Source organism: Microbacterium memoriense (assembly GCF_025398275.1).
GTDB classification, from domain to species: Bacteria; Actinomycetota; Actinomycetes; order Actinomycetales; family Microbacteriaceae; genus Microbacterium; species Microbacterium memoriense.
In genome coordinates this window covers 57,672-115,342 of the sequence record NZ_JAODOR010000003.1, presented here as the reverse complement: position 1 = coordinate 115,342, position 57,671 = coordinate 57,672, and the positions used below count along the sequence as shown (strand labels likewise).

Sequence of the window (57,671 nt, the reverse complement as noted above, 5' to 3'; positions counted from 1 at the left end):
AATCCGGCGCGCTGCCGGAAGACCTCTCCGCGCCGACGTTCGAGGCGGGCAAGGCCGTGTCGACCCGGGCCGCGTCCGGAACGGTGATCAACGCACTCGCCGAACAGCTCCCTGAGCTCTGGGGCGGCTCGGCCGACCTCGCCGAGTCGAACCTGACGACGATCAAGAGCGCGAAGAGCTTCATCCCGGCCGAGTGGTCGACCCATGAATGGTCGGGCGATCCGTACGGACGTGTGCTGCACTTCGGCATCCGCGAACACGCGATGGGCGCGATCGTCAACGGGATCAAGCTCCACGGCCCCACCCGCCCGTTCGGTGGGACATTCCTGATCTTCTCCGACTACATGCGCCCTGCCGTGCGTCTGGCCGCGCTGATGGACATCCCCTCGGTGTTCGTCTGGACGCACGACTCCGTCGCCCTCGGCGAGGACGGGCCCACGCACCAGCCGATCGAGCAGATCGCCACGCTCCGCCTGATCCCGAACTTCACGGTCGTCCGTCCGGCAGACGCCAACGAGACGAGCGCCGCATGGGTCGAGATCCTGCGTCGCCAGGGCGGGCCCACGGGCATCGCGCTGACACGTCAGAACATTCCCGTGTTCCCGCGTGGCGAAGGCGGCTTCGCCACGACCGAGGGTGTCGCGCGCGGCGCCTACGTGCTGGTGGATGCCGAGGGTGGCACCCCCGACGTGATCCTCATCGCCACCGGTTCCGAGGTCCAGCTCGCCGTCACGGCGCGTGAGACCCTCGCCGCCGAGGGAATCCGCGCTCGCGTCATCTCCGCTCCGTCTCTGGAATGGTTCGACGAGCAGGATGCCGCGTACCGCGAATCCGTACTTCCCGCCGCGGTGAAGGCCCGGGTGTCGGTCGAGGCCGGCTCGACGCCGCTGTGGCGCACGATCGTCGGAGACACCGGTCGCTCGATCGGAATCGATCACTTCGGCGCATCGGCCGATTACCAGACCCTGTTCGAGAAGTTCGGCGTCACCGCCGAAGCGGTCGCCGAGGCGGCCCGCGCAACTGTCAAGGAGAACGCATGAGCACGCCCACTCAGGACCTGTCCGCCGCCGGTGTCAGCATCTGGCTCGACGATCTCTCGCGCCAGCGCATCACGACCGGAAACCTCCAGGAACTGATCGACTCCCACGACGTCGTCGGCGTGACGACCAACCCGTCGATCTTCCAGGCGGCGATCAGCGCCGGTATCGGCTACGAAGAGGCCATCGCCGCGCAGGCGAGCGCGGGAGCGTCCACGGACGACACGATCTTCGCCCTGACGACAACGGATGTGCGCGATGCCTGCGACATCTTCCGCCCGATCTACGACGCGACCGCCGGCGTCGACGGACGCGTGTCGATCGAGGTCTCGCCCGACCTCGCGCACGACACCGCGGCCACGATCGCGGAGGCCAAGAAGCTCTTCGCGACGGTCGACCGTGCCAATGTCCTCATCAAGATCCCCGCCACCCAGGCGGGCCTCCCGGCGATCACCGAGGTCATCGCCGCGGGTATCTCGGTCAACGTGACGCTCATCTTCAGCCTGGAGCGCTATGCCGAGGTCATCGACGCGTACCTCGCCGGTCTCGAGCGCGCCCATGGCGGCGATTTCGATCTCTCGAGCATCCACTCGGTGGCGTCCTTCTTCGTCTCGCGCGTGGACACCGAGGTCGACAAGCGTCTGACTGCGATCGGTACCGACGAGGCCCTGGCGCTGAAGTCAAAGGCGGGTCTGGCGAACGCCCGACTGGCGTACGAGCTCTTCGAGCAGAAGTTCGGCGAGAAGCGCGCGCAGGACCTCGTCGCGCTCGGCGCGAACGTGCAGCGGCCGCTCTGGGCCTCGACCGGTGTCAAGGATCCGGCGCTCCCCGACACGCTGTATGTGACCGAGCTCGTCGCCCCCGGCACCGTCAACACGATGCCCGAGAAGACCCTCGCCGCGACGAGAGATCACGGCGTGATCACGGGTGACACGATCACCGGCAACTACGCCGACGCGCACGCCGTGTTCGATGACCTCGCCGCGATCGGCGTGGACCTCGTCGACGTCACTCAGCTGCTCGAGGACGAGGGCGTCGAGAAGTTCATCGCCTCGTGGCACGACCTTCAGGGCACCGTCACGGCGGCGCTCACGGGTGCTCCCGAGAGCCAGCGATGAGCTTCGAGATCCACGTCTCGGGACACGTCAAGGACGTCGTCGCCGCGACCCTCCCGGGCCTCGTCACCGATCTCGTCGCGAGCGGGATCACAGCGGAAGACCCTGATCTCTGGGGTCCGGATGCGGCGGCCGAAGCGGGCCGGCGACTCGGCTGGGTGCAGGCCGTCTCGGTATCGCGCCCGCTCGTCGCCGAGATCGAGGCGCTCCGCGCCGACCTCGTCGCGCGGGGAATCACGCGCGTGGTCCTCGCCGGCATGGGCGGATCGTCCCTCGCGCCCGAAGTCATCGCCGCAACGGCGGGCGTTCCGCTCGTCATCCTCGATTCGACCGCTCCGGGCCAGGTCCTGGCAGCGCTCGACGGCGACGCCGAGGCCGGTGATCTGACCCAGACCGTCCTGGTCGTGTCCTCGAAGTCGGGCTCCACCGTCGAGACCGACTCCGCGCGGCGGGCATTCGAAGCCGCATGGACCGATCTCGGCATCGACCCTGCGGAACGGATCGTCGTCGTCACGGATCCCGGATCTCCGCTCGAGGCGTCTGCCCGCACCGCCGGCTACCGCGTCTTCCCCGCGGATCCGACGGTCGGCGGCCGCTACTCCGCGCTCACGGCGTTCGGTCTGGTTCCGACCGGCCTCGCGGGTGTCGACATCTCCGAGCTCCTCGATGAGGCCGAAGCGACGCTTCTCGAGGTCGCCATCGATGACCCTCGCAACCCGGCGCTGGTCCTCGCGGCCGCGATCGCCGGGGGCACGCCGCGGCGCGACAAGCTGGGCCTCGTCAGCGACGGTACGCACATCGTGGGCCTGCCCGATTGGATCGAGCAGCTCGTCGCCGAATCGACGGGGAAGAACGGAACCGGCATCCTCCCGGTCGTTCTGCTGCCCGTCTCCCCGGAGGTCGAGCAGACTCCCGCGGATATGCAGATCGTCCGCCTCGTCGACGATGCCGTCCATTTCCACATCCTCGAGCAGCACCCCGATGAGGTTCTCATCAGCGGCTCGCTCGGCGCGCAGCTGGTCGTCTGGGAGTACGCCACGGCCATCGCGGGTCGCATCCTCGACATCAACCCCTTCGACCAGCCCGACGTCGAATCGGCGAAGGACGCCACACGTGGTCTGCTCGATGCCCGACCCGAACCCACGGCGCCCGCCTTCACGGTCAACGGTGTCGAGGTCCGCGTCTCCGATCCCGCCCTTGCAGCCTCGGGCACACTGCCCGGAGTGCTCGATGCCCTCTGGCAGCACGTCGGCTCCGATGGCTACGTTGCGATCCAGGCTTATGTCGATCGTCTCGCGCTGCCGCAGCTGTCGGGCTTGCGCGAACTCGTCGCTGCCGACAGCGGCCGCCCGACGACGTTCGGATGGGGTCCGCGGTTCCTGCACTCGACCGGCCAGTACCACAAGGGTGGTCCCGCCACGGGCGTCTTCCTGCAGATCCTCGAGGCCGGCGATGTCGACCTCGAGATCCCCGCGCGCCCGTTCACGTTCGGCCAGCTGATCGCGGCGCAGGCCGCGGGCGACGCCGCTGTGTTGATCGCGCAGGGTCGCCCCGTCGTCACGCTCACCCTCACCGATCCTCAGGCCGAGGTCCTTTCGCTGTTCGAAGCAGCCCAGTAGGAGAATCACCCACCGATGTCCGAGGAATCCACGGGGCCCCGCCCCGATTCGCCCTTTCCGATCGCCCGCGACAACAACCCGCTCCGCGACGATGACGATCGCCGCCTCAACCGCATCGCCGGTCCGAGTGCGCTCGTCATCTTCGGCGTAACGGGCGACCTGTCGCGCAAGAAGCTCATGCCGGCGGTGTACGACCTGGCCAACCGTGGTCTGCTGCCCCCCGGCTTCGCGCTGGTCGGCTTCGCGCGACGCGACTGGGAGGATCAGGACTTCGCCAACGTCGTCCATGATGCTGTTCGCCAGTACGCACGGACCCCGTTCCGTGAGGAGACCTGGAAGCAGCTGCTTCAGGGCATCCGGTTCGTGTCCGGCGAGTTCGGCGACGACGACTCGTTCCGCCGACTGCGCGAAACGGTCGAGAAGCTCGACGCCGAACGCGGCACGATGGGCAACCACGCGTTCTATCTGTCGATCCCCCCGCGTGACTTCCCGATCGTTGCGAAGCAGCTGAAGGACTCCGGTCTCGTCGACGACAAGTCCGGAAACCCCGACGCCTGGCGACGCGTTGTGATCGAGAAGCCGTTCGGGAGCGATCTGCAGACCGCGCGCGAACTCAACGCCGCTCTGGAGGTCGCCTTCCCGGCCGACTCGATCTTCCGCATCGATCACTACCTCGGCAAAGAGACCGTGCAGAACATCCTTGCGCTGCGCTTCGCGAACGAGCTGTTCGAGCCAATCTGGAACGCGAACTACGTCGACCACGTGCAGATCACGATGGCCGAGGACATCGGCGTCGGCGGTCGCGCCGGGTACTACGACGGGATCGGTGCGGCGCGCGACGTCATCCAGAACCACCTGCTTCAGCTGCTCGCGCTCACCGCGATGGAAGAGCCCATCTCGATGGAGGCGGCTGATCTGCGTTCCGAGAAAGAGAAAGTGCTCGCCGCAGTCCGTCTGCCGGCCGACCTCGCGACGGCGACCGCGCGCGGGCAGTACGCCGGTGGGTGGCAGGGCGGCGAAGAGGTCACGGGGTTCCTGGCCGAAGACGGCATGAAGACGGATTCGACGACCGAGACCTACGCGGCCGTCAAGCTCGAAATCGCGACACGTCGGTGGGCCGGAGTGCCGTTCTACCTGCGCACCGGCAAGCGGCTCGGACGCCGTGTGACCGAGATCGCCGTCGTGTTCAAGCGGCCACCGCAGCACCTGTTCCAGCGCAATCAGACGCTCGAACTCGGCCAGAACGCGCTGGTGATCCGGGTCCAGCCGGACGAGGGAGTCACGATCCGTTTCGGCTCGAAGGTACCCGGCGCCGCGAACGAAGTGCGCGACGTGACGATGGACTTCGGTTACGGCCACGCCTTCACCGAGTCGAGCCCCGAGGCATATGAGCGGCTCATCCTGGATGTGCTGCTCGGTGACCCGCCGCTGTTCCCGCGGCACGAAGAGGTCGAGCTGTCCTGGAAGATCCTCGACCCCGTCGAGGAGTACTGGGCGAAGCAAGATGACCCGCTCGAGCAATACTCCCCCGGTTCGTGGGGCCCCCCGTCCGCCGATGAACTCTTGGCCCGTGACGGCCGCGTCTGGAGGCGCCCGTGATCGTCGACCTGCCGGACACCACAGTGTCCAAAATCGCCCGCTCGCTCGTGAACGTCCGGGAAGAAGGCGGCGCCGTCGCTCTCGGTCGCGTACTGACGCTCGTGATCGTGACGACCCACGGGCTGCAAGAGGAGGCGATCGAGGCCGCCAACGATGCATCTCGTGAGCACCCGATGCGTGTCATCGTGCTGATCACCGATCCCGATGGCCCTGCGAAACTCGACGCGCAGATTCGTGTCGGCGGCGACGCCGGCGCGAGCGAGGTCATCGTCCTCCGCGCGACCGGCGACGCCGCGAGCAATCAAGAGGGCCTCATCACCGGACTCCTGCTCCCGGATGCTCCGGTCGTCGCCTGGTGGCCGGACTACCCGCCGGCTCAGCCCGCGCAGTCCCCGATCGGACGGATGGCGCAGCGTCGTATTACGGACGCCTCGACCAAGCCGTTCGCCGCGGACCGGCTCTCGACCCTGGGCCCCTCCTACGCGCCGGGTGACACCGACCTCGCCTGGACGCGCCTCACCCACTGGCGTGAACAGCTGGCCGCTGTGCTCGATCAGCCGCCGTACGAGCCCATCACCGCGATCGAGGTCGTCGGTGCCGGAAGTTCGCCGTCCACGGGGCTTCTGGCTGCCTGGCTGCGCCTGAAGCTCGGCGTGCCGGTCACCTGGCGCTACTCTCCCCCCGACGAGTGGTCACACGGCATCCGACTCGTGCGGCTCGTCCGCGCAGGCGGCGACATCGTGCTCGAACGCAGCAATGACATCGACGCGACCCTGACCCAGCCGGGGCAGCCGTCGCACGACATCGTCCTGCCCCGGCGCACGCTGCGCGAATGCCTCGCCGAGGAGCTGCGCCGTCTGGATCCCGACGTCTTGTATGGTCGAGTGATCACGGAGGGCTGGGAGTTGCTCGGTCCCGCGACGACGTAGGAGTCACACATGGCCGAGTTTTGGACGGACAAACGTGTCGTGATCGACTCCGATCCGGCCACGGTCGCTTCCAACGTCGCGTGCCGCCTGATCCAACGGATCGCCAAGAGCACGAGCGCGGGAAAGACCGTGCATGTGGGCCTCACCGGCGGGATGATCGGCACGCAGGTGCTCGAAGCCGCCGGCGCCAACCCTGCGCGCGCTTCGATCGACTGGTCGCGCGTCCACTTCTGGTGGGGCGACGAGCGGTTCGTCGACCGTGAGGACGATCTGCGCAATGAGCGCGGAGCGCGCGCCGCGTTCCTCAGCCAGATCGACGTCCCGGCCGAGAACATCCACGCGATGCACGCCGCCGATGACGGCGTCGATGCGGATACCGCGGCAGAGGAGTACGCCGCTGAACTCGCGCGATTCGGTCAGGACGACCAGCCGTGGCCGTCCTTCGACGTCTGTTTCCTGGGTGTCGGACCTGACGCCCACATTGCGTCGCTGTTCCCCGACCGTCCCGAGATCCAGGTCAAGGACCGAGCCGTCGTGCCGGTCTACGATTCCCCGACACCGCCGTCGACGCGGATCACGCTCACGAGGCCCGTGCTGAACTCGTCGAAGCGCGTGTGGATGGTGCTCGTCGGCACAGACAAGGCCTCGGCGCTCGGCCTGGCATTGGCCGGTGCGAGCTACGAAACCGTCCCCGCGGCCGGAGCGAAGGGCCGCAAGCGCACGATCCTGTTCGTCGACCAGGCTGCGGCGACGAACGTGCCGATCGAGCTCATCGACGGCGAGTACTGAGAGCACGCACGCGCGGGCGATCCCGCCGTGGACGTGCCGAGTCGCTCAGTCCTGGCCGCGCCGTTCGCGCAACTGCTGCAGAGCGTCCTCGAGGAGCGTCTCCGCCTCGTCCTCGGTGCGGCGTTCCTTCACGTACGCGAGGTGAGTCTTGTACGGCTCTGCCTTGGCGAGAGCCGGCGGGTTGGCCTTGTCGCGCCCGGCCGGAAGACCCGAGTGAGGCGAGTCGATCGTCTCGGGGATCTCTTCCTCGGCGATCCCGGCGGCGAAATGCCGCACGGTCTCGTTGCCCAAGGCATCCCAGTACGAGACCGAGATACGGTCCGCGTGGTGTCCATGGTCCTGCTCGCCCATCGGGCCGGCACCGACACGGGTGCCACGGATTGCGTTTCCGCCGGATGCCATCAGATCCCCTGGAACTTCGTAATAAGGCCGAGGGCGACGATCGCCACGAACCAGACAAGAGCGAGCACCACCGTGAACCGGTTGAGGTTGCGCTCGGCGAGACCCGAAGACCCCATCGCCGAGCTCATCCCGCCGCCGAACATGTCGGACAGGCCGCCACCGCGACCCTTGTGCAGCAGGATCAGCAGAGTCAGCAGGAGGCTGGTGATACCCAGCAGCACCTGCAGAACGAACTCGAGGATGTCCACGATCGATGAAGCCTTTCGCTGCGCCCGCGACAGGGCGCACAATTTTCAAGTATACCGTCGACAGGCCCGGAGACTCTCACGGGTCCCCGGGCCTGTCGACGTACGGTCAGACGCCGACGTGCTTCTGGTATCGGATGATGGCGGCGAACTCGTCGACCACCAGGCTCGCGCCACCGACGAGAGCTCCGTCGACATCGGGTTCGCGCATGAAGCTCGCAATGTTGCCCGACTTCACCGAACCGCCGTAGAGCACACGCGTGCGTGCCGCCGCGTCGTCACCGAGCACGTCCGCGATCACGGCGCGCAAGGCGACGCACACTTCCTGCGCCTGCTCGGGAGAGGCGACCTGACCCGTGCCGATCGCCCAGACCGGCTCGTACGCTACGACGATGTCGGCATCCGCGGAGATGCCTTCCAGGGCGGCCCGCAATTGGGCGACCGAGACGGCGGTGGGACCGGACTGCTCGCGCTGCTCCAACGTCTCCCCCACGCAGATCACCGGAACGAGTCCGTGGCGAAGCGCGGCCTGCACCTTGGCGGCGACGACATCGTCCGTCTCGGCGTGGTAGTCGCGGCGCTCGGAGTGCCCGATGATCACGTATCCGCAATCGAGCTTCTTCAAGAAGGCACCCGAAATCTCGCCCGTGTAGGCGCCGGAGTCCTTCGTCGAGAGGTCCTGACCACCCAGCGAGAACGGAATCTTGTCCGCATCCAGCAGGGTCTGCACGGTGCGGATGTCGGTGAACGGCGGGAAGACCGCGACCTCGACGGAGCCGTTCTCGTGCCCGGCCTCCTTCAGCGTCCAATGCAACTTCTGCACGAACGCGACCGCCTGCAGGTGGTCGAGGTTCATCTTCCAGTTGCCCGCGATGAGCGGGGTTCTCACTGCCATCCGAGAATCTCCAAACCGGGCAGTTTCTTGCCCTCCAAGAACTCCAGGCTGGCGCCGCCACCCGTGGAGATGTGACCGAACTGGTCATCGGTGAAACCGAGCTGACGCACGGCGGCAGCCGAGTCGCCGCCGCCGACGACCGACAGGCCGTCGACCTCGGTCAAGGCCGCCGCAACGGTCTTCGTACCGGCCGCGAAAGCCGCCATCTCGAAGACACCCATCGGGCCGTTCCAGAACACCGTCTTCGAGGTGCGGATCGCCTCGGCGAACAGCTCCGCCGACGCCGGGCCGATGTCCAGGCCCATCCCGTCCGCTCCGAATGGTGTGTCCTCGAGGGCATCCGCGGGGGCGATGACGTGATCAGCGTCGGCGGCGAAGCCGGACGCCATCACCGCATCCACGGGGAGGATGAGCTCCACGCCCCGCTCGTGCGCGGTCGTGATGTATCCGCGGACGGTGTCGAGCAGATCGGTCTCGAGCAGGCTCTTTCCGACCGGGTGGCCCTGGGCCGCGAGGAAGGTGAAGAGCATGCCGCCACCGACGAGGATCTTGTCGGCGCGCGGCAGCAGGTGCTCGATGACGCCGAGCTTGTCACTCACCTTCGATCCGCCGAGGACGACGGCGTACGGGCGCTCGGGGTTCTCGGTCAGGCGGTCGAGCACGTCGACCTCCTTCTCGATCAGGAACCCGGCGGCCGACGGCAGGAGCTCAGCGAGCTCGTAGACCGAGGCCTGCTTGCGGTGGACGACACCGAAGCCGTCCGAGACGAACGCGTCACCGAGGGCAGCGAGCTGCTCCGCGAACGCGCGACGCTCAGCGTCGTCCTTCGCGGTCTCCCCCGGGTTGAAGCGGAGGTTCTCGATCACGGCGATCTCACCGTCGGCGAGGGCGCCGGCAGCGTCCTGGGCGGACTGCCCCACGGTGTCGCGTGCGAACGCGACCGGTGCGCCGAGAAGCTCGGACAGCCGCTGAGCGACCGGCTCGAGACTGTACTTCGCGTCCGGTGCACCGTCCGGGCGACCCAGGTGCGAGCACGCGATGACGCGGGCGCCCTGGTTGAGGAGATGGTTGAGCGTGGGAAGTGCTGCCCGGATACGGCCATCGTCCGTGATGACGCCCTCTTTCAGAGGGACATTGAAGTCAACACGGACGATGACGCGCTTACCGGCCAGCGAACCCAGCGAATCGAGGGTACGCAGAGCCATGGCGGTTCTCAGAGCTTGTCGGCGACGAGCTCGGCGAGGTCCACGAGACGGTTCGAGTAGCCCCACTCGTTGTCATACCACGCGGAAACCTTGACCAGGTTGCCCGAGACGTTCGTCTGGCCCGCGTCGAAGATCGACGAGTGATCGTCGTGGACGATGTCGGTCGAGACGATGGCATCCGTGTTGTACTTCAGGTAACCGACGAGGGCGCCCTCGGTAGCAGCCTTCTCGTAGGCGGCGTTGATGGTCTCCACGGTCAGGCCATCGGTCGGCGTGATGATCGTGAGGTCGACGATCGAGCCCGTGGGGATCGGAACACGGTACGAGGAGCCGCTCAGCTTGCCCTGGAGTTCAGGCAGCACGAGGCCGATGGCCTTGGCCGCACCGGTCGAGGCGGGCACGATGTTCAGAGCAGCGGCGCGAGCGCGGTGCAGGTCACTGTGCGGGCCGTCCTGCAGGTTCTGGTCAGCAGTGTATGCGTGAGCGGTCATCATGAAGCCGCGCTCGATGCCGAACGCGTCGTTGAAGACCTGAGCGAGGGGCGCGAGGCAGTTGGTCGTGCACGACGCGTTCGAGATGACGTGCATCGTCTCGTTGTCGTAGTCGCCGTCGTTGACGCCCATCACGAACGTGCCGTCGACGTCGGTGCCGGGAGCGGAGATGATGACCTTCTTCGCGCCACCGGCGATGTGCTTCTTCGCGTCGACAGCCTTGGTGAAGCGGCCCGTCGACTCGATGACGATGTCCACACCCAGGTCGCCCCAGGGAAGGTTTGCGGGATCGCGCTCTTCGAAGACCTTGATGGCCTTGCCGTCGACCGTGATCGAGTCTGCGTCGAACGAGACGTCTGCGGCGAGGCGGCCACCGACGGAATCGTACTTGAGAAGGTGAGCGAGCGTCTTGTTGTCGGTGAGGTCGTTCACCGCGACGATCTCGATGTCAGCGCCCTGCTCCATAGCCGCCCGAAGGAAGTTGCGGCCGATACGGCCGAAGCCGTTGATTCCGATCTTGACAGTCACTGTTTCTCCCGTTATGTGTTGCGCCGATGCACCCCTTCGGCACACCCGGAACGCTACTGCTGGATAGAAAGGATGCCGGGCTTTCCGCCCCGTTGCCGGGAGGGAGACCCGGCATCCTCACCTGGTCATGACCCTACTACGCGAGCAGGCCCGACGTCTTGTCGCGTGCCGTGGAAAAGCGCTGGGCGACGTTCTCCCAGTTCGCGATGTTCCACACGGCCTTGACGTAGTCAGCCTTCACGTTCAGGTAGTCGAGATAGAAGGCGTGCTCCCACATGTCGAGCTGGAAGATCGGCACAGTGCCCTGCGCGGTGTTGGACTGCTGGTCGAACAGCTGCTGGATGATCAGCTGCTCGCCGAGGATGTCCCAGCTGAGCACAGCCCAGCCCGAACCCTGGATGCCGGTGGCCGCGGCCGTGAAGTGCGCCTGGAACTTCTCGAAGCCACCGAAGGTGTCATCGATCGCCGCCTGCAACTCACCCTCGGGCTGACCGCCGCCATTCGGCGACAGGTTGGTCCAGAAGATCGAGTGGTTGACGTGACCACCCAGGTTGAACGCCAGGTCCTTCTCGAGCTTGTTGACGTTCGCGAGGTTGCCCGTTTCGCGGGCCTCGGCGAGCTGCTCGAGCGCAGTGTTGGCACCCGTGACATACGCCTGGTGATGCTTGTCGTGGTGCAGCTGCATGATCTTGCCGCTGATGTGCGGCTCGAGCGCCGCGAAGTCGTACGGGAGATCGGGGAGGGTGTACTTCGCCATACTGTCTTCTTCCTGTCGGCGCCGCACGTCCGCGCGGCGAGTGGACGTCTTCATCCTATTGACAGGGACAACGCGGGATGCAGGGGGTTGCTTCCCGTTCGGGGACGTGAGACGAACGCCCGCGTCGGAAAGTCAGTCTTCCATGCCCTCCGGCACGGCCGAATCCGTTCCCGGGATGCCGTCCTGCACAGCCTTCTTGTCGGCCATTGCCAGCAGTCGACGGATGCGACCAGCCACGGCATCCTTCGTCATCGGTGGATCAGCGTGGTGACCGAGTTCATCCAGGCTTGCGTCGCGGTGCGCCAGGCGCAGCTCGCCGGCGTGACGCAAGTGGTCGGGCACGTCGTCGGCGAGGATCTCCAGCGCCCGCTCGACCCGTGCGCACGCAGCGACGGCGGCCTGCGCGGAACGGCGCAGATTCGCGTCGTCGAAGTTCACGAGGCGGTTGACGCCCGCGCGGACCTCTCGGCGTTGACGCAGTTCTTCCCAGGCGCTCGCGGTGCGCGTGGCGCCCATTTCGGCCAGCGCGACGCGAATCGCCTCGCCGTCGCGCACGACGACGCGGGGTACCCCCCGCACTTCGCGGGCCTTCGCAGCGATGCCGATCCGGTGGGCGGCGCCCACGAGAGCCATCGCGGCTTCGCCCGAGGGGCATCCGATCTCCAGCGCCGCCGAGCGGCCCGGTTCGGTCAGCGAACCGGCCGCGAGGAACGCTCCGCGCCAGACGGCCGCAAGGTCGGGACGGGCACCGGTCGTGAGTTTGTTCGGGAGACCGCGGACGGGTCGACGACGCGCGTCGAGGAGACCGGTCTGGCGAGCGAGCGTCTCTCCCCCGTCGATGACGCGGACCGCGAAGTGGCCGCCCGCGCGCCCACCGGACGCCTGCACGCGGTGCAACTCGGGGCGGACGCCGTAGATCTCCATCAGGTCGCGGGCGACGCGTCGGGCCAGGGCCTCGGACTCGACCTCCGCTTCCACTGCGACGCGTCCCGCGATCGAGTGGAGTCCGCCGGAGAAACGCAGAAGAGCTGTCAACTCAGCGACCCGCGCAGTGGGACGAGGGTCACGAACGCTGGCCAGCTCGGTCTTCACATCAGCGGTCAGCGACACAGCGATCCTTCGGTAAAGCAGCGGAGGGAAGTGTCCAGCCTACTCGCGACCGAGGTCGCGGTGTTTCACTCGGACAGCCACTCCGGGCACATCGGCAAGGCGATCCGCGAGTTCCAGAGCGGTCACAACCGAGCGGTGTTTGCCCCCCGTGCAGCCGACCGCGACGACCGAATGCCGCTTGTTCTCACGCTGATAGCCCTCCAGCACCGGCCGCAGGGCGAGCGCGTACGCGTCGATGAACTCGACCGCGCCGGTCTGGGACAGCACGTAGTCGCGCACCGGCTTCTCTTCACCGGTGTGGGCCTTCAGTTCCGGGATCCAGAACGGGTTCGGCAGGAAGCGCATGTCGGCGACGAGGTCGACGTCGGTCGGGAGCCCGTACTTGAACCCGAAGCTCATGACGGTCACCGTGTGTCGCGCGGCGCCGTCCTCGCTGAAGAGGTCGACGATCCGCGTGGCCAATTGGTGGATGTTCAGGTTCGTCGTGTCGACGATGACGTCCGCACTCTCGCGGATGATCGCCACCCGCTCACGCTCACGTCGGATGCCGTCGAGGATCGTGCCCTCCCCCTGTAGGGGATGCGGCCGCCGCACCGACTCGAACCGCCGGACGAGAACCTCATCGGAGGCATCGAGGAACAGCACGCGCAACTGGCGACCGCCACGGAGCGATTGCGCAACGGCCGGAAGCTCACGGAACAAATCGCGTCCGCGCACGTCGACGACCGCGGCGACCTTCGGCAACGCTTCGCCGGCGAATTCGGTGAGCTCCAGCAGAGGGCGGAGCATCTGCGGCGGGAGGTTGTCGACGACGTACCAGTCGAGGTCTTCGAGCGCGTTGGCTGCGGTCGTCCGACCGGCGCCGGACATGCCGGTGACGATGAGCACCTCGCCCGGTGGCTTCGCGTCCGGTGTGGCCACTGTGACTCTCCCCAGGTTCGTCGCGTGGATCGCCCTGCCAGCTTATCGATTCGCGAGGTGGCGGTGCACCGAGTCGGCGAGCGTCGGCCCGATGCCGGGAAGTTCGGCGATCTGCTCAGGCGTCGCCTGTGTCAGCTTCGCGACGGATCCGAAGTGCCGCAGCAACGCTTTGATGCGGATCTGGCCGAGTCCGGGGACGTCACTCAAGACCGTCGTGATGTCGCGCTTCCGCCGCGACCGCTGATGCGTGATGGCGAACCGGTGAGCTTCATCGCGCAGTCGCTGCAGCAGATACAGCGCCTCGGATGTGCGCGGCAGGATCACGGGGTAGTCCTCCCCCGGGAGCCACACCTCCTCGAGTCGCTTGGCGATGCCGCAGAGCGCGATCTGCGGCCCGCCGGCGTCCCGTAACGCTCGAGCAGCTGCTTCGACCTGGGGCTTGCCGCCGTCGACCACCAGGAGCTGAGGACGATAGGCGAACCGTGGCTTCTTGCGCACCGTGACCACCGGTTCGTCGCCTTCCGCCTGCGGGTCGGGCTCGGCCGTCGAAGGGTCATCGGCGTCGATGTGCGCGAGGCGGCGGGTGAGGACCTGATAGATCGAGTCGGTGTCGTCGGTGGTCTCGGCAACCCCGAACGAGCGGTACTGGTCCTTGCGGGGTAGCCCGTCTTCGAAGACCACCATCGACGCCACGACATTCGTGCCCCCGAGGTGAGAGACGTCGTAGCACTCGATGCGCAGCGGTGCCTCGTCGAGACCGAGCGCTTCTTGCAGATCCGTCAGGGCGCGCGTGCGGGACGTGTAGTCGCTGGTGCGACGCATCTTGTGCAGCAGGAGCGCCTGCGCGGCGTTGCGCGTCGCGGTCTTCAGCAACTCTGCCTTCTGTCCGCGCTGGGCGACCTGTACCGACACCCGGCGGCCGCGGCGTTCCGTGAGCCACTGCTCGATCTCGGTGGAATCATCCGGCAGCACCGGCACGAGGACGTGGCGCGGAATGTCGGCGGCCGTCGCGTCGCCGTATGTACGCTGCAGCACCTGATCGACGAGGTCGGCGCCGGCGATGTCGAGCTCTTTGTCGATCGTGGTCGCGCGCACTCCACGCACACGTCCGCCGCGCACGATGAAGTGCTGGACCGCGGCCGAGAGCTCGTCCTCCGCGATGCCGAAAAGATCGGCATCCGTGTCGTCCGGGAGGACCAGTGCACTGCGCTGCAGAACGGCATCGATCGATTGCAGGCGGTCGCGATAGACCGCAGCGGACTCGTAGTCCATCGCTGCCGAGGCTTCGCTCATCCGTTTCGTCAGTTCTTTCGCGAAGCGCTGGTCGCCGCCGGACATGAAGGCGACGAAGTTGTCGACGATCGCCCGGTGCTCATCGATCGTCACGGTCATCGAGCACGGGCCGCCGCAGCGACCGATCTGACCGGGAAAGCAGGGCCGGCCGCTGGCCATCGCCTTTTTGTACGACGAGTCCGAGCAGGTGCGAATCGGGAACACCTTGATCATCAGGTCGATCGTGTCGTGCACGGCCCAGATCTTCGGATACGGGCCGAAGTACTTCGCTCCCCGGATGCGGCGGTTCCGGGTCACGATGACGCGCGGCGCCTCATCAGCCAGCGTGATCGCCATGTAGGGATAGGACTTGTCGTCTTTGTAGCGCACGTTGAAAGGCGGCGAGAACTCCTGGATCCACGTGTATTCCAGCTGAAGTGAATCAACGTCGGAGTCGACGACGGTCCACTCGACCGAGGACGCCGTCAACACCATCCGCCTGGTCCGCTCGTGGAGCGTGTGCAGCGGTGCGAAATAGTTCGAGAGTCGTGCGCGAAGGTTCTTCGCCTTCCCCACGTAGAGCACACGGCCCTGCGCGTCGCGGAAGCGATACACGCCGGGCTCCGTGGGGATCTCCCCCGGCTTCGGCTTGTACGGCAGTGCGTCGGCCATCTCAGCCGGCCTTGCGCGCCTTCGGCGCCGCCGCGAGCGTCTTCTCGGAAGCGTGGATCCGCCCCGACGCCAAGACCTCGGCGAGGAAGTTGCCGGTGTGGCTGGCCTCCACGCGCGCGACCTGCTCGGGTGTCCCCACCGCGATGATCTGACCGCCACCGGCGCCGCCCTCGGGACCGAGGTCGATGATCCAGTCGGACGATTTGATCACGTCGAGGTTGTGCTCGATGACGATGACGCTGTTGCCCTTGTCGACCAGACTGTTGAGCACCTCCAGGAGACGGGCGACATCCTCGAAGTGCAGACCCGTGGTCGGCTCGTCGAGGACATAGATGCTGCGGCCGTTCGAGCGCCGCTGCAACTCGGTCGCGAGCTTGACGCGCTGAGCCTCTCCGCCGGACAAGGTCGTCGCCGACTGACCCAGGCGAACGTATCCGAGACCTACGTCGACGAGCGTCTTGAGGTACCGGTGGATCGCCTGGATCGGTTCGAAGAACTCCGCCGCTTCCGCGATGGGCATCTCGAGCACTTCGGCGATGTTCTTGCCTTTGTAGTGCACGCTCAGCGTGTCGCGGTTGTACCTCTTGCCATGACACACCTCGCAGTCGACGTAGACATCGGGCAGGAAGTTCATCTCGATCTTGATCGTGCCGTCGCCCGAGCACGCCTCACAGCGCCCGCCCTTGACGTTGAAGCTGAACCGTCCGGGCTGGTAGCCGCGCACCTTCGCCTCGGGGGTTTCGCTGAAGAGCGTGCGGATGCGGTCGAACACGCCCGTGTATGTGGCGGGGTTCGATCGCGGGGTGCGACCGATCGGCGCCTGGTCGACGTGCACCACTTTGTCGAGGTTCTCAAGCCCCGTCACCCGGGTGTGTTTGCCCGCGACGCGGCGTGCGCCGTTGAGTCGGGTCGCCAGCACTTCGTACAGGATGCCGTTGACCAAGGATGACTTGCCGGAGCCGCTGACTCCGGTGACTGCCGTCAGCACACCGAGCGGGAAGTCGGCGGTGACGTTCTTGAGGTTGTTCTCGCGCGCGCCGACGACGGACAGCATCCGACTCTTGTCGATCTTTCGACGCTTCTTCGGCGTCTCGATCATGCGACGCCCGCTGAGGTACTCACCGGTGAGCGACGAGCGATCTTCGAGAAGCGACGCCAGCGGTCCGGAGTGGACGACGTGACCACCGTCGACTCCGGCGCGCGGTCCGATGTCGACCACCCAATCGGCCGCGTGAATCGTCTCTTCATCGTGTTCGACGACGATGAGGGTGTTGCCGAGTTCTTTGAGTCGGACGAGCGTCTCGATCAGTCGGCGGTTGTCGCGCTGGTGCAGACCGATGGACGGTTCGTCGAGGACGTAGAGCACACCCGTCAGCCCCGAGCCGATCTGGGTCGCAAGCCGGATGCGTTGTGCCTCGCCGCCGGACAAGGACCCAGCTGCGCGGGACAAGCTGAGGTAGTTGAGTCCCACCTGGATGAGGAACTCGAGCCGCGCCCGGATTTCGCGCAGCACGGCGGCGGCGATCTTCGCTTCGCGGTCGGTGAGTTCCAGCTCGGCGAAGTACTCCTGGGCCTCGCCGAGACTCAAGCGTGAGGCATCGGCGATCGAGTGACCGTGGACGAGGACCGCGAGAACTTCGGGCTTGAGGCGATCGCCCTTGCACGCCGCGCAGGGTACTTCGCGCAGGTACTCCGACCACCGCTGGCGTTGACTGTCGGACTCGGCCTGCGTGTATTGCCGTTCGATGTAAGGAACGACGCCTTCGAATCCCGACGAATACCGCATCTCGCGGCCGTACCGGTTCTTCCACTTCACGGTGACCTTGTAGTTCTCACCGCGCAGGATTGCCTCCTGTACCTCCGTCGTCAGGTCGCGCCACGGAGTGTCGAGGGAGAAGTCGAGGTCGTCGGCGAGACCGATCAGCAGCCGCTCGTAATACTGGAACAACCCCTTGCCCTGGGTCGTCCACGGGATGATGACACCCTCGTTGATCGAGAGTTCTTCGTCGCCGAGCATGAGCTCGACATCGACCGACATGCGTGTGCCGAGTCCCGAACAGGTCGGGCAGGCCCCGAACGGCGCGTTGAAGGAGAAGGTGCGGGGTTCGATCTCGGTCAACTGCAGGGCGTGCCCGTTGGGGCACGCGAGCTTCTCGCTGAAGCTCTGCCAGGCATCGTCGCCCTCTTCGTCGACGAAGTTCACCTGCATGATGCCGAAGGCAAGCCCGAGCGCGGTCTCGACGGAGTCGGTGACGCGACTCAGAATGTCAGGCGCGGCGACCAAGCGGTCGACCACGACGGCGATGTCGTGTTTGTAGCTCTTCTTCAGCGTCGGCGGCTCGGCGAGCTGGATCAGGTCGCCGTCGACCACGGCACGCGCGTACCCCTTCGCCGAGAGTTCCTTGAAGAGGTCGACGAACTCGCCCTTCTTCTGGGTCACGACCGGGGCGACGATCTGGTAGCGGGTGCGCTCGGGGAGCTCCATGAGCTGGTCGGCGATCTGCTGAACAGTCTGCCGCTGGATCTGCGCCCCACACTCCGGACAGTGCGGCACACCGATGCGCGCCCACAGCAGTCGCATGTAGTCGTGGATCTCGGTGATCGTGCCGACTGTGGAGCGCGGATTGCGGTTCGTGGACTTCTGATCGATACTCACCGCCGGCGAGAGGCCTTCGATGAAGTCGACGTCAGGCCGATCGACCTGACCGAGGAACTGGCGCGCGTAGGCACTCAGCGACTCGACGTAGCGGCGCTGACCCTCCGCGAAGATCGTGTCGAACGCGAGGCTCGACTTTCCCGATCCGGAGAGGCCTGTGAAGACCACCAGAGAGTCTCGAGGGATGTCCAAATCCACGTTCTTGAGGTTGTGGACGCGGGCTCCGCGGACACTGAGTTTCGACGCTGCGACGGGGACGATAGGCACCGCACAAGTCTAGGCGGGGCCTCCGACACCGGGCCCCGCGTGCGCTCTGAGCGAAGCGGGTAGGGATGCCGGGACCTCGTCAGGGCGAACGTCGTCCCGCAAACGGCGTCAGCCCGTCACGAAGGGCAGCCACCTGTTCGGGCGTCATGCCGGTGGCCGCCATCACCTGACCCGGGACATCGAGCGCGCGCTCTCGAAGCGCCGCGCCAGCCGGTGTCAGACCGAGGGCGAGCACGCGGGCATCCGCCGCACTGCGACCGCGAGACACCAGCCCCTGCGTTTGCAAGCGCCCGATGAGGGGGGACAGGGTCGCGGGCTCCATCGCCAACTCCTCGGCAAGTTCCCCCAGCGCGCGGGGCGAGCTTTCCCAGAGCGCGAGCATGACGAGGTACTGCGGATGCGTGAGACCGAGCGGCTCGAGGATCGGGCGGTAGATCGCGACGACGTTCCGCGCGGCGGTCACGACCGCAAAGCAGAGCTGATTGTCGAGCTTCAGCAGGTCGTCACGCGGGTCGTCGGCGTTCATGACCCCATCCTACAGATTAGTTAGTACACTAAGGATATGACCGAGCCCGATCCTATCCGCCGCCCGCTCCGCGAACGCGTGCGTGCGGCCGGGGGGTGGTACGCCTATCTGAACAGCAACCTCATCCGCGTCGCGGGGCCGGCATCGGTCGGACCCTACGACACCGACCCGGAGCCGGTGCGCACCGAACGCGCCTGCCCCCTCTGCGGGCACGCGATGTCGGAACACACGTTCGACCGCTCGGGACCGAAGCCGCTCATGCACTGCCCGTGACTCGCGCGTTCACGCGTGACCTGCACGCTCCATCGCGCGAAGCTCTTTCTTGAGGTCCTGCACCTCATCGCGGAGGCGCCCGGCGAGTTCGAATTTGAGCTCCGCCGCGGCCGCGAGCATTTGCCCGGACAGATCCTGGATCGTCGCCTCGAGCTGGTTGGCACCCTCCGCCGCGATGCCCTCGCGGCGGAGCTGAGGGGTCGGGGACTTGCCCTTGCCGCTCTTGTTCTTCTTCGACAGCAATTCCTGGGTGTCGGACGCCTCCCGTGCGAGCGCCTCCGTGATGTCGGCGATCTTCTTGCGCAACGGCTGCGGATCGATCCCGTGCTCGACGTTGTACGCGACCTGCTTCTCGCGGCGCCGATCGGTCTCGTCGATGGCCTTGCGCATCGAATCGGTCATGTTGTCGGCGTACATGTGCACTTCGCCGGACACGTTGCGGGCCGCGCGACCGATCGTCTGGATGAGCGAGGTCCCACTGCGCAAGAAACCCTCTTTGTCCGCATCGAGGATCGCGACGAGTGACACTTCGGGCAGGTCGAGCCCTTCGCGCAGCAGGTTGATGCCGACCAGCACGTCATAGACGCCCTGCCTGAGCTCCGTGAGCAGTTCGACGCGGCGGAGCGTATCGACATCGGAGTGCAGATAGCGCACCCGCACACCGTGCTCACCGAGGAAGTCCGTCAGCTCTTCGGCCATCTTCTTCGTCAGCGTGGTGACGAGCACGCGTTCATCGCGCTCGACCCGGATGCGGATCTCTTCCAGGAGATCGTCGATCTGACCCTTGGAGGGCTTGACGATGATCTCGGGGTCCACCAGCCCGGTCGGACGGATGATCTGCTCGACCACTCCGTCCGCGATACCCATTTCGTAGCGCCCCGGGGTCGCCGACAGATAGACCGTCTGACCGACCCGGTTCTTGAACTCGTCGAAGCGCAGAGGCCGGTTGTCCAGCGCACTCGGCAGCCGGAATCCGTGGTCGACCAGCGTGCGCTTGCGCGACGCATCCCCCTCGTACATCGCCCCGATCTGCGGCACCGTCACGTGTGACTCGTCGATCACCATGAGGAAGTCATCCGGGAAGAAATCGAGGAGCGTGTGCGGCGGCTCACCGGGCGCGCGCACGTCGAGGTGACGCGAATAGTTCTCGATCCCCGAGCAGAATCCGAGTTGCTGCAGCATCTCGAGGTCGAAGGTCGTCCGCATCCGGAGGCGCTGGGCTTCGAGGAGCTTGCCCTGACCCTCGAGCTCCTTCAGACGATCGGCCAGCTCGGTCTCGATGGTTCCGATCGCCCGATGCACCGTGTCCGTGCCGGCGACGTAGTGGGATGCCGGGAAGATCGGGATGCTGTCGAGCTTCTGTACGACATCACCGGTGAGGGGATGCAGCATGTACAGCGCCTCGATCTCGTCACCGAACAGTTCGATGCGGATCGCATACTCCTCGTAGACCGGGATGATCTCGATCGTGTCGCCGCGCACGCGGAAGTTGCCGCGCGAGAAGTCGACGTCGTTGCGGTTGTACTGCATCGCGATGAACTTGCGGATGAGCGCGTCGCGGTCGTACCGCTCCCCCACCTGCAGAGCGACCATCGCTCGCATGTACTCCTCCGGAGCGCCGAGACCGTAAATGCACGACACCGTGCTGACGACGACGACATCGCGGCGGCTGAGGAGCGAGTTCGTCGTCGAGTGACGGAGACGTTCGACCTCCGCGTTGACAGAGGAGTCCTTCTCGATGAAGGTGTCCGTCTGCGGCACATAGGCCTCAGGCTGGTAATAGTCGTAGTAGCTGACGAAGTACTCGACCGCGTTGTTCGGCATGAGCTCTCGGAACTCGTTCGCGAGCTGCGCGGCGAGTGTCTTGTTGTGCGCCAGCACGAGCGTCGGGCGCTGCACCTGCTCGATCAGCCACGCGGTCGTGGCCGACTTCCCGGTACCGGTCGCGCCGAGCAGCACGACATCCGTTTCGCCGGCGTTGATGCGCCCGGCGAGATCGGCGATGGCTTTCGGCTGATCACCGCTGGGCTGATACTCGCTGATCACCTCGAAGGGCCGGACGGAGCGCGTGGTCTGCATCACTCCAGCGTAGGCGGGGCCTCCGACACTGCGGCGATCGTTCGCCGTCGGCGTCAGACGTCCTCGCCTGCGCCCGACTCGAAGTCGCCGACGGCGAAGTCGTCCCATTCGACATCCGGATCGGATTTCCGGGTTCCGCTTCTCGCCGTGGACGCGCCTTCATCGGCGCAGTCCCTCCCAGAACCGATCGACCTGCGCCTCGGTGTCCGCGAGCGTGCCGGTCGTGTCGATCACGACATCGGCGACGGCCAGTCGCCGATCGTCGGAGACTTGCGCGGCGATCCGTGCGGAGGCCTCGGACTCGCTCAGTCCGCGAATCTCGACCAGTCGGCGCATCCGCATGTCGACGGGGGCGTGCGCGACGACGATCTGATCCCAAGGGTCTTCGACACGTGCCTCCACGAGGAGCGGCACGTCGTAGACGACAACAGCGCTCGGGTCGTCCGCGAAGGCCTCCGCGAATCGCCGTGCCGACTCCGCACGGACCGCAGGATGCACGATCGCATTGAGCGCGGCCAGTCGCGATTCATCTCCGAAGACCAACGTTCCGAGCGCGGGGCGGTCGAGCGAACCGTCCGCGCGAATCACCGCCGCGCCGAACTCCGCGGCGATGCTCGCGAGCACGGGCGAGCCCGCGCTCTGCACATCGCGCACGATCTGGTCGGCATCCACGATGACGGCGCCGTGCTCGGCAAGCCGCCGCGCGATGGTGGACTTTCCCGAGGCGATGCCACCGGTGAGTGCGATCAGGGCCATGAGAACACGATGCCATGCCCCTCAGCGGTGCGCGGGACGCGAGCCTCCGACGCCGCCGATCAACACCGATGCTTCTACGCTCCGCGCCGCGTCGACCGCAGCAATCCGCGCCGCCGCCAACAGCCGCTCCGCGTCGTATCCGAGCGTCTCGGTGAGAGCCACGCCGACGCCGACCTGCGGCAGAAGCCCTCGATCGAGCCCGCTCAACTCGTCGACACACCCCCGATAGATCGCGGCCGCCTGGCGCCGCGCGTCGGCAGCCGTCATCGCCAGACCGCAGACAGACAACGCGCCGTCGACGTCTTCACCGACGCTGGACGCGGCCGGAGCGAACCGGCGCACCGCCGACCGCCAGCGCTCGGCGATCCGGTCGACTATGACGTGCCCGAAGGCCGCTTCCATCTCATCGAGACCGGTGATCTGGATCACAATCACCGCCACGAGTTCCTGACGCCATCCCGCCCGCTCGCAGATATCGTCGACCGCGCGATGGTAGGGGCGGGCCAGCAGGATGCCGTCGGCCGCCACCCCGCTGTCACTGAGCCACTCGTATCGCTGCACCTCGGTCTTCGTCGATCGGAGGACCGTCGTCACGATGACGGCGACCATCGTCAAGATGACGGTCATCATGTTCGCCGAGATCGTCCCGAACCATGAGTCGAAGAAGGCATCCGTCGGTCCGAGCGTGAGGAAGAGCGTCACGCGCACCAGATAGTAGAGCGCTGCCGCCGCGAGCACTGCGCCCAGCGCCCAGGCCGAACGCACCCGGTTCATCGGACGTCGCGCGCACTCGTACGCGCCGGCCCCGAAGAGAAGGACGATGCACACGCTCATCTGCGCCCAGCCGCCCCAACTCCCCTGCACCGGTACCGTCACCAGCGCGGACACGAAGGTCACGGTCGCCAATGCGGCGAGGATCGCTGGCGGCACCAGGGTGCGGGCGCGTTCGTTGAAGCGGCGACACCCGAGCCACATGAATCCGGGGACGCAGACGAAGAGCGCATTGCCGCTCGCGATCGTGAAAGCACCGCCGATCCCGGCCGTCCAGGCCATGTACGAAAACGTCGTCGCCATGCCGCTGAGATAGGCAACGGCCCACAGCCGTCCTGCTCCGCGATCGCGACGGATCAGGGTTTCGGCGATGAAGACCGACCCGGCCACGGTGGCCACCACGGCCGTCATCACGCTGACGGAGAGCAGATCGAGGTTCACGGCAGCTCTCCGCTCTCGACGACGATCGCGCGCGCGAAGGCCTGAGCGTCGCGGGGCACGGAAACGGTGAACACCGACCCGACACCGGGTTCCGATTCCAGGTCGACGTGCCCGCCGTGCGCCCCCACGATCTCACGACTGATCGCCAGACCGAGACCGTTTCCGGGCACGCTCGATTCCGCGCGGAAGAAGCGCTCGAACACGCGCTCGCGCTCCTCTCCGCGCACGCCGATACCCGTGTCGGCCACGCGGATGACGGCCGCATCCCCGGCGCTGCCGGTCGACAGCGTGACGAGGCCTCCGTCCCGATTGAACTTGATCGCGTTGCCCACGATGTTGTCGACGACTTGCCGCATCCGTGCGGCGTCGACGTACGCCCCGACATGTTCGACCGCCGACGCGTCGATCGCGATCGCTCGTTCGTCGGCAATGACCGAAAGGTCCGACACGGAGGCACGCACGAGGTCGGCGAGATCGATCTGTTGCGGTGAGATCGCGACCCCGGCCGAGAGCCGCGAGTCGGTCGACGCCGACAAGATGTCGGCGACGATGGCCAGCAGCCGCTCACTGTTGCGATGCGCTGTGTCGACCTGGCGTCGCACATTCGGGGTGAGGTCGTCACTGTCGAGCGCGAGATCGAGATATCCGAGGATCGACGTGAGAGGCGTGCGGAGTTCGTGCGACACCGACGCGACGAGTGTGTCGCGAGCACGCATCGCCGACCGCTCCGCCGTCACATCGCGCGCGACGAGCACACTGCCGGCGGACCGGCCCAGGTGATCCAGCAGGGCCCGTGCGGTGAAGCTGAGCGCGATCCGCTTCGACTCGGACAGCGGGAACCAGACGATGACGTCGCTGAACTCCTCGCCCCGGAGCGCCCGCGCCAACGGCCGTTCGTCGGGGAGCACGGGAGTCGTGCCGTCTTCACCGTACGAGACGATGTCTTCGTCGACCCTGCCGAAGCCGGGGATTCGCTGCCGGAACCCGCCGAGCGCGTCGTTGACGAACGTAACGGTGCCGGATGCATCGATGCGGATGACCCCGAAGTCGACGGTGTCGAGCACCTCGGTGACCAGCTGCTCTTGCCGATTCGCCTGCGCCAGCGCCGCGGAAAGGCGCTCGGTCTGTCGATCCAGCAGTGTGCGCTGTGCGGAGGATCGGCGGGTTGCGGAATAGCTGGCCCATCCGATCGCGACCATCAGCATGGGCAGCAGCACATAGGCGTAGGTGCGCTCGGTCTCGCCGGAGATGACGACCACCACCCAGTAAATCGTGGTCACGAGCACGGAGGCGAGAAGGAAGGCCCACCGGCCGAGCGACGAAAGCCACAGCATCGGGAACGCCCACAGCAGGCCGAGACCTGCCGACGGGTCGGATGCCCGGAGGATCGTGATCGCCCCGATATCCACCAGCGGGATGACCGCGACCCAGACCGGCGAGATCCGCGTCCACGGCACGGCAAGACTCGCCGCGGCGCCGGCGACGATGATCAGCACGCCCAGACCGAAGAGCTCCGGATCGCGCAGAGACTGGGTCGCGAACCCGACGATGAACAACGTGCCGACGATGGCAGAGAGAAGCAGTTGATTATTGGCTGCGACGCGATCGCGCAGGTCCATCGCCGCACCCGAGGAGGGGCGACGGTCACCTCGGTGTGCGCGCATACGTCGACGTTAGCGCGAACAACGGCGAAGGGCCGCCACCCTCGGATCTCTCCGAAGGCGGCGGCCCTCACACGGGTCTAGGTTCAGCGACCCGACAGCTTCTCGCGGAGTGCCGCGAGTGCCTCGTCATCGGCGAGCGTTCCGCCGCCGGTGCTGTCCGACGTGAACGACGGCGAAGCCGAGGTGGTCTCGGTCGGGGCGTTCGCCTCGGCCTCGATCGCCTTGGCGACGGCAGCCTTGTGCGACTCCCAGCGACCCTGGGCCGCAGCGTAGTCCTGCTCCCACTTCTCGCGCTGAGCGTCGAAGCCCTCGAGCCAGGCACCCGACTCGGGGTCGAAGCCCTCGGGGTACTTGTACTCGCCGAGCTCGTCGTACTCGGTCGCCATGCCGTACAGCGCCGGGTCGAACTCGGTGCCGTTGGGGTCGACCGACTCGTTGGCCTGCTTGAGCGACAGCGAGATGCGGCGACGCTCGAGGTCGATGTCGATGATCTTGACGAAGACCTCTTCGCCGACCGACACGACCTGCTCAGCGAGCTCGACGTGCTTGCCGGACAGCTCGGAGATGTGCACGAGGCCCTCGATGCCGTCTGCGACGCGCACGAACGCACCGAACGGAACGAGCTTGGTGACCTTACCCGGAGCAACCTGGCCGATGGCGTGGGTGCGGGCGAAGACCTGCCACGGGTCCTCCTGCGTCGCCTTCAACGACAGCGAGACGCGCTCACGGTCGAGGTCGACCTCGAGGATCTCGACGGTGACCTCCTGGCCCACCTCGACGACCTCGGAGGCGTGCTCGATGTGCTTCCAGCTGAGCTCGGAGACGTGCACGAGGCCGTCCACGCCGCCCAGGTCGACGAACGCACCGAAGTTGACGATCGACGAGACGACACCCTTGCGGACCTGACCCTTGTGCAGGTTGTTCAGGAACGTGGTGCGGGACTCCGACTGCGTCTGCTCGAGCAGGGCGCGGCGCGAGAGCACGACGTTGTTGCGGTTCTTGTCGAGCTCGAGGATCTTCGCCTCGATCTCCTGGCCGAGGTACGGCGTGAGGTCGCGAACGCGACGCAGCTCGATGAGCGATGCCGGCAGGAAGCCACGGAGGCCGATGTCGACGATGAGTCCACCCTTGACGACCTCGATCACGGAACCGGTGACAACACCGTCGTTCTCCTTGATCTTCTCCACGTCGCCCCACGCACGCTCGTACTGCGCACGCTTCTTCGACAGGATGAGGCGGCCTTCCTTGTCCTCCTTCTGGAGAACAAGTGCTTCGACCTCGTCGCCGACCTTGACGACCTCGTTGGGGTCGACGTCGTGCTTGATGGAAAGCTCGCGCGAGGGGATGACACCCTCGGTCTTGAAGCCGACGTCGAGGAGGACCTCGTCGCGGTCGACCTTCACGACGGTTCCTTCGATGAGGTCGCCGTCGTTGAAGGACTTGATCGTCAGTTCGACCGCGGCCAGGAAGTCTTCAGCAGATCCGATGTCATTGATGGCGACCTGCTTGGTGGCCGGGGCGGTCGTTGCGGTAGTCATGTAGTGGGTTGTCCTTGTTGGGTTGGGTATCGGGCTTCGCGCTGTCTGCGGCATCCATCCGTCCGAAGACGTCCGGATGTCTCAAGCCGAAACGGTGGGTAGGGAGTGCGTGTCACGAACGCATGGCAATAGCGCCACACAAATGACACTCAAGGCTATCAGAACGGCCCGTCCCCTGCAGTTCCCTACTCGATCTCGCCGTCGACGTAGAACCAGCGACCACTGAACTGCCGGAAACGGCTCACCTCGTGCAACTCGCCGGTGGCTCCGGAGGCCGGATCGCGCCAGTGCGCCCGGAACTCCACCGTGCCGCGCGTGCCCTCCTGGTGCGTACGGATGACGTCGAGCCGGCGCCATTCCGACGCGTCGTCGAGCGCAAGTGATTGGGGCCGGGTAGTCGGATGCCAGGAACTCTGCAGGTGCGCGAGATCCCCGAGCGCGAATGCCGTGAACCGCGACCGCATCAACGCTTCGGGTGAGGGGGCCGAAGCACCCTCCAGCACGGGTCCGCAGCACGCGGAGAAGGTGTGGCCGCTCCCGCACGGACACGGGACGGCCGGTGGCGGGCGACGACCTCGGCGCGCTGCGGCGGAACCGAACGACATGCCGTCTCCTTGTGGATAATCCGGTGCCCGGAACGGGGCCACTGGCTAGCGTAGGCACATGGCGGATCGGATGCGGCAGATCGCGAGTGCGGCGTTCGCCGCTGTCGTCGCCGTGCTGCTCGCGACCGGGTGCGCGCCCGAGCCGGCTTCGACGCCCTCCCCCACCGGTTTCGCCTCCGAGGAGGAAGCCTTCGCCGCCGCCGAGGCCACGTATCGCGCCTACGTCGATGCGGTCAACGCACGGCGGGAAGACCCTGCTTCAGAACCGGACCCAACCTGGTTTTTGACGGGGCGCGCGTTGGAAGTTGATCTGGACGGCGACCGGAGGCTCGCTGAGATGGGCCTGCGTATTGAGGGGCCAAGTCGAGTCAAGTCAATATCATTTTCGGACGCGTCTGACACTCAAGCAGAGGTTCTAGTGTGCCTGGACAGCACCGCTTCTCGGGTAGTGAACGAGGCGGGCGAGGACAAGACCCCATCCGACCGAGCCAGCGTGGTCGGACTAGAAATCAAAGTGATCTGGGCTATCCCCTCAGCGCTGATAGTCGAAAGCACCACGAGCGGGTCGCAGTGCTAGAGATATTCGTACTCGCAACCATAATGAGTGTCAGTGCTGAGCTTCGTGATTGCGCCCCAGCCCTGGCATCTGCAGGGCTCTGCACGATCTCGAACTCCGGATCAACGGTCGATATCGGCGCCATACAGCCCGGGAGCGGCTCGACCGGGGGCGGGCGAAACGACGGTTCCGATCCCGACGCCGGCCCGCGCTCGCCCGGCGGTCCCGCCGCTCCGGCTCCGCCCGGACCGGACTGCGTGGTCGATCCGCGGGACCCGCGGTGCTATTCGATCGTCGTGCTGCGCCCGACCCTGGCCGACGTCGCATCCTTCGCACCGGCGGCATCGATCCTCGCCGATGAGCCGGACGGCGTGGGCATCGTCGGGATGCCGATGAACTTCGTCGTCGCGGCGACGTCGCACACGGCGACCGGCACCTTGTTCGATCTGCCGGTGACCGTGCGGTTCGTGCCCGCATCCTTCGTGTTCGTCCACGGCGACGGCACCTCGCGCACATCGGCGACCGGCGGCCGCAGTTGGGCCGCGCTCGGCCAGGCGCAGTTCAGCGCGACCGCGACCAGTCATGCCTACGGCGCGCGCGGCACGTACGGCGCGTCCGCGATCGTCCAGTACTCCGCGACCGTCGACTTCGGCAGTGGGGACGTGGCGGTGCCAGGCCTGCTCGAGGTGCGTACTCCCTCCGCGGCGATCGAGATCGTCGAGGTGCGCACCGCGCTCGTCGATTTGACGTGCCTCGAGAACCCCCGTGGCCCCGGCTGCTGAAGAGTCGGTGGCGCGTGGCAGGATGTGCACGTGGCCGACCGACTGATGCTGCTCGACACTGCGAGTCTCTACTTCCGCGCGTTCTACGGCGTGCCCGACACGGTGCGCTCCCCCGACGGTCGGCCCGTGAACGCGGCACGTGGCCTCCTCGACATGATCGCCAAGCTCGTCACGACGTACGAGCCGACGCACCTCATCGCCTGCTGGGACGACGACTGGCGACCGCAATGGCGGGTTGACCTCATCCCCAGCTACAAAACGCATCGCGTCGCCGCCGAAGTGGAGGTGGGTCCCGACGTCGAAGTGGTGCCGGATCCGCTCGAAGTCCAGATTCCGGTGATCCGCGAAGAGCTCGGAGTCCTCGGCATCCCGATCGTCGGAATCGCCGCGCACGAAGCCGACGACGTCATCGGCAGCCTCGCGACGCAGGCGACGATGGCGGTCGATGTCGTCACCGGCGATCGCGATCTGTTTCAGCTCGTCGACGACGCGCGCGGCGTGCGCGTCATCTATACCGGGCGCGGCATGAGCAACCTCGAGGTCCTGGACGAAGCCGCCGTCGTCACGAAGTACCGCGTGTTCCCCGGTCAGTACGCCGACTTCGCGGTTCTTCGCGGCGACGCGTCCGACGGACTCCCGGGGGTCGCCGGCATCGGCGAGAAGACCGCAGCGACGCTTCTCGCCGCGCACGGCGACCTGGCCGGCATCCGCGCCGCCGCCGAGCGGGGCGAGGGGATGACGGCCGGCATCCGCGCCAAACTGCAGGCGTCCGCCGACTACCTCGACGTGGCACCGACAGTCGTCGAAGTTGTCCGAACCCTGGACCTGCCGGACGCCGATGGCCGCCTCCGCGCCGCGGATTCCGCGGAAGTGGCGATCCTCAGCGCCGCGTGGAACCTTGGCTCCTCGCTCGACCGCGCCGTCGCGGCGATCGCTGCGCGCGTCTAAGCCTCCGCACCCGACCTGATCCCCACCCGCATCCCCCAAGGTTTCGGGCCCCCTGTCGCCGCCCCGCGAGCCCCAGAGTGACCACACCAGACCCCAAATTCTCGACGCCAGCATATTTGGGTCCCATGTGGCCGCCCTAGAGGGCTCAGGCGACGACACGAGACCCGAAACCAGCGCCCAGGGTTTTCCCGGTAGGCACTCCGCCCGCCGTGCGGCGACCACCCCACACCCCGGACCCCGGCCCCGGCCCCGAGGATTTGGGTCCTCTGTGGCCGCCCCGCGGGCGACGCAGCGACCACACCAGACCCAAAATGTGGAACGAGATGGGTTCGCCATGCCCTCAGCGCGGCCGCGCGGCCCATTCCCGCAGCCGATCCAGCGACCACGTCGTCACCACACGTTCGGGAGGGATGCCGGCCGCTTCCGCGCGTGCCGCGCCCTCGGCGAGGAGGGCGAGCTGTCCTGGCGCATGCGCGTCGGAGGCGATCGAGAAGAGGCAGCCCGCGTCGAGCGCCACGGCGATCAGCTCGTCGGGTGGGTCTTCGCGTTCCGGACGGGAGTTGATCTCGACCGCGACACCGCGCTCTGCGCACGCCGCGAAGACCGCGGCCGCGTCGAACTCCGACTCGGGGCGCAGCCCGCGTGATCCGGCGATCAAGCGCCCGGTGACGTGTCCCAGGACATCAGTGCGTGGGTCACGCACCGCAGCGATGAGGCGACGGGTCATGGCCCTCTTCTCCATGCGGAGCTTCGAATGCGCCGATGCCACGACGATGTCGAGTGCGCCGAGGAGCTCCGGATCCTGGTCGAGGTCGCCATCGTCGAGGATGTCGACCTCGATGCCGCTGAGCAGCGTGAACCCCCGACTGCTGAACCCTGCGACGACGCCCATCTGCTCGCGCAGGCGCTCTGCCGACAGTCCGTGCGCGACGCGCAACCGCGGGGAATGATCGGTGAGCGCGAGATACTCATGACCGAGCGCGCGCGCCGCATCGACCATGAGGTCGATCGATGTCAGCCCGTCCGACCAGTCCGAGTGCGCGTGCAGGTCACCGCGGAGCAGTGACCGCAGCGCCGACGTGGGCGGTCCGTGTAGCGCACGTAACTCGGCGAGGTAGTCGGGAATGGCTCCCTCGCGCGCCTGGACGATGACGCGCACCGTGGACTCGCCGAGCCCGGGGCGCCGACGCAGGCTCGCGACGTCATCGAGTTGCGCTGCGGACAGCCCGGCGATCGCCGCCGATGCCGCGCGGAACGCCTTCGACTTATAGCGCGAGGCGCGCTCGCGCTCGAGGAGCGAAGCGATCTCGTCCAGCGCGTCTGCGGGTTCCATGGCGGGTACGCGAAACGGGCCCGCACCGAAGCGCGAGCCCGTTCCGTCTGATCAGGAGGGGGTGACCGTCGACCGTCGGACGACGACCGGCACCGACGCCAGCCGGTTGAGTGCCAACCCGAACAAGATCGACAGGATGCCGACTCCCATCGCGAAGGCGGCGACACCGAACGAGACGACCGACGTGAACAGCGATGCGCGGAGGAATGACGCGTTCATCATCGTGGCGCGCACCGGATCGTCCTGTGCGAGCTCGGCATACGTCTTGCCACCCGACGCACCGAGCGCGTGGTGCTGGATGATGTCGGCTTGGACGTACGCGGTCAAGGGACCGGCGACCGTCTGGCCTTGGAACGCCATCGCGTCATCGGGGATCGTGATGTTCTCGGCTCGCAGCTGCGACGAGACGATCACCCAGACCACGATCCCGACGACGATCAGTGCGATGCCACCGAGAATGCCGAGGATACCGGCAAGCTTGACGATGCCGACCTTCTTCTGGGGCGGCTCGACGGTGTCTGCCGTCACAACCTGTTCTGACATGGCGGTTCCTCTCTCAGGGGCCGTGATGTGTGTACTCACCGTAGCGCCGACGAGGCCACGCTCACCAGACTTATCGCCGGAGAAAGGCCACGAGGGGGCCGCTCACGCCGAGGCGGTCGCGGTCGCCTCGACCCACGCCGCCAGCTTTGCGGCGGAAGCGCCGGAGTCGATCGCCTCGGCGGCACGGGCGACAGCGTCGCTCAGCCGCTCCACGATCGGGCGCTGCACCTGCGTCGCGTCACGGAACAGGTCGTACGCGACGATGCCGGCGGCGGTGTTGAGAAGCACGATGTCGCGCACCGGACCCGTCTCCCCCGCCAACACGCGGTGCACGACGGCGGCATTGTGCTCCGCGTCGCCGCCGAGCAGGTCGTCGATCTGCGCAAGCGGGATCCCCAGGTCGCGCGGGTCGAGATCGTGCTCATGGATGTCACCACGACTGATTTCCCACACGCGGCTGTGGCCGGTCGTGGTGAGCTCATCGAGGCCGTCGTCGCCCCGGAACACGAGCGCCGTGGCACCGCGTGTTTGGAAGACGCCCGTAATCAAGGGGACACGGTCCAGATTCGCGACACCGACGGCATTCGCTTCGGCGCGGGCCGGGTTGCACAGGGGCCCGAGGAAGTTGAAGACCGTCGGCACGCCGAGTTCGGAGCGGGTGGGGCCGGCGTGCCGAAAGCCGGGGTGGAAAGCCGAGGCGAATGCGAACGTGATGCCGACCTCGGCGAGCACCGCCGCGACGCGCTCGGGCGACAGTGTCAGATCGATACCGAGCGCCCGGAGGACATCAGAGGACCCCGACGCCGAACTCGCCGCCTTGTTGCCGTGCTTGACGACCGGAATACCGGCGGAGGCGGCGACGATCGCCGACATCGTCGAGATGTTCACCGTGCCGAACCGGTCGCCGCCCGTACCGACGATGTCGAGCACCTCGGCGGGAACGGGCAGGGGAACCGCTGCTTCCAGGATCGCGTCGCGGAATCCGACGATCTCATCGACCGTCTCACCCTTCGCCCGCAGGGCGACGAGGAATCCCGCCAGTTGCGATGGGGTCGCCTGGCCTGCCATCACGTGGCGCATGGCCCACGTCGATTCAGAGACGGTCAGGTCACGCCGATCCAGAACTGCTGTGAGAATCTCGGGCCACGAGTAGAGCTCCGCCATGGTGACCGATCCTATCGGCACTCTGACGGCGAACTCACGGCCGGTTCAAAGAGCTTCCTCATCCCTCCGAAAGTCGGATGCCGGGACGATTCGTTCCAAAACCACCTTCAGTGATGCGAAAACCTTGCCCCACATCAGCCATAATGGACAGGTGACGAGCACTTCAGCGACATACCCCCAAGCCTTGCGCTCCGTGAAGCGACCGGACCCGGTCGCGGTCGGAACGATCGTGTGGCTCGGCAGTGAAGTCATGTTCTTCGCCGGCCTCTTCGCGATCTACTTCACACTGCGCAACGCCTCGCCCGAGCTCTGGGCAGAGCGCACCGGCGAACTCAACGTGCCGTTCGCGGCCACGAACACGGTGATCCTGATCCTGTCCTCGTTCACTGCCCAGGCTGGCGTGTTCGCCGCCGAGCGCTTCCAGCCGTACCGGAAGGGTTCACTGTGGCAGTTCCGCCAGTGGGGCATGGTCGAGTGGTTCTTCCTGTCCTTCGTGATGGGTGCGATCTTCGTCTCCGGCCAGGTGTGGGAGTACGCCACCCTGGTCGCCGAGGGCGTGTCGATCAGCTCTGATTCGTATGCGTCGGCGTTCTATATCACGACCGGATTCCACGCCCTGCACGTCACCGGTGGACTCATCGCGTTCCTCCTCGTCATCGGCCGTGCCTATGCGGTCAAGAACTTCGGTCGTAAGGAAATGACGTCCTCGATCGTCGTCTCCTACTACTGGCACTTCGTCGATGTCGTCTGGATCGTCCTGTTCGTCGTCATCTACTTCATCAAGTGAGAGCGGAGCTGAACACTTCCATGGCATCGAAGACCCCTCGCCGTCAGTCCGGCCGCCGCAGCAAGTGGGCCGCGGCCGCCCTGATCGGCATCGGCCTGCTCGTCACGGGTGGCATCTACGCCGGCGCCTCCGCCGCGATGGCGGCGACCGAACCCACGACCGTCGCGTCGTCACTCACCGCCGACGACGGCAAGAAGCTTTTCCAGGCGAACTGCGCCACGTGTCACGGCCTCGACATGGAGGGCACGGCCGACGGCCCGTCCCTCTACGGCGTCGGCGAGCTCGCCGTCGAATTCCAGGTGTCGACCGGCCGCATGCCGTTGCAGGCACAGGGACCGCAGGCCCCGCAGAAGCCGACGCAGTTCACCGAGGAGCAGACCCTCGCGATGGCGGCGTGGGTGCAGTCCGTGGCTCCCGGCCCCACCTTCCCCGACGAGCAGATCCTCGACGGCGAGGGTGACGTCGCCAACGGCGCCGAGCTCTTCCGCATCAACTGTGCGATGTGTCACAACGTGGCCGCCGCCGGCGGCGCGCTCACGGAGGGCAAGTACGCACCTGCCCTGACGTCGACGAGCGCTCTGCACATGTACGCCGCGATGGCGACCGGCCCGCAGAACATGCCGGTGTTCAATGACATGACACTCACGACCGAGGAGAAGCGCGACATCATCTCGTCGCTCATCTTCCTTCAGGAGAACGAGTCGGCCGGCGGGTTCTCGCTCGGTTCACTCGGCCCCGTGTCTGAGGGTCTGTTCATCTGGATCTTCGGCATCGGTTCCCTCATCGGCCTCACCGTGTGGATCACGGCGAAGTCCAACTGATCACGAACTTCACTGACGAGAAATAACGCGAGGAGCACCATGGCACACGAGGAAGACGCGCTCGAGCACGAGAGGGCTTCGTGGAAGCCCTCCGCCGGGCTCGCTGTCGCGGTTCCCGACCCCGTGCAGAACCCGGGGCTCCCCCCGCACCGGGCGCGCGTGACCGACCAGGACCCTGCCGCTATGAAGCGCGCTGTCCGCACGGTCTACACGTTGTTCTACCTCTCGCTGGCGGGCAGCATCTGGGCGGTCGCCGCCTACATGCTCTTCCCCATCGAGAGCGGCCGGATCATCGACATCCGCCACAACAACCTCTTCATCGGTCTCGGCATCGGCCTCGCCTTGCTGGCCCTCGGTATCGGTGCGATCCACTGGTCCAAGGCCGTCATGAGCGACAAGGAGTTCATCGAACCCCGCCACGCGACCCGCGGCCGCGACACGACGCGTGACGGTGCCGTCGAGGCGCTGCGCGCAGCCAACGACGAATCCGGTTTCGGACGCCGCACCGCGATCCGCGGATCGCTGATCGCCGCGCTGGCCGCGTCGATCCTGCCGGGCATCACTCTGTTCCGCGGCCTCGCCCCGGAGAACAGCCCCAGCAACCCGATCGCTGGCGACCCCGTCGCTCTCCTCAGCCACACGATGTGGAAGGAAGGGATGCGCCTTGCGCACGACCCGAGTGGTGAGCCGATTCGTGCCGCCGACCTGACCCTCGGCTCCGCTGTGCACGTCATCCCCGCACCTCTCGCCGAGCTCAGCCACCACGACGGCTATCTCGAAGAGAAGGCGAAAGCGATCGTTCTTCTCATGCGTCTGCTCCCCGAGCAGTTGCCCGCCGACCAGAACAAGCTCGAGTGGTCCTACGACGGCATCGTCGCGTACTCGAAGGTCTGCACCCACGTCGGCTGCCCGGTCGCCCTGTACGAGCAGCAGACCCACCACCTCCTCTGCCCGTGTCACCAGTCGCAGTTCGACGTGTCGCGTTCGGCCGCGGTGATCTTCGGCCCGGCGGCGCGTGCGTTGCCTCAGCTGCCGATCACGGTCGATGACGAGGGCTACCTCGTCGCACAGAGCGATTTCCAAGAACCCGTCGGCCCGAGCTTCTGGGAGCGCCATTGAGCACCGCTACTGTCACTGAGACAGACACCGAGAAGAACCCGAACGAAAAGCCGCTCGGCGGCCGGTTCGTTGCGGGTGCGGCGAACTACATCGACGAGCGCACGAGCATCTCGGGCCTGGTCAAGGAACTCGGCCGGAAGATCTTCCCCGACCACTGGTCGTTCATGCTCGGCGAGATCGCGCTGTGGAGCTTCGTGGCAGTGCTGCTGTCCGGCACCTTCCTGACGTTCTTCTTCCAGGCATCCATGGTCGAGACGCATTACTACGGCGCCTTCCTGCCGTTGCGTGGCGTGGAGATGTCGGCGGCGCTCGATTCGTCGCTGCGCATCTCGTTCGACATCCGCGGCGGATTGCTCGTCCGTCAGATCCACCACTGGGCCGCGCTGGTCTTCGTCGCCGGTATCGGCGTGCACATGCTGCGCGTTTTCTTCACCGGCGCGTTCCGCAAGCCCCGTGAACTGAACTGGGTGATCGGCTTCATCCTCTTCATCCTCGCGATGGCCGAGGGTTTCACCGGTTACTCGCTCCCCGACGACCTGCTCTCCGGTAACGGCCTGCGCATCATCGACGGCATGGTCAAGGGCATCCCGCTGGTGGGCACCTGGATCTCGTTCCTGTTGTTCGGTGGAGAGTTCCCCGGCACCGAGATCGTGGGACGTCTCTACACGCTGCATATCCTGTTGCTGCCGGCGATTCTGGTGGCGCTCCTCGCCGTGCACCTCATGCTCATGATCGTCAACAAGCACACGCAGTTCGCCGGCCCCGGCCGCACGAACAGCAATGTCGTGGGCTATCCGATGATGCCCGTCTACATGTCGAAGATGGGTGGCTTCTTCTTCATCACCTTCGGCGTGATCGTGCTGATCGCCTCGATGTTCACGATCAACCCGATCTGGAACTACGGTCCGTACGACCCCTCCCCGGTGTCGGCAGGAACGCAGCCTGACTGGTACATCGGCTTCGCGGACGGCGCTCTGCGACTCGTGCCGCCGCACCTCGAGTCGGTGTTCTGGGGTCACACCTGGTCGTGGAACATCCTGCTGCCGCTCGGCATCATCGGGATCTTCATCGTCCTCGTCCTGATCTACCCGTTCATCGAAGCGTGGGTCACCGGCGACAAGCGTGAACACCACATCGCCCAGCGCCCGCGGAACGCCGCGACGCGTACCGCGATCGGTGCTGCGGGTGTCACCTTCTACGCCGTCCTCTGGGCTGCCGCCTCCTCCGACATCATCGCGACCCACTTCTGGCTCACGATGGAGGGTGTCATCCACACCCTCCAGGCCCTGCTGATCGTCGGCCCGGTTCTCGCGTACTTCGTGACGAAGCGGATCTGCCTCGCGCTGCAGAAGAAGGATCGTGAGATCGCTCTGCACGGTTACGAATCCGGTCGCATCGTGCGTCTGCCCGGTGGCGAGTACATCGAGGTCCATCAGCCGGTCGATGACTACGAGCTCGTCAAGCTCGTTGACTTCGAGACCCACGAGCCGCTCGTCGTGCGCCCGAACGATCAGGGACGTATCCCCTGGCACGAGAACATGCGCGCCTCGATCTCGCGGTGGTTCTTCGAAGACCGCCTCGCGCCGGTCACGCAGGCCGACATCGACGAAGCCCGTGCACATCAGCACCACGCCCTCGAGCAGGCGGATCACGCCGAGCTCGAAGAAGGAGACGGATCGGATCACAAGGGCCACTGACCTTCGAGATCTGGCCGGAAAGCGGCGAGGCGTGACCGTCCCGGTCACCCTCGCCGCTTTCTGCATCCCGTAGCTTCGGAGTCATGACCGACTCCCTGACCTACTTTTCGACGAAGCTCGCCCACGAGACCGATCCGTCCGACGTCTATGCCACCCAGAAGGCGGGCGAACACGTGGTCGTGATCGACGTGCGCAGCACGGATGCCTGGAACCAGGGACACGTGGTCGGTGCGATCCACATGCCCTATCGCGACATCGCCCATCGCGCACCCCTGGAACTCGACGCGACAGTGCCCGTCGTCGTCTATTGCTGGAGTCCGGGGTGCAACGCGGGCGCCAAGGGCGCCGTCGAGTTCGCGAAGCTCGGCTTCACCGTGCGGGAGATGATCGGCGGCTACGAATACTGGCTCCGCGAGGGCCTGCCCTGCACCGGCGTGGACGGAGACCTTCCACGGGTGTTCGATCCGCGGGTCATGTTCGTGCGACCCGGGGTCTGAGCGCTCAGCCCGCGAGATCTCCGAAGCGCTCCATGAATCGGATCGCGGCCGCGCCGCCGAAGTCGGGGAGCTCATCCTCGTCGCGCTCCCCCGGCACGATGTCCCCCACAACGGCGGTCACGTTGTCGCGGGAGCCGGCGTCGAGTGCCGCTGCGACCAACAGGTCTGCAGCCTCCTGCGCGGCCCCCACGGACCGCAGGACCGCCGCGATGATGTCGTCCGGCAGATAGTCGCTGATACCGTCACTGCAGAGCAGCCACCGGTCACCGCGCATCGCCATCCGGTCGGTGACGCGCACGACGTCACCGTCGTCACCGCGGAGCGATGCCGTGATGATGTTGCGCCGCGGGTGGCGCATCGCGTCTTCTTCGCGCACGACCCCCTGGTCGACCAGCCCTTGAACGAACGAATCATCGCGCGTCTGACGGATCAGATGGCCATCCCGAAGAAGATACGCGCGCGAATCTCCGGTGTGCGCCAACAGCAGGGCGCCGTCGCGGGCGAACCAGATACCGGTGAAGGTCGTCGCCATCCCGGTCAGCGCCGGGTCGCGGCGGACATGTGCACCCAGGTCCCAGTTGGCTCCGCGGATACGGCGTTTCAGCCCCTCCACGTCATCGACCCGCGCTCCGCCCGAGACCAACCGGTGCAGGAGCGCCGCCGAGGCGAGATCGCCCGCAGGTCCCCCGCCGACCCCGTCGGCGACACCGGCTCCCCAGGGCGCGACGAATGCCGCATCCTGGTTGATGTCGCGATAGCCGCCGACATCACTGGCCAGGCCCGTGTCGAGGTGCAGTGTCATTGTCAGCAGAGCCGACGGACGGGCGAAGCGTCAGCTCCGCCCTCTCCGCTCAGCGCGCGAAGTACCCGCGGTAATACTCGTAGACCCAACCGACGATCGCGATGATGAACACCGCGAACCCGATCGGCAGGAGGAACGTCCCCACGGCGAGTCCGAGGATGGCCAGCGCTGCCGAGAACGCCAGAACGAGCGGCCACCACGACCACGGGCTGAATTCGCCCATCTCGGGATCGGCGTCGTCGATGTCGGCCGTCAGGGTGTCTTCCGGCAGCTCGCCGCCCTGCGCGTGGTGCACGCGGTTGACGTAGAACGCGATCAGCGCCGCCATGAACACGGTGAACAGCAGCACGACCGTGCCGACCCACTCGATCGCGTTGTACCACGCGCGGTCGGAGTGCTCGATGATGTTCCAGCCGGTGTACAGCGCGAAGCAGAAGAAGAAGAACGCGGCCAGGATCCACCAGAGGTTGGTGTTGGTCTTCACTTACTTGACCTCTCCATCAGCCAGATCTACGACGGGGGCGTCGGGTGCGTCCTTTGCCGGGCCCACGCCGACCGGCGTGGCCGCTTCGGGGTGGTTCAGGTCGAAGGCGGGACGCTCACTACGAATGCGCGGGATCGACGTGAAGTTGTGACGCGGCGGCGGGCAGCTCGTCGCCCACTCGAGCGATCCGCCGTAGCCCCACGGGTCGTTGACCGTGACGAGGGGCGCGGTGCGCGCCGTGATCCAGACGTTCAGGAAGAACGGGAGCATCGAGGCACCGAGGATCATCGCGCCGATCGTGGACACCTGGTTCTGCCACGTCCACCCGTCTGCGGCGGAATAGTCGGCGTAGCGACGCACCATACCGTCCACGCCCAGCCAGTGCTGGATCAGGAAGGTCATGTGGAAGCCGATGAACAGCAGCCAGAAGTGCACCATTCCGAGTCGCTCGTTCAGCATGCGGCCGGTCCACTTGGGCCACCAGAAGTAGAAGCCGGCGAACATCGCGAACACGACCGTGCCGAAGACGACGTAGTGGAAGTGCGCGACGACGAAGTACGAATCGGACAACGCGAAGTCGAGCGGCGGCGAGGCCAGGATGACACCCGTGAGACCACCGAAGACGAAGGAGACCAGGAAGCCGAGCGAGAACACCATGGGTGTCTCGAACGTGACGGACCCTCGCCACATCGTGCCGATCCAGTTGAAGATCTTCACACCGGTCGGGACCGCGATGAGCATGGTCATCAGGGCGAAGAACGGCAGGAGCACAGCTCCCGTGACATACATGTGGTGCGCCCAGACCGACACAGACAGCGCGGCGATCGCGATGGTCGCGTACACCAATGTCTTGTATCCGAAGATCGGCTTGCGGCTGAAGACCGGCAGGATCTCGGAGACGATGCCGAAGAACGGCAACGCGATGATGTAGACCTCGGGGTGACCGAAGAACCAGAACAGGTGCTGCCAGAGCAGAACTCCGCCGTTGGCGGGATCGAAGATGTGCGCACCGAGAACGCGGTCTGCGGCGGCGGAGAGAATCGCGGCGGCCAGCACGGGGAACGCCATCAGGATGAGGATGCTGGTGACCAGCGTGTTCCAGGAGAAGATCGGCAGTCGCCACATCGTCATACCGGGCGCGCGCATCGTGATGATCGTCGTGATGAAGTTGACGGCACCGAGGATCGTTCCGAAACCACTCATACCGAGACCGAGCATCCACAGGTTGCCACCGGCACCGGGCGAGAAGCTCGCATTGGCGAGCGGTTGATACGCGAACCAGCCGAACGACGCCGCGCCCTGCGGCGTCAGGAAGCCGGCGACCGCGATCAACGAACCGAAGATGAACAGCCACAGTGCGAAGGCGTTCAGACGCGGGAACGCGACGTCGGGCGCGCCGATCTGCAACGGCAGAATCGCATTGGCGAAGCCGGCGAACAGGGGCGTCGCGAACATGAGCAACATGATCGTGCCGTGCATCGTGAACAGCTGGTTGTACTGATCCTTCGTGGGGAGGATCTGCATGCCCGGCTCGAACAGCTCGGCACGGATGATGAGCGCCATCACGCCACCGAGGAGGAAGAACAGCACCGAGGCGATCAGGTACATGTACCCGATGGTCTTGTGGTCAGTGGAGGTGATCCACTTGACGATGATGTTGCCCTTCTGCTCCACGCGAGACGAGCTCAGGAGAGCTGCCTGACGCGGCGGGAGGGTGGACGTGCGGCGGGGAGCCTCGCCCTGGAGGGGAACCGTCGTCGCCATCAGTTGTCTCCCTCGGAGTGTGCACCGGTACCGGGCAGGTTCTGCAGTCGGTCGTACGCGTCGTTGATGCCACCGGTCTGGCCGGCATCGCGCAGGCTGTCGAGGTAGGCGTCGTACTCGGCCTGTTCGACGACCTTGACCTTGAAGAGCATCATCGAGTGGTACTGGCCACACAGTTCGGCGCACTTGCCGTCGTACTCCCCGACACGGGTCGGCGTGAAGGACCAGTAGTTGTCCTTGCCGATGTACATGTCCTTCTTGTACAGGAAGTCGATGATCCAGAAGGAGTGGATCACGTCACGCGACGTGAGCTTGATCTTCACTTCCTTGTCGACCGGGAGGTAGAGCGTGGGCAGTTCGCTGATGATGTTGCCCTGCGCATCGGTCTGCGCCTGAACACCCATCGACCAGACCGCGGCCTCGTCTTCTTCACAGTCAGCCTCGTTGTACTGGAAATCCCAGGCCCACTGCTTGCCGATCGCGGTGATGCACGCGTCCGGGTCTTCGTACTGTGTCTCGAGAATCGCCTGGTCACGAGCGGTGAACGCGAAGAAACCGATGACGAGGATGAGCGGCACGATCGTGTAGAAGATCTCGATCGGCATGTTGTAGCGCATCTGCACCGGCAGGCCGCTCTGGCCCTTGCGGCGACGGTAGGCCACAGCCGCGAAGCCCATCAGCGCCCACGTGATCACCCCGACGATGAGGAGGACGATCCACGAGTTCACCCACAGCCCAGACACCATCTCGGTGTGGTTGGTTGCGGGCTTCGCGTCAGCATCCTCGAAACCGGGAAGGTAGCCGTTCAGCTCGGTCGGAGTGCAGGCAGCCAGAGCGACTGCGGTGGCAATCCCCATCGGGACGACAGCCCAGCGGAGGCGACGTTTGACGCGCACGGTTCACCTTTCGGGGTCATGAAGGTCGACACGAGTCAGTCTAGGGCAACCTCTCACGCGTTTCAGGCCATGCGCTCAGGATGTCCGGACTATCGGGGGGGGTTTTCGTGGGGTCAGTGGAAGCTGTCGCCGCAGGCGCAGCTACCGGCCGCATTGGGGTTGTCGATCGTGAAGCCCTGCTCCGAGATGGTGTCCTTGAAGTCGATCTTGGCGCCGTCGAGGTACGGCACCGACATGTCGTCGACGATGACCTCGACGCCGTCGAAATCGACCGCCTGGTCACCGTCGAGGAACCGCTCGTCGAAGTAGAGCTGGTAGATCAGACCCGAGCATCCACCGGGCTGCACGGCGACGCGCAGGCGCAGATCGTCTCGGCCTTCCTGGTCGAGGAGGCTCTTGACTTTGGCTGCAGCGGCATCGGTGAGGCCGACGCCGTGAGCGGTCGCGGCGGGGGTCGTGGCGAGATCGGTCATGAGTACTCCCGGTTGTCGGGCCGTCCGATGCTCGCTCGAGCGCGACGGCGGGATGCCTCTGATTCTACGCGGTCGCCCGCAAGGGGGACCGGAAAAGCCGGTTCAGATCGTGGTGGCGTCCAAGCTCTCCAGCAACAGAGCTTGGGAGAGGAGCGCGTGGCGGAATGTGTCCAGGTGCAACGACTCGTTCGGGCTGTGCGCTCGTGCGTGCGGGTCTTCGACACCCGTGACCAGGATCTGCGCCGCCGGGAATTCCCGGACGAGATCGGAGATGAACGGGATCGAGCCGCCGACCCCGATGTCCACGGGCTCCACACCGTAGCCGCCGGCCAGGGCGGCGCGCGCCTGTGCGACGGCCCATCCGCTCGTGTCGACGAGGAACGAGTCGCCGCAGTCGACATCGCGGAAGGTCAGCTCGGCGCCGAACGGGGCATGCGCGCGCAGGTGTGCTTCCAGTGCCGCGTACGCCTCGCGCGCGGGCTGCCCGGGAGCGACCCGCGAGCTGATGACGACCGAGACTTCGGGGCTCAGGGTGTTCGACGCGTTCTTCACGCTCGGTGCATCGATTCCGGTCACGGTCACCGTGGGCTTGTTCCAGATGCGGCTCAGGATGCTGCCCCGCCCGATGGGGTCGACGCCGGTCGGCAGACCCGCTTCGCTCCGCAACGTGTCCTCCGTGTACGCCGGCGTCTCGGCATCACGCTCGGCGAGGCCCGCGACGGCGACAGCCCCGTCGTCGTCCCACAGCGTCGCGAGCAGGCGGATCGTCGCCATCATCGCGTCCGGCACCGCTCCCCCGAACATCCCGGAGTGCGAGGCGTGCTCGAGCGTCTTGACCGTCAGGGTGAACCGTGCGTTGCCGCGCAGCGAGACCGTGAGCGCGGGAGTGGCGGCATCCCAGTTGCCCGAATCGGCGACCACGATCACGTCGGCGCGCAGCGCTTCGGCGTTGTCGCTCAGAAACTGCGCGAACGAGGCGGAACCGGCCTCTTCCTCACCCTCGATGAAGAGATTCACCCCCAGGTCGAAGTCAGGGCCGAGCGCCTCCGTGAGGGCACGAAGCGCGCCCACGTGGGCCATGACGCCCGCCTTGTCATCGGCCGCGCCGCGTCCGTACAGGCGTCCGTCGCGCACAGTGGGCTCGAACGGCGCCGACTCCCAGAGCGCCTCATCGCCGACGGGCTGCACGTCGTGGTGTGCGTAGAGCAGGATCGTGGGGCGCCCGTTGCGTGCGGCGCGCGACGCGAGGACCGCCGGCATTCCCTCGACGCCCGTCTCGGGGATGATCGCGGTCTTGATCTGCACCGTGTCGAAGATCTGGAGGTCGTCGAGAAGCCCTTTCACGGCCGCCGCACTGCGCTCGACCTCGGCACGATCGAATCCGGGGAAAGCGACCGACGGGATGCGCACCAGTGTGCCGAGATCGGCAAGGGCGGCGGGAACAGCGGACAGCGCCGCCTCGCGGACGGCAGCGGGGCGGGACAGGTCGGAGCTCATGCGGGTAATCTTAAGGGGCACGATTCCCGCCGAACCGAGGTACCTCCCGTGGCCCACACGCCTGCAGCACCCGAGACCGCCCCCGACGCACCGATCGGCGCCGGCAAGAATCGCCCGACGCCGTCGCGCGCCGAGCAGGAGGCCGCGCGCAAGCGCCCCCTGGTCGCCGACACGAAAGAGGCGAAGGCACGCGCGAAGATGGAGATCGCGTCGGCGCGCGAGAAGGCCCGCATCGGCATGGCCAACGGCGACGAGAAGTATCTGCCGCTCCGCGACAAGGGACCGCAGCGCCGCTTCGTCCGCGACTTCGTGGATGCCGGGTGGCACCTCGGTGAGGCGCTCATGCCCCTCATGCTCGTCGTGATCCTGATGACCTTCCTGCCGCAGGCCTGGGTCTACTACGGCTTCGTGGGTCTGTGGATGTTCATCCTCTTCGTCGTCGCCGACATGATCTTCACCAGCATCCGCGTCAAGCGGGCCGTGAAGGCGAAATTCGGTGAGACAAAGATGGAAAAGGGCATCGGCTGGTACGCCGCGATGCGCACCGTGCAGATGCGCTTCATGCGACTGCCCAAGGCGCAGGTCAAGCGCGGCCAGTACCCCGTCTGAGGCGACGTCGGTCGCCGGCAGTCTTCGTCATCCGTCCGAAATGGCGGCATCCGGGGAGCGAACGCACGATGTGCGACGGACGAAGGATGCCGTGGCGAGCTCATCGCCGCCGACCCGCTGCGTGGGCGCCATGTGCGACGGATGAGGCAAGCGGTGACGCTCAGGCTCGCGCGAGCGCGCGGCTGATCTGCCTGGCCCACAGCGGGCCGAGGTAGATGAAGCCCGAGTATCCCTGGACGAGGGTCGCGCCGAGCGCGAGCCGCTCGCGGACGTCGGCGGCGGTTTCCACTCCTCCGGCCGAGATCACGCAGAACTCCGGTTGCGGGGCTGTGGCACGCACCAGCCGCAAGACCTCGAGCGCACGTCGCTTGAGCGGTGCGCCGGAGAGCCCGCCCGCGCCGGCCGCCTCGATCTTCGCGGAATCGGTGCGCAAGCCGTCGCGGGCGATCGTCGTGTTCGTCGCGACGAGCCCGGCAAGTCCGAGCTCCACCGCCAGCCGGGTGACAGCCGCGACCTCCTCGTCTGGGAGATCCGGGGCGATCTTGACAAGCAGCGGCGTCGCCTCGGCGGCATCCTTCACGGCCCGCAGCAAGGGGCGAAGCGTCTCAACGGCCTGGAGCCCGCGGAGCCCCGGAGTGTTGGGAGAAGAGACGTTGACGACGAGGTAGTCCGCGACGGGAGCGACGAGCCGCGTGCTCGCGACGTAGTCGGCGGTCGCCGCATCGACGTCGACGACGCGACTCTTGCCGATGTTGGCGCCCAACACGAGGCGCTTCTCACGACGCCGCGCCCGGGCAAGTCGCGCGGCAGCTGCCTTCGCGCCCGCGTTGTTGAATCCCATCCGGTTCACGAGCGCACGGTCCGGCACCAGCCGGAACAGGCGCGGCTTCGGGTTGCCGTCCTGCGGGATCGCGGTCACCGTGCCCACCTCCACGTGACCGAAACCCAGCGCGTACAGGCCGGGCGTCGCAACGGCGTTCTTGTCGAACCCGGCCGCGATGCCGAACGGCGAATCGAACACCAGGCCGAGCGCCTCGGTCCGCAGTGACGGATCGGGCCGCGTCAGGGCACGGACGAGCGGGCGGAGGGGCCAGATCCCCAGCACGCGGATGACCGGCATCACGAGGTGGTGGGCGACCTCCGGATCCATCCGGGTGAACACGTGGCGGAAGACGAAGTCATACATCGGTGTCAGCCTATTTCTTGGGTGGCCACGGATCGTCGCGACTCGGGCCGGGACAATTCACTCGGACGCCGCGGCGTGGTCGGCCCGCAGTTGCGCGATCGAACTCTCGAAGTCCTCGAGCGAGTCGAAGGCCTGGTAGACGCTGGCGAATCGGAGATAGGCGACTTCGTCGAGGGTGCGCAGCGGCTCGAGGATCGCGAGGCCGAGATCATTCGTATCGATCTGCGACGACCCGGTCTGACGTACCGCCTCCTCGACGGCCTGGGCCAGGACCGCAAGATCCGCCTCGGTCACGGGACGTCCTTGGCACGCCTTGCGCACGCCGGAAATGACCTTCTCGCGGCTGAACGGCTCGATCACACCGGACCGCTTGATGACGTTCAGGCTGGCCGTCTCCATCGTCGAGAACCGCCCACCACACTCGGGGCATTGCCGACGACGGCGGATGCTGAGTCCATCATCGCTCGTGCGGGAGTCGATCACGCGGGAGTCGGCATGGCGGCAGAAAGGACAGTGCACAGCTCACCCCTCGAATCGGGCGAGAACGGCCTCGCCGTGGGCGGGGAGGACTTCCGCCGTCGCGAGAGAGACGATCGCATCGCGGACATCCTGCAGACCTTCGCGGTCGTACGCGATCACCTGCTGGGGTCGAAGGAAGGTCGACGCCGACAGCCCCGCCGCGTAGCGGGCTTGTCCACCGGTCGGCAGAACGTGATTGCTGCCGGCGAGATAGTCGCCGAGACTCACGGGTGAGTGCGGCCCCACGAAGACGGCTCCGGCGTTGACGAAATCATCGACGCGCGGGTCGGCCAGGTGCAGTTCGAGGTGCTCGGGGGCGTAGGCGTTGCTGAACGCCGTCGCGACGGCGATGTCGTCGACCAGGACGATCGCCGACTGTACGCCTGCGAGGGCTTCTCCCACACGGGTCGCGTGGAGGGTGCGAGCGGCGCGGTCGGCGACGCGGTCGGCAACGGATGCCGCGAGTTCCGCCGAGTCGGTGACCAGCACCGCTGCGGCCTGCTCATCGTGCTCGGCCTGGCTCACGAGGTCCGCCGCGACCCAGTCCGGGTCGGCGGAGTCGTCGGCGACGATCAGGATTTCGGTCGCACCCGCCTCGGAGTCGGTGCCGACCATGCCCGCCACGACGCGCTTGGCAAGGGCGACGAAGTTGTTGCCGGGACCGGAAATGACATCGACGCGGTGCAGGCCCAGCGACGCAACACCGTGTGCGTACGCTCCGATCGCACCGGCACCACCCATCGCGTACACCTCGGTCACATCGAGCAGGCGCGCAGCGGCAAGGATCACCGGGTGCACCCGTCCACCGAACTCCCGCTGCGGAGGCGACGCCAGCGCCACCTCGGTGACGCCGGCGACCTGGGCCGGGACGACGTTCATCACGACGCTCGACGGATAAACGGCCTTGCCGCCGGGAACGTAGACGCCGACGCGGCGGACGGGTCGCCAGCGCTGCTCGACGCGCGCGCCGGAGCCGAGTTCCGTGACCACAGCCGGCGGAACCTGGGCTGCGGACGCGATACGAACCCGGCGGATGGCTTCTTCCAGAGCCGTCCGCACATCCGGATCGAGCTCGGCGAGGGCCTCATCGAGGTGTGCCTGCGGCACGCGGAGGTCGTGCCCGTGGACACCGTCGAAGCGCGACGCTTGGTCGCGCAGCGCCGCTTCTCCTCCGACGGCGACATCGCTCACGATGCGCGCCGCGGTCACCAACGCCTCATCGCGCGCGGCGGACGCACGCGGGACAGCGGCCAGCAGCTCATCGGTACTCAGAGCGCGACCGCGCAGATCAATCGTGCGCAGCATCGGATCAGGCTATCGCGAGGTCAGCCGCGCGTGACGCCGGAGACGTCCCGCAACGAGCCGATGCGACCGTCCTCGTGGCGGACGACGAAGCTGTCTCCGCGGTCCTCGATCACGAGCGCCCACGCTGTCGGGTCGATTGTGAACAGCGCCACCCCGTTCTCGTCCACGACATCGCGCTCGACCGGGACCAGCGCCCAGAACGCCTGCGTGGCGGGAGCGACGACGGGCGTTTGCTCATCCTGCGTCGAAAGATCGAACGCCTGCGTCTCGTCCGCGACGTAGGGAGTCGGTGTCACATCGGTGACACCGTGCTCGGTCGTCGGCGTGGCCACCGGCGCAGCAGCTGCCGGCGCGGCCTGCGGGGTCGGACGCGCGGACGCCGGACGGGCGATCACGGGTCGTGCAGGGCTCGCGAAACGGTGCGCCGGGATCTCGGAGCGGTGACGGAAGTCATCGCCGATCGTCGGGAACAGCGGCGCGAAGACCGTGAGGAAAACACCGGCGAGCATCAGGACGAACTCGACCCACACGACCCACGTGGCGTAGAAGACACGGGAACCGGCGAGTGTGACGAAGGAGTTCCAGAGCATCCCCAGCCACACCACGGTCGACACCGAGAACGCGACGGACGCGAACTGGTCGATCCCGAGAGAGCCGACGCGGCGGATACCCTGCGGTGACAGACGACGGAGCCCCACGAGGAAGACCGCAACGGTGGGCACACCGATCGTCAGGACCCAGTCGATGCCGTTCCACGTCGAGACGCCATTGCCGATCTGCCCGTAGATCGGGAAGAACGAAAAGATGAAGGCCAGCAGCCATACGCCACCGAGCGCCACCTCGCGGATCGAGAACGGGCCCACCCCGTACTGCGGCGGTGCCGCCTCGTCGACGGTCTCGGGACCGTCGGTGACGGCCGCGAATGCCTCGCCGAACGACTCGAACGAGACATCGGGGTCCTGGTCGGGGCCCCCTTCGTCGACGGATGCCGGCGCGCCGAGCTCCGCGGTGGACGCATCGCGCGTCGGGCTCTCGGCTGCGAAGACGTCGGCCTGAGCCTCTTCGGGGGTGGTCTTCTCGTCACTCACGGTGATTGGTCCTTCCGGGACGGTTCGGGTGAGATCCTACCCGGCCGGGTGATGAGTCACCCGAGACATTGCGGTCCGAGAAGCCCTTTCAGCTCTCCGTAGAGGTCGACCGTGACGCGCACGCGCGTGGGCACCTCGAACACTTTCGCGACCCCTGCCTTGTGCAGCTTGACCGTGATCTCAGTCTCGCCCGGATGTCTCGTGAAGACCTCCGCGAGTTGACCGATCGTGGTCTCGGTCGCCCGGTGCTCGGGCATGAGCAGGACGAGAGGGCCCGCGGCATCCACCGTCCCGAGATCGGGGGCGAACGCCATCTGTCCGTGCAGATTCAGCCCGTCGTCGCGGCGTGACACTCGACCGCGCACGACCAGAATCGCGTCAGCGACCAGCATCGACTGGAATTCGGTGTACGTCTTCCCCATGAACATGACGGTGACCTCGCCGTCGAAGTCCTCGACCGTGATCATGCCGTACGGATTGCCGCTCTGCTTGGCGACACGGTGCTGCACGCTGGTGACGAGTCCCGCGATCGTCACCTGGTCGCCGTCGTCGACCTCGTCCGAAGCCAGCAGGTCATGGATCGAGGTCGACGCGTGCTTGGCCAGCGGGATCTCCAGCCCGGCCAGCGGGTGGTCCGACACGTACAGACCGAGCATCTCGCGCTCGAACGCGAGTTTGTCCTTCTTGGTCCACTCAGGACGCTCGGGGACCTTGGCCGGCATGATCTCTTCGGCTTCGTCGTACAAGCTGTCGAAGTCGAAGCCGATCGCGCCGGTGGCCGCCTTCCGCTTGGTTTCGACGGCAGCTTCGGTCGCGTCCTCGTGGATTTCCATGAGGGCGCGCCGGGTCGATCCGAGTGAATCGAAGGCACCGGCCTTGATGAGCGATTCGATCGTGCGCTTGTTGGCGACGTGCGCCGGCACCTTCGTGAGGAAATCGTGGAAACTCACGAAGCTGTCGTCCGCGCGCACCGCGACGATCCCGTCGACGACGTTCGCACCGACGTTGCGGACGGCGCCGAGACCGAAGCGGATGTCTTCGCCGACGGCGGCGAAGTAGCGGATCGACTCCCCCACGTCCGGCGGCAGCACGCGGATGCCCATCCGGCGGCACTCGTTGAGGTAGACCGCGAGCTTGTCCTTCGCATCGCCGACGCTCGTGAGCAGAGCGGCCATGTACTCGGCCGGATAGTGCGCCTTGAGGTACGCCGTCCAGTACGAGACGAGTCCGTACGCGGCGGAGTGCGCCTTGTTGAAGGCGTAGTCCGAGAAGGGGAGCAGGATTTCCCAGAGTTTCTGCACCGCTCCATCCGAGTACCCGTTGGCGTGCATTCCCGCTTCGAAGCCGGCGAACTGCTTGTCGAGCTCTTCCTTCTTCTTCTTACCCATCGCGCGACGCAGGATGTCGGCTTGACCGAGACTGAAGCCGGCAACCTTCTGCGCGATCGCCATGACCTGCTCTTGGTAGATGATCAGGCCGTAGCTGGTGCTGAGGATCTCGGCGAGCGACTCTTCGAACTCTGCGTGGATCGGTGTGATCTCCTGCAGCCCGTTCTTACGGAGCGCGTAGTTCGTGTGCGAGTTCGCGCCCATCGGGCCCGGTCGATACAGAGCGATCACGGCCGAGATGTCTTCGAAGTTGTCGGGCTTGAGCAGCCGCAGGAGCGACCGCATCGGCCCGCCGTCGAGCTGGAACACGCCGAGCGTGTCGCCGCGAGCCAGGAGGTCGTAGGCGGCTTGATCGTCGAGGGCGAGGTCTTCGAGCACGACCGTCTCCCCCCGGTTGGCGGCGATGTTGTCGAGCGCATCGTCGATGATCGTGAGGTTGCGCAGCCCCAGGAAGTCCATCTTGATGAGTCCGAGCGACTCGCACGACGGGTAGTCGAACTGCGTGACGATCTGGCCGTCCTGCTCACGCTTCATGATCGGGATGATGTCGATCAGCGGCTCCGACGACATGATCACACCGGCAGCGTGGACACCCCACTGACGCTTCAGGTTCTCCAGGCCCACGGCCGTGTCGAAGACCGTCTTGGCCTCGGGGTCCGATTCGATCAGGGCACGGAACTCGCTCGCCTCCTTGAAACGAGCGTGGGCCGGGTCGAACATGCCCTCCAGCGGCATGTCCTTGCCCATCACTGCGGGCGGCATCGCCTTGGTGAGCTTCTCCCCCATGCTGAAAGGGAACCCGAGCACACGCCCGGCATCCTTCAACGCCTGCTTGGCCTTGATGGTGCCGTACGTGACGATCTGGGCGACGCGCTCGTCGCCGTACTTCTCTGTCACGTATTGGATGACCTCGCCGCGGCGACGATCGTCGAAGTCGACGTCGAAGTCGGGCATGGAGACGCGGTCGGGGTTGAGGAAGCGCTCGAAGATCAAGCCGTGCTGAAGCGGATCGAGATCGGTGATGCGCATCGCGTAGGCGGCCATGGAACCGGCACCGGATCCACGTCCGGGACCCACGCGGATGCCGTGGTCCTTGGCCCAGTTGATGAAGTCGGCGACGACGAGGAAGTACCCCGGGAAGCCCATCTGCAGGATGACGCCCGTCTCGTACTCGGCCTGTGCGCGCACGTTCGCGGGGATGCCGTCCGGATACCGGAATTCGAGGCCGTTCTCGACCTCCTTGACGAACCAGCTCTCCTCGGTCTCACCGGCGGGCACCGGAAAGCGGGGCATGTAGTTCGCCGACTCGTTGAACTCGACGTTGCACCGCTCGGCGATCAGCAGAGTGTTGTCGCACGCCTCGGGATTGTCGCGGAACACTTGCCGCATCTCCGCAGCGCTCTTGACGTAGTACCCGTCGCCGTCGAACTTGAAGCGGTTGGGATCATCGAGCGTCGAGCCGGACTGGACGCACAAAAGCGCGGCGTGGGATGTGGCGTCGTGCTGGTGCGTGTAGTGCAGATCGTTCGTGCCGACGAGCGGGATCGAGAGGTCCTTGGCGATCTTCAGCAGGTCGCCCGTGACACGCCGTTCGATCTCGAGACCGTGGTCCATGATCTCGGCGAAGTAGTTGTCCTTGCCGAAGATGTCCTGGAACTCCGCGGCCGCGGCGCGCGCCGCGTCGTACTGACCGAGCCGCAGTCGGGTTTGGATCTCGCCCGACGGGCATCCGGTCGTGGCGATCAGGCCCGCACTGTAGGTCTGGAGGAGCTCGCGGTCCATGCGGGGCTTGAAGTAATAGCCCTCGAGCGACGCCTTCGAGCTCAGCCGGAAGAGATTGTGCATCCCTTCCGTCGTCTCGCTGAGCAGAGTCATGTGCGTGTACGCGCCCGAACCGGACACGTCGTCTCGGTTCTGCTCGGGAGTCCCCCACCGCACCCGCGACTTGTCCGAGCGATGGGTTCCCGGGGTCACATACGCCTCGATGCCGATGATCGGCTTGATGCCGGCGGCGTGGGCTTTCCGGTAGAACTCGAAGGCCGCGAACGTGTTGCCGTGGTCCGTGACGGCGATCGCCGGCATGTCCAACCGCGCCGCCTCCTGGACCATCGCGCCGATGCGGGCGGCCCCGTCAAGCATCGAGTATTCGCTGTGCACGTGCAGGTGAACGAAGGAGTCGGATGCCACCCGACGAGTCTACGTCGGAGGGTCCGACAGAGCTCCGACATCTAGGCTGATCGCATGGCCACTCCTGAGTTCATCCTGTCGTTGCGCGAGAAGATCGGGCATGAGCCGCTCAGTCTCGTCGGGGTCACCGCCGTGGTCTTCCGGGACGAGAAGATCCTCCTGGGAAAGCGCGCCGACAACGGCGCGTGGCAGTGCGTCTCGGGCATCGTGGATCCGGGTGAAGAGCCCGCGGATGCGGCCGTCCGTGAGTGCTGGGAAGAGGCGGGCGTCGTCGTGAAGGCCACGCGTCTCGCGATCGTTCAACAGATCCCCCGCATCACCTACACCAACGGCGATCAGGCCGACTACCTCGATCTGGTCTTCCGCTGCGACTGGGTGTCGGGCACGCCCCACCCCGCCGACGGCGAGCTCACCGAGGTGGGCTGGTACGGATTGGGAGAACTCGTGGATGTCGAGCCGTTCCACGTCCGCAAGATCGCCCTCGCGCTCGCGGAGGACGACCCAGCCGTGTTCTCGGGCGGCCGCTGAGGGTCAGCCCTGGCGTCGGCGCACGAGCTCTTCGCGCACTTCGCGGCGGAGAACCTTCCCGACGAGCGACCGCGGGAGCGTGTCGAAGGAAACGATCGCACGCGGCACCTTGTACGCCGCCAGGTGAGAGCGGACGAGGTCACGGATCGCCTCGGCATCGAAATCCGCACCCTCGCGCATGACGACCGCCGCCGTCACCACTTCGCCTCCGTCGGCGCGCGGGATGCCCACGACCGCCGCATCGACGAGATCCGGGTTGAGGAGGAGCGCATTCTCGACCTCGCTCGGGCTGATGTTGAAACCGCCCGTGATGATGAGTTCCTTGATGCGATCGACGACCGTGACGAAACCGCCGGCGTCCGCTGTGACGATGTCACCCGTGCGCAGCCACCCTCCGGCGAGGAGCGTACGCGCCGTCTCATCGGGTTGTTTCCAGTAACCCTGGAACACCTGCGGGCCCCGCACCAGCAGTTCGCCCGGTTCTCCGGAGGCGCGGTCGACGGTCGGATCCTCGGGGTCGACCACCCGGATGTCGGTACTCGGGAACGGTAGGCCGACGGTGCCCGTCCGGCGGAGGGGGCCCATCGGATTGCCGATGCTGATGGGTGAGGACTCGGTCATACCATAGCCCTCGACGAGGATCCCCCCGGTGGCCTTCTCCCACCGCTGCACGGTCGCCGCCGGGAGCGCCATGGCGCCGGAGATGGCATTGCGCAGCGATGACAGGTCGATGCCGGCGCGCGACGTCGCGCGTGCGAGCGCGTCGTAGATCGGGGGCACGGCGGGAAGGAACGTGGGTGGCGTGCGACGGATCGCATCCATCGTCATGCCGACCTCGAACGTGGGGAACAGCACAATCCGCGCGCCGATCGAGATCGCGGTGGTCAGGCACAGGGTCAGTCCGTACGCGTGGAAGAGCGGGAGGACGGCGTAGAACACTTCGCCGCCGGGCACGAGCCCGGGCACCCATGCGACGGACTGTGCGGCGTTGGATCGCAGATTGCCGTGAGTGAGGATGGCGGCCTTCGGACGCCCGGTGGTGCCGCTCGTGAACTGCAGCACGGCGGTGTCGTCGAGTGCGGGGCGCGGCACCTTCCGCGACACCCGTCGCGCGCCGGCGACATCCGACCAGGCGATGACACCCTTCGCGGTGGGGCGCTGCGTCAGCGCCGCGCGCGATTCGCGTGCCTTCTTCACCGGAAGTCGCAGCATGGCGCGCATGCGCCAGGGCATGGCGTCCGGGAGTGTCACGGCGACGATGTGCGCCGGACGGATGTCGGAGGGGAACTCCGCGATCGTGTCGGCAACGGCATCCCACACGATCGCGACGGTCGCGTAGTGGACTTCGAACAAGTGCCGCAATTCGGGCGCCGTGTAACGCGGATTGTGTTCCACGACGATCGCGCCGAGCCGCTGCGCCGCGTAGAACGCGACGACGTGCTGCGGGCAGTTCGGCAGAATGAGGGCGACACGGTCACCGGCGCGCACGCCACGACGGCGGAGACCTTCGGCCGCGCGCGCCACCTGTTCACCCAGCTCGGCATATGTCGTGACGGCTCCGAAGAACTCCAGCGCGACGCGCTGCGGATATCGTGCGACGGCCTCGTCGAGCATGTCGACGAGCGTCTGGGTGACCGGCTCGATCTCGGCCGGCACCCCTTCCGCGTAGGACGACAACCAGGGGCGGGATGCGAGCGGGTTCACACGCTCAGCCTAGGCACCCCGGTGTACCGGCGCGGGAATGTGCGCGACGAGGTGCTCAGTCGCCGCGAAGGACCTCGAGCGCATGCGCGAGATCATCCGGGTACGCCGAGGAGAATGTGACCCGCTCGTTCGTGGCCGGATGCGCGAAAGACAACTCGCGGGCATGCAACCACTGGCGGTTCAGGCCCAGGTGGGCGGAGAGGGTCGGATCGCTGCCGTAGAGCGGGTCGCCGACACACGGATGCCGATGGGCTGCCATGTGCACGCGGATCTGATGCGTGCGCCCGGTTTCAAGATGCACCTCGACGAGCGCCGCGCGCGGGAAGGCCTCGAGCGTCTCGTAGTGCGTGATCGAGTCCTTACCGGAGGGCGTGACCGCGAACTTCCACGAGTGGGAGGGATGCCGTCCGATCGGTGCATCGATCGTGCCCGCGAGCGGGTCGGGGTGGCCCTGTACGACCGCGTGATAGATCTTTTCGACCTCACGCTCTTTGAACGCGCGTTTGAGCGCCGTGTAGGCGCGCTCGGTCTTCGCGACGACCATCAGGCCACTCGTGCCGACATCGAGTCGGTGCACGACCCCCTGCCGCTCGGCGGCACCGGTGGTCGCGATCCGGAACCCGGCGGCCGCCAGGGCGCCGAGAACCGTCGGCCCTTCCCAGCCGACGGACGGGTGCGCGGCGACACCGGAAGGCTTGTCGACGACGACGATGTCGTCGTCGTCGTGCACGATGCCCAGGTCCGCGACGGCGATCGGGATGATCTCCGGTGCGCGCTTGTCTTCCCATTCCACGTCGAGCCAACTGCCGCCGCGCAATCGGTCGGACTTGCCGACGAGTCGGCCGTCCATCCGCACGCCGCCGCCTTCAATGACGTCGGCGGCGAAGGTGCGGGAGAACCCGAGCATCTTCGCCAGCGCCGCGTCGACTCGCGAACCGTCCAAGCCGTCGGGTACCGGCAGCGTTCGAGATTCCACGTCAGTCATCCGTCCGCAACGGCGACGCATCGGTGGTCGCCACCGGCGTCTCGGATTCCGTGTCGGCCTCCTCCGCGCGCGACGCGCGTGTATCGCGCGTGCCGTCCAGTTGCAGGCCGATCAAGACGAGGAGCGCGACGACGATCATCATCGTGACGATGAACATGTCCGCGACGTTGTAGATGGCCGGCATCATCCACGGTGTGTAGATGAAGTCGATGACGTGGCCGACCGCAAAGCCCGGCTCACGCACGAGTCGGTCGGTGAGGTTGCCGAGGATGCCGCCGAGAAGGAGTCCGAGGACCACCGCCCATCGGCGCGAGCGCACACGCGCGGCAGCCAGGAACACGATCAGCCCGGCGGCGAACGCCAGGATGATCGTGAAGATCCAGGTAACCTCCTCGCCGAGCGAGAAGGCGGCGCCCGGGTTGCGGGTCAGGTAGAGCTGCAGGAAGTCACCGAGGACCGGGACCGTCTCCTGGTAAGGCAGGTTCTCGAGCGCGAGGTACTTCGTGAACTGGTCGGCGGCCAGCACCAGGACGGCGAGAATCGCCGTGAGGGTGCCGGCCGCCGCCGCACGCAAAGGTGTTCTGTCGATCAAAGCCTTCAGCGGCCGGCAGTCGAGGTGGCGCCGGTGACGTCGAGGTCGCGGAGCTTCTCCTCGATGAAACCGCGCAGCTGGTTGCGGTAGTCGCTCTCGAACTGGCGCAGTTCGCTGATTCGGGTCTCGAGCGTGGCGCGCTCGGCATCGAGGCGGGCGCGCTCGTCGCGACCCTTGGCCTCGGCCTCGGCGACGATCGCCTGGGCGTGGGCCTCAGCCTCGGAGATCAGCTTGTCGCGCTGGGCAATGCCCTCGGCGACATGCTCATCGTGCAGGCGCTGTGCGAGTTCGATGATGCCGGCGGACGCGGCGGCACCGCCACCGGCGACCGGAGCGGGCTGTGCAGCGGCGACCGGAGCGGGAACCTCTTCGACGATCTCGGGCTCCGCCTCGGGCTCGGCCTCGACGACCTCTTCCACGACGACCTCGTCTGCGGGAGCGGCTGCTGCCGGGGTCTCGCCGGACTCGTAAGCGGCAAGCTTCGTCTTCAGCTCTTCGTTCTCGGCGATCGTCTTACGCCACTCGACGACGATCTCGTCGAGGAAGTCGTCGACCTCATCCGGGTCGAAGCCCTCCTTGAAGCGGACGTGCTGGAACTGCTTCGTGACGACGTCTTCGGGGGTCAAAGCCATGGTGTTTCCTCTTTCGGGGCTCACGACGCGGGCCGAGTCGGGGCGGCGTCTCCTACAGCGTGCCGTACAGACTCAGCGCCGTACGGTCTTCAGCATAGCCCGCCACATCACCTGGATGCGAGAAGGGCGTCAGAGGCGCGCGATGACGCGGACGATCGTCAGCAAGACGAAACACGCCATCATCGTGACCGGAAATCCCAGGTCAAGGGCGATTGGGCCGATCCGCAACGGAGGGAGGAGCCGGCGGAAGAATCGCAACGGAGGATCGGTGACCGTGAAGACTGCTTCGGCGAGCACGAGCCCGATTCCCTGCGGCCGCCACTCGCGGTTGAACATCGGGATGTACTCGAGGATCAGCCGCGCAAGCAGCACCAGGATGTACAGCAGGAGAAGGACGTCGGCGACCGTAGCCACCCACCGTACGATCTCCACTACGCGGTGAAGGCGGCGGTCTCGGGGTCGGCCTGCGCGAGCGTGCCATCACCGGAGACGGCGACGTTTTCGGGCGACAGCAGGAACACCTTGCTGGTCACACGCTCGATGCGGCCGTACAACCCGAGCGAGAGTCCGCTGGCGAAGTCGATCAGGCGGCGGGCGTCCGCATCGCTCATCTGGGAAAGGTTGATGATCACCGGGATGCCGTCACGGAAGTTTTCGGCGATGATCTGCGCGTCGCGATACTGCTTGGGGTGCACCGTGAGGATCTCGCTGACCGTGCCGGAGGTCGGCTGACGCACAACGGTCGGGCGGTGCAGCGGCGTCACCGGTGCGGCCTTCTCCACCGTGCGCTCGCGGCGCGCGGGCGCCTCGGCAGCAGTCTCTTCGTAGGCCTCTTCCTCGTCGGCGAGGCCCAGGTACACCATGGTCTTCTTGAGCGGGTTCGACATCGGCATCCTCCGTTTGCTCGTCTGTTCTGAGGCTAATCGCGCACGGGCCGTGGACCCGTGATTGCCGAGCCGATCCGCAGGTGTGTCGCGCCCGCGGCGATCGCTTCGGCAAAATCTCCCGACATTCCGGCCGACATCCACGTCGCATCCGGGACGACACGACGGACGGACGCACCGGCCTCGGCGAGCCGGGCAAAGGCATCTGCCGGCTCGACGCCCAACGGCGCGACGGCCATGACGCCGCGGACGCGGAGGGAGGCGCACGAGAAGGCGACGTGCTCCGCCAATGCGGACACATCCGCCGGGACAGCTCCCCCACGGCCCGGGTCGTCGGTGAGGTTCACTTGCAAGAACACATCGAGCGGTGGGGCGTCCGGATCGGCCGCGTGCAGTGCGTCGGCGAGTCGGTCGCGGTCGACCGAGTGCACGCAGTCGGATGCTGCGCGGATCGCGCGGGCTTTCTTGGTCTGGATCTGCCCGACGAAATGCCACTGCACGCCGTCGAGGTTCGGGAGCTCATCGCGCTTTGCGGTGAGCTCCTGCTGCCGGCTTTCGCCGACGTCGCGGACTCCGAGTTCGTGCAGTCGCGTGATCAGCTCCGCGGGGTGGAACTTCGTCACGACGATGCGGGTGAGCTCCAACGGGTCGCGGCCCACCGATCTCGCGGCATCGAAGATGCGCGCATCGAGATCGGCGAGCCGCGCATGCAGATCCACCGTTGTCACTGAGCCTTGTC

General features: G+C 66.6%; 55 protein-coding genes (1 of these 55 only partly in view). 17 read left to right on the top strand and 38 right to left on the bottom strand.

Annotation, left to right across the window (positions count from 1 at the left end; all coding sequences use genetic code 11):
- The 6 genes in view from tkt to pgl are tightly spaced (at most 15 nt apart) and all read left to right on the top strand, a layout consistent with a single transcriptional unit that may run on beyond the window.
- Nucleotides 1–1,040, top strand: the 3' portion of a protein-coding gene (tkt, locus tag N4R40_RS02195; RefSeq protein WP_261605732.1) for a transketolase. It extends 1,036 nt beyond the left edge of the window; 1,040 of the gene's 2,076 nt are visible here — the last part of the coding sequence; the start codon falls outside the window, past its left edge; it ends in the stop codon at nt 1,038–1,040.
- The gene (gene tal / locus N4R40_RS02190; RefSeq protein WP_261605731.1) at nt 1,037–2,155 is read left to right on the top strand and encodes a transaldolase; all 1,119 of its coding nucleotides are present in this window, start codon (nt 1,037–1,039) and stop codon (nt 2,153–2,155) included. Before tkt ends, tal begins: the two co-directional genes overlap by 4 nt.
- Nucleotides 2,152–3,771, top strand: a complete 1,620-nt coding sequence (locus tag N4R40_RS02185; RefSeq protein WP_261605730.1) for a glucose-6-phosphate isomerase — start codon at nt 2,152–2,154, stop codon at nt 3,769–3,771. Before tal ends, N4R40_RS02185 begins: the two co-directional genes overlap by 4 nt.
- Nucleotides 3,772–3,786: 15 nt before the next feature.
- Complete coding sequence (gene zwf / locus N4R40_RS02180; protein ID WP_261605729.1) at nt 3,787–5,370, top strand: glucose-6-phosphate dehydrogenase; 1,584 nt, start codon at nt 3,787–3,789, stop codon at nt 5,368–5,370.
- Nucleotides 5,367–6,299 carry a glucose-6-phosphate dehydrogenase assembly protein OpcA gene (locus N4R40_RS02175; RefSeq protein ID WP_261605728.1) on the top strand — a complete coding sequence of 311 codons (933 nt, stop codon included), beginning with the start codon at nt 5,367–5,369 and terminating at the stop codon, nt 6,297–6,299. Before zwf ends, N4R40_RS02175 begins: the two co-directional genes overlap by 4 nt.
- Nucleotides 6,300–6,308: 9 nt before the next feature.
- Nucleotides 6,309–7,088, top strand: a complete 780-nt coding sequence (pgl, locus tag N4R40_RS02170; protein ID WP_261605727.1) for a 6-phosphogluconolactonase — start codon at nt 6,309–6,311, stop codon at nt 7,086–7,088.
- 45 nt (nt 7,089–7,133) lie between these two features.
- Here the strand turns inward: pgl and N4R40_RS02165 are convergent, their stop codons facing one another.
- The 11 genes from N4R40_RS02165 to N4R40_RS02115 all read right to left on the bottom strand — a co-directional run bounded on the left by N4R40_RS02165 (nt 7,134) and on the right by N4R40_RS02115 (nt 19,035).
- Nucleotides 7,134–7,490 (bottom strand): RNA polymerase-binding protein RbpA, encoded by a 357-nt coding sequence (locus tag N4R40_RS02165; RefSeq protein ID WP_261605726.1) that lies wholly within the window; start codon nt 7,488–7,490, stop codon nt 7,134–7,136.
- Entirely contained in the window at nt 7,490–7,738 is a 249-nt protein-coding gene (secG, locus tag N4R40_RS02160; protein ID WP_215486355.1) for a preprotein translocase subunit SecG, read from the bottom strand. The genes N4R40_RS02165 and secG overlap by 1 nt, the downstream gene beginning before the upstream one ends.
- 106 nt (nt 7,739–7,844) lie before the next feature.
- The gene (tpiA, locus tag N4R40_RS02155; protein ID WP_261605725.1) at nt 7,845–8,630 is read right to left on the bottom strand and encodes a triose-phosphate isomerase; all 786 of its coding nucleotides are present in this window, start codon (nt 8,628–8,630) and stop codon (nt 7,845–7,847) included.
- Nucleotides 8,621–9,835 (bottom strand): phosphoglycerate kinase, encoded by a 1,215-nt coding sequence (locus N4R40_RS02150; protein ID WP_261605724.1) that lies wholly within the window; start codon nt 9,833–9,835, stop codon nt 8,621–8,623. Before N4R40_RS02150 ends, tpiA begins: the two co-directional genes overlap by 10 nt.
- Before the next feature lie 8 nt (nt 9,836–9,843).
- Entirely contained in the window at nt 9,844–10,854 is a 1,011-nt protein-coding gene (gap, locus tag N4R40_RS02145) for a type I glyceraldehyde-3-phosphate dehydrogenase (RefSeq protein ID WP_261605723.1), read from the bottom strand.
- A 136-nt stretch (nt 10,855–10,990) separates the two neighbouring features.
- Nucleotides 10,991–11,611: a superoxide dismutase gene (locus N4R40_RS02140; RefSeq protein ID WP_261605722.1), complete on the bottom strand. Its 621-nt coding sequence runs from the start codon at nt 11,609–11,611 to the stop codon at nt 10,991–10,993.
- 132 nt (nt 11,612–11,743) lie between these two features.
- Nucleotides 11,744–12,721, bottom strand: a complete 978-nt coding sequence (gene whiA, locus N4R40_RS02135; RefSeq protein ID WP_261605721.1) for a DNA-binding protein WhiA — start codon at nt 12,719–12,721, stop codon at nt 11,744–11,746.
- A 39-nt stretch (nt 12,722–12,760) separates the two neighbouring features.
- Nucleotides 12,761–13,642, bottom strand: coding sequence for an RNase adapter RapZ (gene rapZ, locus N4R40_RS02130; RefSeq protein ID WP_261605720.1), 882 nt, complete (start codon nt 13,640–13,642; stop codon nt 12,761–12,763).
- A 42-nt stretch (nt 13,643–13,684) separates the two neighbouring features.
- Nucleotides 13,685–15,586 (bottom strand): excinuclease ABC subunit UvrC, encoded by a 1,902-nt coding sequence (uvrC, locus tag N4R40_RS02125; RefSeq protein ID WP_261605719.1) that lies wholly within the window; start codon nt 15,584–15,586, stop codon nt 13,685–13,687.
- 1 nt (nt 15,587) lies between these two features.
- Nucleotides 15,588–18,509 carry an excinuclease ABC subunit UvrA gene (gene uvrA / locus N4R40_RS02120; RefSeq protein ID WP_261605718.1) on the bottom strand — a complete coding sequence of 974 codons (2,922 nt, stop codon included), beginning with the start codon at nt 18,507–18,509 and terminating at the stop codon, nt 15,588–15,590.
- Between the two features lie 79 nt (nt 18,510–18,588).
- On the bottom strand, nt 18,589–19,035 hold the full coding sequence (locus tag N4R40_RS02115; protein ID WP_261605717.1) for a MarR family winged helix-turn-helix transcriptional regulator: 447 nt from the start codon (nt 19,033–19,035) through the stop codon (nt 18,589–18,591).
- A 36-nt stretch (nt 19,036–19,071) separates the two neighbouring features.
- Between N4R40_RS02115 and N4R40_RS02110 the strand changes: the two genes are divergently transcribed.
- On the top strand, nt 19,072–19,308 hold the full coding sequence (locus N4R40_RS02110) for a hypothetical protein (protein WP_261605716.1): 237 nt from the start codon (nt 19,072–19,074) through the stop codon (nt 19,306–19,308).
- Between the two features lie 9 nt (nt 19,309–19,317).
- On the opposite strand, the gene uvrB is transcribed toward N4R40_RS02110, so the two are convergent.
- The 6 genes from uvrB to N4R40_RS02080 form a co-directional block, all read right to left on the bottom strand.
- Nucleotides 19,318–21,387: an excinuclease ABC subunit UvrB gene (gene uvrB / locus N4R40_RS02105; protein WP_261605715.1), complete on the bottom strand. Its 2,070-nt coding sequence runs from the start codon at nt 21,385–21,387 to the stop codon at nt 19,318–19,320.
- Nucleotides 21,388–21,546: 159 nt separating this feature from the next.
- Complete coding sequence (coaE, locus tag N4R40_RS02100; RefSeq protein ID WP_261605714.1) at nt 21,547–22,143, bottom strand: dephospho-CoA kinase; 597 nt, start codon at nt 22,141–22,143, stop codon at nt 21,547–21,549.
- 21 nt (nt 22,144–22,164) lie between these two features.
- Complete coding sequence (locus tag N4R40_RS02095; RefSeq protein WP_261605713.1) at nt 22,165–23,355, bottom strand: diguanylate cyclase; 1,191 nt, start codon at nt 23,353–23,355, stop codon at nt 22,165–22,167.
- On the bottom strand, nt 23,352–25,019 hold the full coding sequence (locus N4R40_RS02090) for a PAS domain-containing sensor histidine kinase (protein WP_261605712.1): 1,668 nt from the start codon (nt 25,017–25,019) through the stop codon (nt 23,352–23,354). Before N4R40_RS02090 ends, N4R40_RS02095 begins: the two co-directional genes overlap by 4 nt.
- An 83-nt stretch (nt 25,020–25,102) precedes the next feature.
- Nucleotides 25,103–26,557, bottom strand: coding sequence for a 30S ribosomal protein S1 (rpsA, locus tag N4R40_RS02085; RefSeq protein ID WP_261605711.1), 1,455 nt, complete (start codon nt 26,555–26,557; stop codon nt 25,103–25,105).
- A 185-nt stretch (nt 26,558–26,742) separates the two neighbouring features.
- Nucleotides 26,743–27,162 carry a YchJ family protein gene (locus N4R40_RS02080; protein WP_261605710.1) on the bottom strand — a complete coding sequence of 140 codons (420 nt, stop codon included), beginning with the start codon at nt 27,160–27,162 and terminating at the stop codon, nt 26,743–26,745.
- A gap of 58 nt (nt 27,163–27,220) precedes the next feature.
- Between N4R40_RS02080 and N4R40_RS02075 the strand changes: the two genes are divergently transcribed.
- The 3 genes from N4R40_RS02075 to N4R40_RS02065 all read left to right on the top strand — a co-directional run bounded on the left by N4R40_RS02075 (nt 27,221) and on the right by N4R40_RS02065 (nt 29,448).
- On the top strand, nt 27,221–27,739 hold the full coding sequence (locus tag N4R40_RS02075; protein WP_261605709.1) for a hypothetical protein: 519 nt from the start codon (nt 27,221–27,223) through the stop codon (nt 27,737–27,739).
- 275 nt (nt 27,740–28,014) lie between these two features.
- The gene (locus tag N4R40_RS02070) at nt 28,015–28,500 is read left to right on the top strand and encodes a hypothetical protein (RefSeq protein WP_261605708.1); all 486 of its coding nucleotides are present in this window, start codon (nt 28,015–28,017) and stop codon (nt 28,498–28,500) included.
- Between the two features lie 30 nt (nt 28,501–28,530).
- Nucleotides 28,531–29,448: a 5'-3' exonuclease gene (locus N4R40_RS02065; protein WP_261605707.1), complete on the top strand. Its 918-nt coding sequence runs from the start codon at nt 28,531–28,533 to the stop codon at nt 29,446–29,448.
- A gap of 340 nt (nt 29,449–29,788) precedes the next feature.
- Here the strand turns inward: N4R40_RS02065 and N4R40_RS02060 are convergent, their stop codons facing one another.
- The 3 genes from N4R40_RS02060 to trpD form a co-directional block, all read right to left on the bottom strand.
- Nucleotides 29,789–30,781: a PHP domain-containing protein gene (locus N4R40_RS02060; protein WP_261605706.1), complete on the bottom strand. Its 993-nt coding sequence runs from the start codon at nt 30,779–30,781 to the stop codon at nt 29,789–29,791.
- A gap of 51 nt (nt 30,782–30,832) precedes the next feature.
- Nucleotides 30,833–31,324: an aromatic ring-opening dioxygenase LigA gene (locus N4R40_RS02055; protein ID WP_261605705.1), complete on the bottom strand. Its 492-nt coding sequence runs from the start codon at nt 31,322–31,324 to the stop codon at nt 30,833–30,835.
- Nucleotides 31,325–31,426: 102 nt separating this feature from the next.
- Nucleotides 31,427–32,488 carry an anthranilate phosphoribosyltransferase gene (trpD, locus tag N4R40_RS02050; RefSeq protein WP_261605704.1) on the bottom strand — a complete coding sequence of 354 codons (1,062 nt, stop codon included), beginning with the start codon at nt 32,486–32,488 and terminating at the stop codon, nt 31,427–31,429.
- 151 nt (nt 32,489–32,639) lie between these two features.
- Here trpD and ctaE point away from each other — a divergent pair, with 151 nt between their 5' ends.
- From ctaE to N4R40_RS02025, 5 genes are all read left to right on the top strand, one after another.
- Nucleotides 32,640–33,275, top strand: a complete 636-nt coding sequence (gene ctaE / locus N4R40_RS02045) for an aa3-type cytochrome oxidase subunit III (RefSeq protein ID WP_456085673.1) — start codon at nt 32,640–32,642, stop codon at nt 33,273–33,275.
- Between the two features lie 20 nt (nt 33,276–33,295).
- Nucleotides 33,296–34,096, top strand: a complete 801-nt coding sequence (qcrC, locus tag N4R40_RS02040; RefSeq protein WP_261605703.1) for a cytochrome bc1 complex diheme cytochrome c subunit — start codon at nt 33,296–33,298, stop codon at nt 34,094–34,096.
- Nucleotides 34,097–34,135: 39 nt separating this feature from the next.
- A complete protein-coding gene (gene qcrA / locus N4R40_RS02035) occupies nt 34,136–35,215 on the top strand; it encodes a cytochrome bc1 complex Rieske iron-sulfur subunit (protein ID WP_261605702.1) in 1,080 nt (359 codons plus the stop codon).
- Nucleotides 35,212–36,912, top strand: a complete 1,701-nt coding sequence (gene qcrB, locus N4R40_RS02030; protein WP_261605701.1) for a cytochrome bc1 complex cytochrome b subunit — start codon at nt 35,212–35,214, stop codon at nt 36,910–36,912. The genes qcrA and qcrB overlap by 4 nt, the downstream gene beginning before the upstream one ends.
- 83 nt (nt 36,913–36,995) lie before the next feature.
- The gene (locus N4R40_RS02025; protein ID WP_261605700.1) at nt 36,996–37,409 is read left to right on the top strand and encodes a rhodanese-like domain-containing protein; all 414 of its coding nucleotides are present in this window, start codon (nt 36,996–36,998) and stop codon (nt 37,407–37,409) included.
- A 4-nt stretch (nt 37,410–37,413) separates the two neighbouring features.
- Here N4R40_RS02025 and N4R40_RS02020 read toward each other — a convergent pair whose 3' ends face one another.
- From N4R40_RS02020 to N4R40_RS01995, 6 genes are all read right to left on the bottom strand, one after another.
- Nucleotides 37,414–38,211, bottom strand: a complete 798-nt coding sequence (locus tag N4R40_RS02020) for a PP2C family protein-serine/threonine phosphatase (RefSeq protein ID WP_261605699.1) — start codon at nt 38,209–38,211, stop codon at nt 37,414–37,416.
- Between the two features lie 49 nt (nt 38,212–38,260).
- Nucleotides 38,261–38,695, bottom strand: coding sequence for a cytochrome c oxidase subunit 4 (ctaF, locus tag N4R40_RS02015; RefSeq protein ID WP_261605698.1), 435 nt, complete (start codon nt 38,693–38,695; stop codon nt 38,261–38,263).
- Nucleotides 38,696–40,459, bottom strand: coding sequence for an aa3-type cytochrome oxidase subunit I (gene ctaD / locus N4R40_RS02010; RefSeq protein WP_261605697.1), 1,764 nt, complete (start codon nt 40,457–40,459; stop codon nt 38,696–38,698).
- A complete protein-coding gene (gene ctaC, locus N4R40_RS02005; protein ID WP_261605696.1) occupies nt 40,459–41,355 on the bottom strand; it encodes an aa3-type cytochrome oxidase subunit II in 897 nt (298 codons plus the stop codon). Before ctaC ends, ctaD begins: the two co-directional genes overlap by 1 nt.
- 113 nt (nt 41,356–41,468) lie before the next feature.
- Nucleotides 41,469–41,828, bottom strand: coding sequence for an iron-sulfur cluster insertion protein ErpA (gene erpA / locus N4R40_RS02000; protein ID WP_261605695.1), 360 nt, complete (start codon nt 41,826–41,828; stop codon nt 41,469–41,471).
- Nucleotides 41,829–41,930: 102 nt separating this feature from the next.
- Nucleotides 41,931–43,325 (bottom strand): dipeptidase, encoded by a 1,395-nt coding sequence (locus N4R40_RS01995; protein WP_261605694.1) that lies wholly within the window; start codon nt 43,323–43,325, stop codon nt 41,931–41,933.
- A gap of 48 nt (nt 43,326–43,373) precedes the next feature.
- On the opposite strand from N4R40_RS01995, the gene N4R40_RS01990 reads away from it, so the two are divergent.
- Nucleotides 43,374–43,934: a DUF3043 domain-containing protein gene (locus N4R40_RS01990; protein ID WP_261605693.1), complete on the top strand. Its 561-nt coding sequence runs from the start codon at nt 43,374–43,376 to the stop codon at nt 43,932–43,934.
- A 160-nt stretch (nt 43,935–44,094) separates the two neighbouring features.
- On the opposite strand, the gene N4R40_RS01985 is transcribed toward N4R40_RS01990, so the two are convergent.
- Genes N4R40_RS01985 through dnaE form a run of 5 tightly spaced genes read right to left on the bottom strand, consistent with a single transcriptional unit; the run spans nt 44,095 to nt 51,559 of the window.
- Nucleotides 44,095–45,120: a quinone-dependent dihydroorotate dehydrogenase gene (locus N4R40_RS01985; RefSeq protein ID WP_261605692.1), complete on the bottom strand. Its 1,026-nt coding sequence runs from the start codon at nt 45,118–45,120 to the stop codon at nt 44,095–44,097.
- A gap of 57 nt (nt 45,121–45,177) precedes the next feature.
- Nucleotides 45,178–45,639 carry a transcriptional regulator NrdR gene (gene nrdR, locus N4R40_RS01980; protein ID WP_261605691.1) on the bottom strand — a complete coding sequence of 154 codons (462 nt, stop codon included), beginning with the start codon at nt 45,637–45,639 and terminating at the stop codon, nt 45,178–45,180.
- A 3-nt stretch (nt 45,640–45,642) separates the two neighbouring features.
- The gene (gene hisD, locus N4R40_RS01975) at nt 45,643–46,944 is read right to left on the bottom strand and encodes a histidinol dehydrogenase (protein WP_261605690.1); all 1,302 of its coding nucleotides are present in this window, start codon (nt 46,942–46,944) and stop codon (nt 45,643–45,645) included.
- Nucleotides 46,945–46,964: 20 nt separating this feature from the next.
- A complete protein-coding gene (locus tag N4R40_RS01970; RefSeq protein ID WP_261605689.1) occupies nt 46,965–48,032 on the bottom strand; it encodes a hypothetical protein in 1,068 nt (355 codons plus the stop codon).
- A 56-nt stretch (nt 48,033–48,088) separates the two neighbouring features.
- Nucleotides 48,089–51,559 (bottom strand): DNA polymerase III subunit alpha, encoded by a 3,471-nt coding sequence (gene dnaE / locus N4R40_RS01965; RefSeq protein ID WP_407665820.1) that lies wholly within the window; start codon nt 51,557–51,559, stop codon nt 48,089–48,091.
- A gap of 102 nt (nt 51,560–51,661) precedes the next feature.
- Between dnaE and N4R40_RS01960 the strand changes: the two genes are divergently transcribed.
- Nucleotides 51,662–52,135 carry an NUDIX hydrolase gene (locus N4R40_RS01960; protein WP_261605687.1) on the top strand — a complete coding sequence of 158 codons (474 nt, stop codon included), beginning with the start codon at nt 51,662–51,664 and terminating at the stop codon, nt 52,133–52,135.
- Between the two features lie 3 nt (nt 52,136–52,138).
- Here the strand turns inward: N4R40_RS01960 and N4R40_RS01955 are convergent, their stop codons facing one another.
- The 7 genes from N4R40_RS01955 to N4R40_RS01925 all read right to left on the bottom strand — a co-directional run bounded on the left by N4R40_RS01955 (nt 52,139) and on the right by N4R40_RS01925 (nt 57,651).
- Nucleotides 52,139–53,839 (bottom strand): long-chain-fatty-acid--CoA ligase, encoded by a 1,701-nt coding sequence (locus N4R40_RS01955; protein ID WP_261605686.1) that lies wholly within the window; start codon nt 53,837–53,839, stop codon nt 52,139–52,141.
- Between the two features lie 55 nt (nt 53,840–53,894).
- Nucleotides 53,895–54,815 (bottom strand): RluA family pseudouridine synthase, encoded by a 921-nt coding sequence (locus tag N4R40_RS01950; RefSeq protein ID WP_261605685.1) that lies wholly within the window; start codon nt 54,813–54,815, stop codon nt 53,895–53,897.
- Between the two features lies 1 nt (nt 54,816).
- Entirely contained in the window at nt 54,817–55,416 is a 600-nt protein-coding gene (gene lspA / locus N4R40_RS01945) for a signal peptidase II (protein ID WP_261605684.1), read from the bottom strand.
- A 5-nt stretch (nt 55,417–55,421) separates the two neighbouring features.
- Nucleotides 55,422–56,048, bottom strand: a complete 627-nt coding sequence (locus N4R40_RS01940) for a DivIVA domain-containing protein (protein ID WP_261605683.1) — start codon at nt 56,046–56,048, stop codon at nt 55,422–55,424.
- A 129-nt stretch (nt 56,049–56,177) separates the two neighbouring features.
- Nucleotides 56,178–56,480, bottom strand: a complete 303-nt coding sequence (locus N4R40_RS01935; protein ID WP_261605682.1) for a YggT family protein — start codon at nt 56,478–56,480, stop codon at nt 56,178–56,180.
- Nucleotides 56,480–56,935, bottom strand: coding sequence for a cell division protein SepF (locus N4R40_RS01930; RefSeq protein WP_261605681.1), 456 nt, complete (start codon nt 56,933–56,935; stop codon nt 56,480–56,482). The genes N4R40_RS01935 and N4R40_RS01930 overlap by 1 nt, the downstream gene beginning before the upstream one ends.
- A 32-nt stretch (nt 56,936–56,967) precedes the next feature.
- Nucleotides 56,968–57,651 carry a YggS family pyridoxal phosphate-dependent enzyme gene (locus tag N4R40_RS01925; protein ID WP_407665819.1) on the bottom strand — a complete coding sequence of 228 codons (684 nt, stop codon included), beginning with the start codon at nt 57,649–57,651 and terminating at the stop codon, nt 56,968–56,970.
- Nucleotides 57,652–57,671 lie beyond the last annotated feature (20 nt).

Bases quoted from the DNA above. Each gene is read 5' to 3' on its own strand.
- tal (WP_261605731.1), top strand. From the start codon at position 1,037: ATGAGCACGCCCACTCAGGACCTGTCCGCCGCCGGTGTCAGCATCTGG.
- N4R40_RS02185 (WP_261605730.1), top strand. From the start codon at position 2,152: ATGAGCTTCGAGATCCACGTCTCGGGACACGTCAAGGACGTCGTCGCC.
- zwf (WP_261605729.1), top strand. From the start codon at position 3,787: ATGTCCGAGGAATCCACGGGGCCCCGCCCCGATTCGCCCTTTCCGATC.
- pgl (WP_261605727.1), top strand. From the start codon at position 6,309: ATGGCCGAGTTTTGGACGGACAAACGTGTCGTGATCGACTCCGATCCG.
- N4R40_RS02165 (WP_261605726.1), bottom strand. From the start codon at position 7,490: ATGGCATCCGGCGGAAACGCAATCCGTGGCACCCGTGTCGGTGCCGGC.
- tpiA (WP_261605725.1), bottom strand. From the start codon at position 8,630: ATGGCAGTGAGAACCCCGCTCATCGCGGGCAACTGGAAGATGAACCTC.
- N4R40_RS02150 (WP_261605724.1), bottom strand. From the start codon at position 9,835: ATGGCTCTGCGTACCCTCGATTCGCTGGGTTCGCTGGCCGGTAAGCGC.
- N4R40_RS02140 (WP_261605722.1), bottom strand. From the start codon at position 11,611: ATGGCGAAGTACACCCTCCCCGATCTCCCGTACGACTTCGCGGCGCTC.
- uvrC (WP_261605719.1), bottom strand. From the start codon at position 15,586: ATGGCCGACGCACTGCCGTACAAGCCGAAGCCGGGGGAGATCCCCACG.
- N4R40_RS02115 (WP_261605717.1), bottom strand. From the start codon at position 19,035: ATGAACGCCGACGACCCGCGTGACGACCTGCTGAAGCTCGACAATCAG.
- N4R40_RS02110 (WP_261605716.1), top strand. From the start codon at position 19,072: ATGACCGAGCCCGATCCTATCCGCCGCCCGCTCCGCGAACGCGTGCGT.
- uvrB (WP_261605715.1), bottom strand. From the start codon at position 21,387: ATGCAGACCACGCGCTCCGTCCGGCCCTTCGAGGTGATCAGCGAGTAT.
- coaE (WP_261605714.1), bottom strand. From the start codon at position 22,143: ATGGCCCTGATCGCACTCACCGGTGGCATCGCCTCGGGAAAGTCCACC.
- N4R40_RS02090 (WP_261605712.1), bottom strand. From the start codon at position 25,019: ATGCGCGCACACCGAGGTGACCGTCGCCCCTCCTCGGGTGCGGCGATG.
- rpsA (WP_261605711.1), bottom strand. From the start codon at position 26,557: ATGACTACCGCAACGACCGCCCCGGCCACCAAGCAGGTCGCCATCAAT.
- N4R40_RS02080 (WP_261605710.1), bottom strand. From the start codon at position 27,162: ATGTCGTTCGGTTCCGCCGCAGCGCGCCGAGGTCGTCGCCCGCCACCG.
- N4R40_RS02075 (WP_261605709.1), top strand. From the start codon at position 27,221: ATGGCGGATCGGATGCGGCAGATCGCGAGTGCGGCGTTCGCCGCTGTC.
- N4R40_RS02060 (WP_261605706.1), bottom strand. From the start codon at position 30,781: ATGGAACCCGCAGACGCGCTGGACGAGATCGCTTCGCTCCTCGAGCGC.
- N4R40_RS02055 (WP_261605705.1), bottom strand. From the start codon at position 31,324: ATGTCAGAACAGGTTGTGACGGCAGACACCGTCGAGCCGCCCCAGAAG.
- trpD (WP_261605704.1), bottom strand. From the start codon at position 32,488: ATGGCGGAGCTCTACTCGTGGCCCGAGATTCTCACAGCAGTTCTGGAT.
- qcrC (WP_261605703.1), top strand. From the start codon at position 33,296: ATGGCATCGAAGACCCCTCGCCGTCAGTCCGGCCGCCGCAGCAAGTGG.
- qcrA (WP_261605702.1), top strand. From the start codon at position 34,136: ATGGCACACGAGGAAGACGCGCTCGAGCACGAGAGGGCTTCGTGGAAG.
- N4R40_RS02025 (WP_261605700.1), top strand. From the start codon at position 36,996: ATGACCGACTCCCTGACCTACTTTTCGACGAAGCTCGCCCACGAGACC.
- N4R40_RS02020 (WP_261605699.1), bottom strand. From the start codon at position 38,211: ATGACACTGCACCTCGACACGGGCCTGGCCAGTGATGTCGGCGGCTAT.
- ctaD (WP_261605697.1), bottom strand. From the start codon at position 40,459: ATGGCGACGACGGTTCCCCTCCAGGGCGAGGCTCCCCGCCGCACGTCC.
- erpA (WP_261605695.1), bottom strand. From the start codon at position 41,828: ATGACCGATCTCGCCACGACCCCCGCCGCGACCGCTCACGGCGTCGGC.
- N4R40_RS01995 (WP_261605694.1), bottom strand. From the start codon at position 43,325: ATGAGCTCCGACCTGTCCCGCCCCGCTGCCGTCCGCGAGGCGGCGCTG.
- N4R40_RS01985 (WP_261605692.1), bottom strand. From the start codon at position 45,120: ATGTATGACTTCGTCTTCCGCCACGTGTTCACCCGGATGGATCCGGAG.
- hisD (WP_261605690.1), bottom strand. From the start codon at position 46,944: ATGCTGCGCACGATTGATCTGCGCGGTCGCGCTCTGAGTACCGATGAG.
- dnaE (WP_407665820.1), bottom strand. From the start codon at position 51,559: ATGCTTGACGGGGCCGCCCGCATCGGCGCGATGGTCCAGGAGGCGGCG.
- N4R40_RS01960 (WP_261605687.1), top strand. From the start codon at position 51,662: ATGGCCACTCCTGAGTTCATCCTGTCGTTGCGCGAGAAGATCGGGCAT.
- N4R40_RS01940 (WP_261605683.1), bottom strand. From the start codon at position 56,048: ATGGCTTTGACCCCCGAAGACGTCGTCACGAAGCAGTTCCAGCACGTC.
- N4R40_RS01930 (WP_261605681.1), bottom strand. From the start codon at position 56,935: ATGTCGAACCCGCTCAAGAAGACCATGGTGTACCTGGGCCTCGCCGAC.